Annotated in this window: 52 protein-coding genes and 1 pseudogene (1 of these 53 cut by a window edge); 15 read left to right on the top strand and 38 right to left on the bottom strand. The window is 72.0% G+C overall.

All coding sequences use genetic code 11. The features are described from left to right. Positions 1-3,405: autotransporter-associated beta strand repeat-containing protein (locus tag LUTJ29_RS18925; protein ID WP_198012699.1), on the top strand; the 3,405-nt coding region annotated here is incomplete at its 5' end. Positions 3,406-3,531: 126 nt separating this feature from the next. On the opposite strand, the gene orn is transcribed toward LUTJ29_RS18925, so the two are convergent. Next, complete coding sequence (gene orn / locus LUTJ29_RS0115190; RefSeq protein ID WP_027073242.1) at positions 3,532-4,104, bottom strand: oligoribonuclease; 573 nt, start codon at positions 4,102-4,104, stop codon at positions 3,532-3,534. Between the two features lie 62 nt (positions 4,105-4,166). Between orn and LUTJ29_RS17855 the strand changes: the two genes are divergently transcribed. Next, the gene (locus LUTJ29_RS17855; protein ID WP_084524925.1) at positions 4,167-4,700 is read left to right on the top strand and encodes a DUF2721 domain-containing protein; all 534 of its coding nucleotides are present in this window, start codon (positions 4,167-4,169) and stop codon (positions 4,698-4,700) included. Here the strand turns inward: LUTJ29_RS17855 and tadA are convergent. The 4 genes and pseudogenes from tadA to LUTJ29_RS18260 form a co-directional block, all read right to left on the bottom strand. Then, entirely contained in the window at positions 4,697-5,215 is a 519-nt protein-coding gene (tadA, locus tag LUTJ29_RS19085; protein ID WP_051323095.1) for a tRNA adenosine(34) deaminase TadA, read from the bottom strand. The genes LUTJ29_RS17855 and tadA overlap by 4 nt on opposite strands. A 63-nt stretch (positions 5,216-5,278) precedes the next feature. Further along, a pseudogene (locus LUTJ29_RS19090) lies at positions 5,279-5,719 on the bottom strand (GNAT family N-acetyltransferase); the annotation flags it as partial. Beyond that, positions 5,719-6,693 carry an aldo/keto reductase gene (locus tag LUTJ29_RS0115205; RefSeq protein WP_232221238.1) on the bottom strand — a complete coding sequence of 325 codons (975 nt, stop codon included), beginning with the start codon at positions 6,691-6,693 and terminating at the stop codon, positions 5,719-5,721. The gene LUTJ29_RS0115205 and the pseudogene LUTJ29_RS19090, both read right to left, overlap by 1 nt. 135 nt (positions 6,694-6,828) lie before the next feature. Beyond that, positions 6,829-7,374, bottom strand: coding sequence for a dihydrofolate reductase family protein (locus tag LUTJ29_RS18260; protein WP_027073245.1), 546 nt, complete (start codon positions 7,372-7,374; stop codon positions 6,829-6,831). Positions 7,375-7,540: 166 nt separating this feature from the next. On the opposite strand from LUTJ29_RS18260, the gene LUTJ29_RS0115215 reads away from it, so the two are divergent. Then, positions 7,541-8,572 (top strand): zinc-dependent alcohol dehydrogenase family protein, encoded by a 1,032-nt coding sequence (locus LUTJ29_RS0115215; protein ID WP_232221239.1) that lies wholly within the window; start codon positions 7,541-7,543, stop codon positions 8,570-8,572. 49 nt (positions 8,573-8,621) lie between these two features. On the opposite strand, the gene guaA is transcribed toward LUTJ29_RS0115215, so the two are convergent. The 4 genes from guaA to LUTJ29_RS0115235 all read right to left on the bottom strand — a co-directional run bounded on the left by guaA (position 8,622) and on the right by LUTJ29_RS0115235 (position 13,389). After that, complete coding sequence (gene guaA, locus LUTJ29_RS0115220) at positions 8,622-10,187, bottom strand: glutamine-hydrolyzing GMP synthase (RefSeq protein WP_027073247.1); 1,566 nt, start codon at positions 10,185-10,187, stop codon at positions 8,622-8,624. A gap of 37 nt (positions 10,188-10,224) precedes the next feature. Next, positions 10,225-10,857: a LysE family translocator gene (locus LUTJ29_RS0115225; protein WP_027073248.1), complete on the bottom strand. Its 633-nt coding sequence runs from the start codon at positions 10,855-10,857 to the stop codon at positions 10,225-10,227. Positions 10,858-10,895: 38 nt separating this feature from the next. Continuing rightward, entirely contained in the window at positions 10,896-12,353 is a 1,458-nt protein-coding gene (gene guaB / locus LUTJ29_RS0115230; RefSeq protein WP_027073249.1) for an IMP dehydrogenase, read from the bottom strand. 169 nt (positions 12,354-12,522) lie between these two features. Next, the gene (locus tag LUTJ29_RS0115235) at positions 12,523-13,389 is read right to left on the bottom strand and encodes a cytochrome c oxidase assembly protein (RefSeq protein WP_027073250.1); all 867 of its coding nucleotides are present in this window, start codon (positions 13,387-13,389) and stop codon (positions 12,523-12,525) included. Between the two features lie 69 nt (positions 13,390-13,458). Here LUTJ29_RS0115235 and LUTJ29_RS0115240 point away from each other — a divergent pair, with 69 nt between their 5' ends. Beyond that, complete coding sequence (locus LUTJ29_RS0115240) at positions 13,459-13,980, top strand: CopD family protein (protein ID WP_027073251.1); 522 nt, start codon at positions 13,459-13,461, stop codon at positions 13,978-13,980. Here LUTJ29_RS0115240 and LUTJ29_RS0115245 read toward each other — a convergent pair. From LUTJ29_RS0115245 to folD, 6 genes are all read right to left on the bottom strand, one after another. Beyond that, positions 13,920-14,450, bottom strand: a complete 531-nt coding sequence (locus LUTJ29_RS0115245; RefSeq protein ID WP_027073252.1) for a DUF2231 domain-containing protein — start codon at positions 14,448-14,450, stop codon at positions 13,920-13,922. The genes LUTJ29_RS0115240 and LUTJ29_RS0115245 overlap by 61 nt on opposite strands. A gap of 7 nt (positions 14,451-14,457) precedes the next feature. Continuing rightward, on the bottom strand, positions 14,458-14,793 hold the full coding sequence (locus LUTJ29_RS0115250) for a hypothetical protein (protein ID WP_027073253.1): 336 nt from the start codon (positions 14,791-14,793) through the stop codon (positions 14,458-14,460). Next, the gene (gene ctaD, locus LUTJ29_RS0115255; RefSeq protein WP_051323084.1) at positions 14,790-17,312 is read right to left on the bottom strand and encodes a cytochrome c oxidase subunit I; all 2,523 of its coding nucleotides are present in this window, start codon (positions 17,310-17,312) and stop codon (positions 14,790-14,792) included. The genes LUTJ29_RS0115250 and ctaD overlap by 4 nt, the downstream gene beginning before the upstream one ends. After that, positions 17,309-17,986 carry a cytochrome c oxidase subunit II gene (coxB, locus tag LUTJ29_RS17865; protein ID WP_043741783.1) on the bottom strand — a complete coding sequence of 226 codons (678 nt, stop codon included), beginning with the start codon at positions 17,984-17,986 and terminating at the stop codon, positions 17,309-17,311. Before coxB ends, ctaD begins: the two co-directional genes overlap by 4 nt. A gap of 172 nt (positions 17,987-18,158) precedes the next feature. Next, positions 18,159-18,467: a hypothetical protein gene (locus LUTJ29_RS18930; protein ID WP_198012700.1), complete on the bottom strand. Its 309-nt coding sequence runs from the start codon at positions 18,465-18,467 to the stop codon at positions 18,159-18,161. 236 nt (positions 18,468-18,703) lie between these two features. Further along, the gene (folD, locus tag LUTJ29_RS0115270; protein ID WP_027073256.1) at positions 18,704-19,576 is read right to left on the bottom strand and encodes a bifunctional methylenetetrahydrofolate dehydrogenase/methenyltetrahydrofolate cyclohydrolase FolD; all 873 of its coding nucleotides are present in this window, start codon (positions 19,574-19,576) and stop codon (positions 18,704-18,706) included. A gap of 71 nt (positions 19,577-19,647) precedes the next feature. Here folD and LUTJ29_RS0115275 point away from each other — a divergent pair, with 71 nt between their 5' ends. Beyond that, positions 19,648-19,956, top strand: coding sequence for a DUF1244 domain-containing protein (locus LUTJ29_RS0115275; RefSeq protein ID WP_027073257.1), 309 nt, complete (start codon positions 19,648-19,650; stop codon positions 19,954-19,956). A gap of 23 nt (positions 19,957-19,979) precedes the next feature. Here the strand turns inward: LUTJ29_RS0115275 and LUTJ29_RS17870 are convergent, their stop codons facing one another. The 11 genes from LUTJ29_RS17870 to ndk all read right to left on the bottom strand — a co-directional run bounded on the left by LUTJ29_RS17870 (position 19,980) and on the right by ndk (position 30,947). Continuing rightward, entirely contained in the window at positions 19,980-21,047 is a 1,068-nt protein-coding gene (locus tag LUTJ29_RS17870; protein ID WP_051323085.1) for a DUF2272 domain-containing protein, read from the bottom strand. 139 nt (positions 21,048-21,186) lie between these two features. Then, positions 21,187-22,317, bottom strand: a complete 1,131-nt coding sequence (moeB, locus tag LUTJ29_RS0115285; RefSeq protein ID WP_027073258.1) for a molybdopterin-synthase adenylyltransferase MoeB — start codon at positions 22,315-22,317, stop codon at positions 21,187-21,189. A 53-nt stretch (positions 22,318-22,370) separates the two neighbouring features. Then, on the bottom strand, positions 22,371-23,597 hold the full coding sequence (gene glp / locus LUTJ29_RS0115290; RefSeq protein WP_027073259.1) for a gephyrin-like molybdotransferase Glp: 1,227 nt from the start codon (positions 23,595-23,597) through the stop codon (positions 22,371-22,373). Next, complete coding sequence (locus LUTJ29_RS0115295) at positions 23,594-24,187, bottom strand: molybdenum cofactor guanylyltransferase (protein WP_027073260.1); 594 nt, start codon at positions 24,185-24,187, stop codon at positions 23,594-23,596. Before LUTJ29_RS0115295 ends, glp begins: the two co-directional genes overlap by 4 nt. A gap of 12 nt (positions 24,188-24,199) precedes the next feature. Next, positions 24,200-25,600 carry a ribosome biogenesis GTPase Der gene (der, locus tag LUTJ29_RS0115300; RefSeq protein WP_027073261.1) on the bottom strand — a complete coding sequence of 467 codons (1,401 nt, stop codon included), beginning with the start codon at positions 25,598-25,600 and terminating at the stop codon, positions 24,200-24,202. Positions 25,601-25,751: 151 nt separating this feature from the next. Beyond that, a complete protein-coding gene (gene bamB / locus LUTJ29_RS0115305) occupies positions 25,752-26,981 on the bottom strand; it encodes an outer membrane protein assembly factor BamB (RefSeq protein WP_051323086.1) in 1,230 nt (409 codons plus the stop codon). Beyond that, on the bottom strand, positions 26,981-27,613 hold the full coding sequence (locus tag LUTJ29_RS0115310) for a tetratricopeptide repeat protein (protein WP_027073263.1): 633 nt from the start codon (positions 27,611-27,613) through the stop codon (positions 26,981-26,983). Before LUTJ29_RS0115310 ends, bamB begins: the two co-directional genes overlap by 1 nt. Before the next feature lie 106 nt (positions 27,614-27,719). Continuing rightward, positions 27,720-28,553 (bottom strand): helix-turn-helix domain-containing protein, encoded by an 834-nt coding sequence (locus LUTJ29_RS0115315; RefSeq protein ID WP_027073264.1) that lies wholly within the window; start codon positions 28,551-28,553, stop codon positions 27,720-27,722. Then, on the bottom strand, positions 28,550-29,365 hold the full coding sequence (locus tag LUTJ29_RS0115320; RefSeq protein ID WP_051323096.1) for a hypothetical protein: 816 nt from the start codon (positions 29,363-29,365) through the stop codon (positions 28,550-28,552). Before LUTJ29_RS0115320 ends, LUTJ29_RS0115315 begins: the two co-directional genes overlap by 4 nt. Beyond that, positions 29,352-30,506, bottom strand: a complete 1,155-nt coding sequence (rlmN, locus tag LUTJ29_RS0115325; protein WP_027073266.1) for a 23S rRNA (adenine(2503)-C(2))-methyltransferase RlmN — start codon at positions 30,504-30,506, stop codon at positions 29,352-29,354. Before rlmN ends, LUTJ29_RS0115320 begins: the two co-directional genes overlap by 14 nt. 15 nt (positions 30,507-30,521) lie before the next feature. Then, positions 30,522-30,947, bottom strand: coding sequence for a nucleoside-diphosphate kinase (ndk, locus tag LUTJ29_RS0115330; RefSeq protein WP_027073267.1), 426 nt, complete (start codon positions 30,945-30,947; stop codon positions 30,522-30,524). 196 nt (positions 30,948-31,143) lie between these two features. Between ndk and LUTJ29_RS0115335 the strand changes: the two genes are divergently transcribed. The 3 genes from LUTJ29_RS0115335 to LUTJ29_RS0115345 are packed head-to-tail and all read left to right on the top strand — an operon-like array spanning position 31,144 to position 35,410. After that, positions 31,144-31,764, top strand: a complete 621-nt coding sequence (locus tag LUTJ29_RS0115335) for a TetR family transcriptional regulator (RefSeq protein WP_027073268.1) — start codon at positions 31,144-31,146, stop codon at positions 31,762-31,764. A 38-nt stretch (positions 31,765-31,802) separates the two neighbouring features. Next, positions 31,803-34,175: a 3-hydroxyacyl-CoA dehydrogenase/enoyl-CoA hydratase family protein gene (locus tag LUTJ29_RS0115340; RefSeq protein WP_027073269.1), complete on the top strand. Its 2,373-nt coding sequence runs from the start codon at positions 31,803-31,805 to the stop codon at positions 34,173-34,175. A 26-nt stretch (positions 34,176-34,201) separates the two neighbouring features. After that, positions 34,202-35,410: an acetyl-CoA C-acyltransferase gene (locus LUTJ29_RS0115345; protein ID WP_027073270.1), complete on the top strand. Its 1,209-nt coding sequence runs from the start codon at positions 34,202-34,204 to the stop codon at positions 35,408-35,410. Positions 35,411-35,488: 78 nt separating this feature from the next. Here LUTJ29_RS0115345 and LUTJ29_RS18265 read toward each other — a convergent pair whose 3' ends face one another. From LUTJ29_RS18265 to cmk, 10 genes are all read right to left on the bottom strand, one after another. After that, complete coding sequence (locus LUTJ29_RS18265; RefSeq protein ID WP_144774290.1) at positions 35,489-36,793, bottom strand: peptidoglycan-binding protein; 1,305 nt, start codon at positions 36,791-36,793, stop codon at positions 35,489-35,491. Positions 36,794-36,846: 53 nt separating this feature from the next. After that, positions 36,847-37,626 carry a hypothetical protein gene (locus tag LUTJ29_RS0115355; RefSeq protein WP_043741786.1) on the bottom strand — a complete coding sequence of 260 codons (780 nt, stop codon included), beginning with the start codon at positions 37,624-37,626 and terminating at the stop codon, positions 36,847-36,849. 98 nt (positions 37,627-37,724) lie between these two features. Next, positions 37,725-38,627, bottom strand: coding sequence for a UTP--glucose-1-phosphate uridylyltransferase GalU (gene galU, locus LUTJ29_RS0115360; RefSeq protein ID WP_027073272.1), 903 nt, complete (start codon positions 38,625-38,627; stop codon positions 37,725-37,727). Continuing rightward, positions 38,624-40,543 (bottom strand): nucleoside-diphosphate sugar epimerase/dehydratase, encoded by a 1,920-nt coding sequence (locus LUTJ29_RS0115365; RefSeq protein ID WP_027073273.1) that lies wholly within the window; start codon positions 40,541-40,543, stop codon positions 38,624-38,626. The genes galU and LUTJ29_RS0115365 overlap by 4 nt, the downstream gene beginning before the upstream one ends. Before the next feature lie 2 nt (positions 40,544-40,545). Next, a complete protein-coding gene (locus tag LUTJ29_RS17880) occupies positions 40,546-41,559 on the bottom strand; it encodes a hypothetical protein (protein ID WP_051323088.1) in 1,014 nt (337 codons plus the stop codon). Beyond that, a complete protein-coding gene (gene lapB / locus LUTJ29_RS0115375) occupies positions 41,559-42,737 on the bottom strand; it encodes a lipopolysaccharide assembly protein LapB (protein ID WP_027073274.1) in 1,179 nt (392 codons plus the stop codon). The genes LUTJ29_RS17880 and lapB overlap by 1 nt, the downstream gene beginning before the upstream one ends. Before the next feature lie 3 nt (positions 42,738-42,740). Next, positions 42,741-43,013, bottom strand: coding sequence for a lipopolysaccharide assembly protein LapA domain-containing protein (locus LUTJ29_RS17885; protein WP_051323089.1), 273 nt, complete (start codon positions 43,011-43,013; stop codon positions 42,741-42,743). A 16-nt stretch (positions 43,014-43,029) separates the two neighbouring features. Next, a complete protein-coding gene (locus LUTJ29_RS0115385) occupies positions 43,030-43,332 on the bottom strand; it encodes an integration host factor subunit beta (RefSeq protein WP_027073275.1) in 303 nt (100 codons plus the stop codon). A gap of 114 nt (positions 43,333-43,446) precedes the next feature. Continuing rightward, positions 43,447-45,135, bottom strand: coding sequence for a 30S ribosomal protein S1 (gene rpsA / locus LUTJ29_RS0115390; protein WP_027073276.1), 1,689 nt, complete (start codon positions 45,133-45,135; stop codon positions 43,447-43,449). Positions 45,136-45,371: 236 nt separating this feature from the next. Next, complete coding sequence (gene cmk, locus LUTJ29_RS0115395) at positions 45,372-46,043, bottom strand: (d)CMP kinase (RefSeq protein ID WP_027073277.1); 672 nt, start codon at positions 46,041-46,043, stop codon at positions 45,372-45,374. 169 nt (positions 46,044-46,212) lie between these two features. Between cmk and ykgO the strand changes: the two genes are divergently transcribed. The 7 genes from ykgO (at position 46,213) to LUTJ29_RS0115440 (ending at position 52,440) form a co-directional block, all read left to right on the top strand. Then, positions 46,213-46,338, top strand: a complete 126-nt coding sequence (gene ykgO, locus LUTJ29_RS0115400; RefSeq protein ID WP_010342887.1) for a type B 50S ribosomal protein L36 — start codon at positions 46,213-46,215, stop codon at positions 46,336-46,338. Between the two features lie 341 nt (positions 46,339-46,679). After that, entirely contained in the window at positions 46,680-47,009 is a 330-nt protein-coding gene (locus LUTJ29_RS0115405) for a hypothetical protein (RefSeq protein WP_027073278.1), read from the top strand. Between the two features lie 64 nt (positions 47,010-47,073). Beyond that, positions 47,074-48,111 (top strand): agmatine deiminase family protein, encoded by a 1,038-nt coding sequence (locus LUTJ29_RS0115410; RefSeq protein ID WP_027073279.1) that lies wholly within the window; start codon positions 47,074-47,076, stop codon positions 48,109-48,111. Between the two features lie 37 nt (positions 48,112-48,148). Beyond that, positions 48,149-49,033 (top strand): carbon-nitrogen hydrolase, encoded by an 885-nt coding sequence (locus tag LUTJ29_RS0115415; protein ID WP_027073280.1) that lies wholly within the window; start codon positions 48,149-48,151, stop codon positions 49,031-49,033. Positions 49,034-49,398: 365 nt separating this feature from the next. Beyond that, complete coding sequence (locus LUTJ29_RS0115430; protein WP_027073281.1) at positions 49,399-50,010, top strand: TetR/AcrR family transcriptional regulator; 612 nt, start codon at positions 49,399-49,401, stop codon at positions 50,008-50,010. 186 nt (positions 50,011-50,196) lie between these two features. Continuing rightward, positions 50,197-51,093 carry an alpha/beta fold hydrolase gene (locus tag LUTJ29_RS17890; RefSeq protein WP_051323090.1) on the top strand — a complete coding sequence of 299 codons (897 nt, stop codon included), beginning with the start codon at positions 50,197-50,199 and terminating at the stop codon, positions 51,091-51,093. A gap of 132 nt (positions 51,094-51,225) precedes the next feature. Continuing rightward, positions 51,226-52,440, top strand: a complete 1,215-nt coding sequence (locus LUTJ29_RS0115440) for a TraB/GumN family protein (protein WP_027073282.1) — start codon at positions 51,226-51,228, stop codon at positions 52,438-52,440. A gap of 12 nt (positions 52,441-52,452) precedes the next feature. Here the strand turns inward: LUTJ29_RS0115440 and LUTJ29_RS0115445 are convergent, their stop codons facing one another. Next, positions 52,453-53,160: a CPBP family intramembrane glutamic endopeptidase gene (locus LUTJ29_RS0115445; RefSeq protein ID WP_051323091.1), complete on the bottom strand. Its 708-nt coding sequence runs from the start codon at positions 53,158-53,160 to the stop codon at positions 52,453-52,455. A gap of 58 nt (positions 53,161-53,218) precedes the next feature. Further along, positions 53,219-55,856, bottom strand: the 3' portion of a protein-coding gene (locus LUTJ29_RS0115450) for an efflux RND transporter permease subunit (protein WP_027073284.1). The gene runs 440 nt beyond the window's last position; only the last 2,638 of its 3,078 coding nucleotides appear in the window; the start codon falls outside the window, past its right edge; the stop codon is at positions 53,219-53,221.

Raw genomic sequence — 55,856 nt, forward strand, 5'->3', positions numbered from 1 at the left:
GGCGGCGGCGGCTTCGACATCGCCGATGCCGGCCACCGCTTCACGCTGGCACAGGACATCACCGGCAGCGGCGCCCTGGTCAAGGACGGCGCCGGCACGCTGGTGCTCGAAGGCGACAACGCCTACACCGGCGGCACCCGGGTCCTGGCCGGCACCCTGGTGGGCAGCGCCGGCGCGATCGCCGGCGACCTGCACAACGGCGGCACCGTGGTCTTCGAGCAGGAGGACGACGCCGTGTTCGCCGGCGCGATCGCCGGACTCGGCGGCACCGGCGGCGGCATGGTCAAGCGCGGCGCCGGGTTGCTGGAACTGGCCGGGCATTCGACGCTGGCCTGGACCGTGGAAGCCGGGACATTGGCCGCGTCCGCGCAACGGTTCACGGGCGACCTCGCGATCGCAGGCGGCGCCGGCTTCCGCTTCGACCAGGAGGCCGACGGCACCTACGCCGGCACCCTCTCCGGCGACGGGGCGTTGCGCAAGCAAGGCGCTGGCGGCCTGACCCTGGCCGGCGACAGCTCCGGCTTCACCGGCACCACCACGGTGTCCGCCGGCACGCTGCGGGTCGACGGCATGCTTGGCGGCCGCGTCTCGGTGGAGGACGGCGCCACGCTCGGCGGCGCCGGCACGGTCGGAGGCGACGTGACGGTGTCCGGCGGCACGCTGTCGGGCGAACAGGGCCAGACCCTGGAGATCGGCGGCGACCTGGCCCTGGATGCCGGCAGCCGGGTGGCGGCGGCCCTCGGCGCGTCCGGCGCGAGCGCGCTGTTCCGGGTCGACGGCGACCTGTTCCTGGATGGCACGCTGGACATCACCGATGCCGGCGGGTTCGGCGCCGGCATCTACCGGCTGTTCGACTACGGCGGCACGCTTGGCGGCAACGGGCTGGCGTTCGGGGAGATGCCGGACGGCGCCGATCCGGGACGCCTGCTCCTGCAGACCGCGGTCGCGGGCCAGGTCAACCTGGTGTCCGCGGTCGGCGCACGGCTGGTGTTCTGGGATGGCGGCGACCCGGCCCGGCACGACAATGGCGCGGTCGATGGCGGAAGCGGCCGCTGGCAGGCGGGCGGCCGCAACTGGACCGATGCCAACGGCATCGTCAACGGCCCGTTGTCGCCGGTGCCGGCATTCGCCGTGTTCCAGGGCGAAGCCGGGGTGGTCACGGTGGATGCGCCCGTCGCCGGCATGCCGCTGGCCGGGCTGCAGTTCGCGACGGATGGCTACCGCGTGGAAGGCGATGCCCTGCGGCTGGAGGGCATCGATGGCCGCAGCGTCGTCCGGGTGGGCGACGGCGGCAGCGACGGCGCGGGGTTCACGGCCTTCCTGTCCTCTGCCCTGCACGGCGACGCCACCCTGGTGAAGACGGACCTGGGCACGCTGGTGCTGGAAGGCGACAACGCCTACACCGGCGGCACGCGGATCGAGGGCGGCACGCTGTCGGTGTCTTCCGACTCCGCGCTGGGCGCGACATCCGGAGACATCGTGTTGGCCGGCGGTGCGCTCCACGCCGCAGAGAGCTTCGACAGTGGCCGCGCGCTGACGCTGGAGTCGGACGGCCGCATCGCAACCGCCCGCGACGCCACCCTGACCCTGTCCGGATCCATCGGCGGCGACGGCGTCCTGGTCAAGGACGGCGCCGGCACGCTGGTGCTCACCGGCACGAACCGCTACCGGGGAGGCACCCGGGTCGAGGCCGGGGCACTGGTCGGCCATGCCGCCGGCTTCGGCGATGGCGACATCCGGGTGGACGACGGCGCTTCCCTGCGCTTCGACCAGCTCACGACGGCGTCGCTCGCCGCTGCCCTCTCCGGTGCAGGCGACATCGTCAAGGAAGGCGAAGGCGGCCTGGGCCTGACCGGCAACAGCGCCGGCTTCACCGGCACGACCACGGTGTCCGCCGGGCTGCTGCGGGTCGACGGCCTGCTCGGCGGCCGCGTCACGGTGCAGGACGGCGCCACGCTCGGCGGCGCCGGCACGGTCGGCGACACCACGGTGCAGGCGGGCGCCACCCTCGCCCCGGGAAATTCGATCGGCAGCCTGCGGATCGATGGCGACCTGGTCTTCGAGGCCGGTGCGCGCTACGAGGTCGAGGTCGATCCGGCGGGCACCGGCAGCGACCTGGTCGAGGTGGCCGGAACCGCCTCGCTCCAGGGCGGCAGCGTGGTCCACATCGGAGCCAATGGCGGGTACGGCCTCCGTTCGACCTATCGCATCCTCTCGGCGGGATCGCTGCAGGGGACCTTCGACGAGGTGAGTTCCGACTTCGCCTTCCTGGCCCCGGAACTGGCCTACGACCACCAGGCCGGCACGGTGGACCTGAAGCTCGTGCGCAACGACCGCGACTTCGCCTCGGTGGCATTGACCCGCAACCAGAAGGCCACCGCGGCCGGCATCGAGAGCATCGGTCTCGAGGCCGGCCATGCGGTCCATGACGCGATCGCGCAGATGCCCGACGACGCCGCGCTGATCCGCGCCGGCTTCGACGCGCTCTCGGGCGAAGCGCATGCCTCGGCCCGCGCGCTCCTGCTGGACGATGCCGGCTGGCTGGCGGACGCGGTCACGCGGCGCCACGCGGGCGCGGCCGCGACGGGCGAACTGACCCCGGCCACCACGCTCTGGCTGGATGCCGGCGGTGGCCAGGCCCGAACCGGCAGCGACGGCAACGGGGCCCGCTGGCAGGGCAACGCCCACGGACTGGCGGTGGGCGCGGACGTCGAGGTCGGCCCGGGCCGGATCGGCCTGGCCGCCGGCAAGCGCCGCACCAACCAGCAGGTCAGCGACCGGAGCTCCCGGAACCGCATCGACAGCCGCCACCTGGCGCTCCACGCGGCCGCGACGCTCGGGCCGGTGCAGCTCGCCGGCGGCGTTGCCCGCGGCAGGTACACGCTGGAACTGGACCGCCGGGTGGCGCTCGCCGAGATCGACGAAACGCTGGCGTCGTCGTCCGACGCCGAGGCCGATGTGCTGTTCCTGGAAGCCAGTCTGGCCGAGCCTGCCCGCGGCGTGGCCCCCTGGCTGGGCATCCGCCAGGTCCGCCTCGACAGCGACCCGGCCCGGGAGTCCGGCGGCAGCGCCGCGCTGTCGGTGGCCGGGGGACGCCACGACCTGGGCAGCGCCACGCTGGGGGTGCTGGCCGACCGCCGGCTTGGCGATGGAAGCCGGCTGCAGGCCCGCCTGGGCTGGCGCCACGCCTGGGGCGACCTCACGCCATGGGCCACGGTCGCGTTCGATGCCGGCGATGCGTTCACGGTGTACGCCCCGGCCATGGCCCGCAACAGCCTGGTCTACGCCCTGGACCTGGGGCTGGCCACCGGCCCGCGCAGCCGTCTTGCCCTGGGCATGGCCGGCCAGGCCGGCGACGGCAGCCGCGCGTGGGGCGCGCAGCTGCAGTGGCAGGCGACGTTCTAGGGCCGCGTGGACCAGGTCGATCCTGGTCCTCGACCACCGCGACGACGCGCACGCCCGCGCGATCGTCGCCGCATCGGGCGGCGGGCCGACCGTCCGGCCCGCCCGGCGATGGACGAACGTGGCGGGTCAGCCCTGCAGCGCCATCGCCGCCATGTGCCGGCGGTAGTGGCGCAGTTCCTCGATCGAGTCGTGCACGTCGCTCAGCGCGGTGTGCGCGGAGGCCTTGCGCACGCCGGCCAGCACCTGCGGCGCCCAGCGCCGGGCCAGTTCCTTGAGCGTGCTCACGTCCAGGTTGCGGTAGTGGAAATAGCGCTCGAGCTGCGGCATCTGCCGGTGCAGGAAGCGACGGTCCTGGCAGATCGAGTTGCCGCACATGGGCGACTGCCCAGCCTCGACCCACTCGCGCAGGAAGGCGATGGTCCGGGCCTCGGCGTCGGCCATCGACACGCCCTCCTCCAGCACCCGCCGCCACAGGCCGGACTTGCCGTGCTGGTTGCGGTTCCACTCGTCCATCGCCTCCAGCGTGGCCAGCGGATGGGCGATCGCGAAGCACGGCCCTTCGGCCAGCACGTTGAGTTCGGAGTCGGTGACCACGGTGGCGATCTCGAGGATCGAGTCGCGGTCGGTGTCGAGCCCGGTCATTTCCAGGTCGATCCAGACGAGACGGCCGTGGCCGCCGGGAAGGTCGTTCGCTGCCATGCGCTCGCGGTCGCTGCCGGGACACGGCATGATAACCCGCGCCCCCGCCTGCCCCGACCCTGATGCCGTCGAACGCCTCCCTGGCCCACTACGCGATCCTGACCGCGATGCTCGCGCCCGCGTTCTTCCTGACCGCGACGGCCGCGCTGCTGACCTCGGCCAACGCGCGCCTGGCGCGGATCATCGATCGCGCCCGCGTGCTGCTCCGGGACCTCGCCGCCTGCTCCGATCCCGAGACCCGCGCCCTGCTCGATCAGCGGATCGTGGTCCAGCGCCGGCGCAGCGTGATCATCCTGCACGCCAGCCAGCTGCTGTACGTGGCGATCAGCTGCTTCGTCGCCACCAGCCTGCTGGTGGCCGGCGATGCGTTCTTCGACCACGTCTTCGGTCCGCTGCCCACGATCATGGCCGCGCTCGGGGTGCTGGCCATGTTCGGATCGAGCCTGCTGCTGGCCAGCGAGGCCTCGATGGCGGTGAAGGCGGTGAACGACGAGATGGACGACGGCCACCGTTTCGCCAACCGCCCCGCCCTCGCCGCCTTCATCGCCGGCGATGCGGCGAGGAAGGACGGCCGCGACGGGGATGGTGCCGGCTAGAGCGGCGGCTTGCCGCGCTTGGCGCGGAAGTAGTTGCTGAGCCGGCGCCCGGCTTCCTCGCCCAGCACGCCGCCCGTCACCTCGACCCGGTGGTTGTGGCGCGGGTCGCCCAACAGGTCGAATACGCTGCCGCAGGCGCCGGTCTTGGGGTCGGCCGCGCCGTACACCAGCCGCGCGATGCGCGCGTGCACCAGCGCCATGGCGCACATCGCGCAGGGTTCCAGGGTCACGTACAGGGTGCAGCCGAGCAGGCGGTGGTTGCCGAGCCGGCGGCCGGCCTCGCGCAGTGCCATGATCTCGGCGTGGGCGCTCGGGTCGTGGTCGCCGATGTTGCGGTTCCAGCCCTGGCCCAGCACCTCGCCTTGCGCCGACACCAGCACCGCGCCGACGGGGATCTCGTCGTCCTCGCGCGCCGCGCGCTCGCCCAGCTCCAGCGCCAGGCGCATGAAGCGCTCGTCCGCGGCCGGGTCCACCGGCAGCGGCGCCGGCTCGCGCGCGTCGAGCAGCTTCCACATGATCCGCGTCGGCGCCAGGCCACCGAGCGGCTTGTAGGCGTACTCGGGGATGTCGCCGGTGGTGCGGTAGCCGAGGCGGCGGTAGAAGCCGGAGGGGCCGTCGACCAGCGAGGCATCGAGGGTGAGCAGCCTGCGCCCGTGCGTGCGCGCCGCGTCCTCCAGCGCCGCGACCAGAGCCGCGCCCACGCCCGCCCCGCGCGCCGCCCGCGAGGTCATCACCTTGGTCAGCTCGGCCCGGTGCGGCTGGCTGGGTGCGGACACCAGCACCAGCGAACCGGTGCCCAGCAGCGTGCCCTCGCGCCAGGCGCACAGGACGATGCGCCCGCCCTGCTCCACCTCGCGCAGCGAGGCCTCCCAGAACGCGCGCGCCGCGGCCGGATCGAGCGGATGCATGAACCCGACCGAGCCGTTGCCGGCCACGGTCTCGACCAGCAGCGCGGCCAGCGCCTCGACGTCCGCCGGCGTGGCCGGGACGATCCGCAGCGGGGACGCCTCGCCCTGCATCACCAGCGCTGGTGGACGTGCGGGCGGATGTCCTCGTCGTAGACCCGCTGCACCGCCTCCATGGTCGACGCCGGCAGCGGCGGCAGCCCGGCGGCGGCGATGTTGGCCAGCGCCTGCTGCGGATTCTTCGCCCCCGGGATCACCACCGACACCGCCTCGTCCATCAGGATCCAGCGCAGCGCCAGCTGGGCCAGGGTCGCGCCTTCGGGCACCAGCGGGCGCAGCTTCTCCACCGCGACCAGGCCCACTTCGTACGGCACGCCGGCGAAGGTCTCGCCCACGTCGAAGGCCTCGCCGTGGCGGTTGAAGCGGCGGTGGTCGTCCTCGGCGAAGGTGGTGTCCGGGCCGAACTTGCCGGTCAGCAGGCCGCTGGCCAGCGGCACGCGCACGATCACCGCCACGTTGCGGCGCTGCGCCTGCCGGAAGAACAGCTCCGCCGGGCGCTGCCGGAACATGTTGAAGATGATCTGCACGCTGGCCACGCCCGGGTACTCGATGGCCTTGAGGGCCTCCTCCACCCGCTCGACGCTGACGCCGTAGTGGCGGATCTTGCCCTGCTCCACCAGGCGCTCCATCGCCTCGAAGATCTCCGGGTGGTAGTAGGCGTCGGTCGGCGGGCAGTGCAGCTGCACCAGGTCCAGCGTGTCGGCCTCCAGGTTGCGCAGGCTGCGCTCGATCCAGGCCGACAGGTTCTGTGCGGTGTACCCCTCCACCACCTGCTTCGGCAGGCGGCGGCCGGCCTTGGTGGCCACGAACGGGCGCGGGCCGTCGCGTTCCTTCAGCACGCGGGCGATCAGCCGCTCGGAATGGCCGTCGCCGTACACGTCGGCGGTGTCGATGAAGTCCAGGCCCGCGTCCAGCGCGGCGTGCAGGGCCGCCATGGACTCGGCATCGTCGGTCCGGCCCCAGGCGCCGCCGATGGCCCAGGCGCCAAAGCCGATCTCGCCGACCTGGCGGCCGGTACGTCCGAACACTCTCTTTTGCATGGGAACCTCTCGGGGGAAGGCAGACGCGCGGGCGCCGGCGGACACCGGCGGGGCCTGCCGCCGGGCCATGATGCAGCACCGGGCCGGTGCCACCCAAGCCGGCGGGGCGGCCCGCGGACCGCCTCAGCCCGCGGGCCGGCAACGGAGCAGCACCACGCCGGAGCCGAAACGCTCCGCCGACACGGTGCGGAAGGCCTGGCCCGCCCACAGGGGCGGCAGCCGCGGGCCGCGCGTGGCAAACAGCGGCTGCAGGAGGATGTGCACCTCGTCGAGCATTCCCGCCGCGGCCAGCGAAGCGGCCAGTCCGGGGCTGCCAAACAGGACCACGCTCCCGCCGATGCCGGCCAGCGTGGCGCGCAGTGCCTCCAGGCCGGCGACCCGGGTAGTGCCGGGCCAGGCCGTGGCCGGTTCGCGGCCGGACACGACGATCCGGGGTTTTGCATCCAGCACCCGGGCCAGCTCCAGCACCTCCGCCGGCAGGTCGCGACGGTGCAGCGCCCGTGGCCAGAAGGCGGCGAACAGCTCGTACGTGGCCCGGCCCAGCAGCAGCGCCGCGGCCGAGCGCGCCAGCGCGGCGGCATAGCGGTGGTGTTCGGCGTCGGCGACCACGTCCCCGTGGTGGCAGGTGCCGGAGAGCGTGGCGTTGATCGAGCAGATGATGCGGGGCATGGCGCGGACTCCGTCGGAGCTCACTCCCCCGGCAGGACGATCCAACGGCCGGGCGGTCGACACGGTGACCGCGCCGCCCGCGGGCCACACCGCCCGGCAAGCCGCTAGGATGTGGAGGCAGTCATGGCGCCGGCACGGGGCCGCGCCCTGCGCCGGGGAAGCACGCATGCCGCCAGAGGGAATGATGCACGCGATGGTCCTGCACCGGCCGGGTCAGCCGCTGGTGCGGGAGACACGGCCGCTGCCCGCGCCCGGGCCGGGACAGGTGCGGCTGCGCGTGCTGGCCTGCGCCGTCTGCCGCACCGACCTGCACGTGGTGGACGGCGAACTGCCCCACCCCGCCCTGCCGCTGGTGCCCGGGCACGAGATCGTCGGCGAGGTCGACGCCACCGGTCCCGGCGTGCACGGCCTGCACCCCGGCCAGCGCGTGGGCGTGGGCTGGCTGGGCCAGACCTGCGGCCACTGCGACTACTGCGCCGCCGACCGCGAGAACCTGTGCGATGCCCCCGGCTTCACCGGCTACACCCGCGACGGCGGCTTCGCCACCCACGCCATCGCCGACGCCGCGTTCTGCCTGCCGCTGCCGGCGGAGGCGGACCCGGTCCACACCGCCCCGCTGATGTGCGCCGGCCTGATCGGCTGGCGCGCGCTCAAAGCCGCCGGCCCCGGACGCGACCTCGGCCTGTACGGCTTCGGCGCCGCCGCCCACCTGATCGCCCAGGTCGCCATCCGCCAGGGCCGGCGTGTGCATGCCTTCACCCGCCCGGGCGACACCCGCGCGCAGGACTTCGCCCGCGCGCTCGGCGCCACACGGGCCGGCGACTCCGACCGCCCGCCCGACCGCCCGCTCGACGCCGCCATCCTGTTCGCCCCCGTCGGCGACCTCGTCCCCCGCGCCCTCGCCGCCGTCCGCAAGGGCGGCCGCGTCGTCTGCGGCGGCATCCACATGAGCGACATCCCCGCATTTCCGTACAGCCTGCTGTGGGAGGAACGCGAGGTGGTGTCGGTGGCCAACCTCACGCGGGCGGATGGGCGGGAGTTCCTCGAGCTGGCGACGCGCCAGCCGCTGCGGGTGCATGCGGTGCCCTATCCGCTGGCGTCGGCGAATGAAGCCTTGGCTGACCTGCGCGAAGGGCGGCTGAGCGGGGCTGCGGTGCTGCAACCCCGACCGGAGCGGACTGCCCACCCTGTCCCGTAGAAAAAGCCCGCGTGAAGCGGGCTTCTTCATGCACGGAACTCGTCCGCCACTATTCCCACTCGATCGTCGCCGGCGGCTTTCCTGAGATGTCGTAGACCACCCGCGACACCCCGCGCAGCTCGTTGATGATCCGGTTCGACACCCGGCCCAGGAAGTCGTACGGCAAGTGCGCCCAGTGCGCCGTCATGAAGTCGATGGTCTCCACCGCGCGCAGGGCGATCACCCATTCGTAGGCGCGGGCATCGCCCACCACGCCCACCGACTTCACCGGCAGGAACACGGCGAAGGCCTGGCTCACCTTGTCGTACAGCTCGGCCTTGCGCAGTTCCTCGATGAAGATGGCGTCGGCGCGGGCCAGCAGCTCGGCGTATTCGCGCTTCACTTCGCCCAGGATGCGCACGCCCAGGCCCGGGCCGGGGAACGGGTGGCGGTAGACCATGGTGCGCGGCAGGCCGAGTTCCACGCCCAGGCGGCGCACCTCGTCCTTGAACAGTTCGCGCAGCGGTTCGACCAGGCCGAGCTTCATGTGCTCGGGCAGGCCGCCGACGTTGTGGTGGCTCTTGATGACGTGGGCCTTGCCGGTGCCGCTGCCGGCCGACTCGATCACGTCGGGGTAGATCGTGCCCTGCGCCAGCCACTTGGCGTTCTTGAGCTTGGCCGACTCCTCCTCGAAGATCTCGATGAAGAGGTTGCCGATGATCTTGCGCTTGGCCTCGGGGTCGGCGACGCCCTCGAGCGCCTTGAAATAGCGGTCGGCGGCGTCGACCCGGATCACCTTGACGCCCATGTGCTCGGCGAACATCGCCATCACCTGGTCGCCTTCCTGCCAGCGCAGCAGGCCGGTGTCGACGAACACGCAGGTCAGCTGCTCGCCGATCGCCTTGTGCAGCAGCGCGGCCACCACCGAGGAATCGACGCCGCCCGACAGGCCGAGGATCACCTCGTCGCCGCCCACCTGCTCGCGCACGCGGGCGATCTGGTCCTCGATGATGTTGGCCGCGGTCCACAGCGTGCGGCAGCCGCACACGTCGACCACGAAGCGGCGCAGCAGGGTCTGGCCCTGCAGGGTGTGGGTCACCTCGGGGTGGAACTGCACGCCGTACCAGCGCCTGTCCTCGTTCGCCATCGCCGCGACCGGGATGCGGTCGGTGGCCGCGGTGACCGTGAAGCCCGGCGGCACGCGCGAGACGTGGTCGCCGTGGCTCATCCACACGTTGAGGCGGTGCGCGCCCGGATGGTCGGTGAGCCCGGCGAGCAGCGCATCCGGATGCACCACGTCGACCTCGGCGTGGCCGAACTCGCGCTGGTCGGCCGCTTCGGTGGCGCCGCCCAGCTGCACGGCCAGCGTCTGCATGCCGTAGCAGATGCCAAGGATCGGCAGGCCGCTGTCGAACACTTCCCGCGGCGCGGCGGGCGCGCCCGGCAGCGTGGTCGATTCCGGGCCGCCCGACAGGATGATGCCCTTCGGCGCGTACGCCGCGATCTCGGCCGGGTCGTGGTCCCAGGCCCAGATCTCGCAGTACACGCCGATCTCGCGGATGCGGCGCGCGATCAGCTGCGTGTACTGCGCGCCGAAGTCGAGGATGAGGATCTTGTCGCTGTGGATGTCGGTCATGCGGCCGGGGTCGTTGCGGGAACGGTGGAGGAATGCGTCAGCGGCGGGCATCGGCGGCCATGCGCGCGGCGAGGCCGCCGAGCACCGACGCCATCAGCCAGCGCTGGAAGGTGGCCCACGCGGGGCGGGCGGCGAGCAGGGTCGCCACCGATCCCGCCGCGAGCACGATCAGGGCGTTCACCATCACGCTGATGGCGATCTGGCAGCCGCCCAGCGCCAGGGTCTGGGCGAGCACGCCGCCCTGCCCCGGGTCGATGAACTGCGGCAGCAGCGACAGGTACATCACCGCGATCTTGGGATTGAGCAGATTGGTCAGGAAGCCCATGGCGAACAGCCTGCGCGGCCCGTCGTGGCGCAGCGTGCGCACCTCGAACGGCGAACGGCCGCCCGGCCGGACCGCCTGCCACGCCAGCCACAGCAGGTACAGGGCACCGGCGATGCGCAGCGCGTCGTAGGCGAAGGGCACCGCCATCACCAGCGCGGTGATGCCGAACGCGGCGCAGAGCATGTAGAACACGAATCCCGCGGCCACGCCGGCCAGCGACACCAGGCCGGCCATGCGGCCCTGGCAGATCGAACGCGACACCAGGTAGACCATGTTGGGCCCGGGGGTCAGCACCATGCCCAGCGCCACCAGGGAGAAGGCCAGCAGGCTCGACTGTCCAGGCATCGTCGCTCGTCCCCCGTGGTTCCGGTTCGCCCGCCGCCTCAACCCATCCGGTAGTTCGGCGGCTCCTTGGTGATCTGCACGTCGTGGACGTGGCTTTCGCGCTGCCCGGCGCCGGTGATCTTCACGAACTGCGGCTTCTTGCGCATCTCCTCGATGGTGGCGCAGCCCACGTAGCCCATGGTGGCGCGCAGGCCGCCCGCCAGCTGGTGCACCACGCCCGACAGCGGCCCGCGGTACGGCACGCGGCCCTCGATGCCCTCGGGCACCAGCTTGTCGGCGTCGGCCGCATCCTGGAAGTAGCGGTCCTTGCTGCCCTTCTCCATCGCGCCCAGCGAGCCCATGCCGCGGTAGCTCTTGTAGCTGCGGCCCTGGAACAGCTCGGTTTCGCCCGGGCTCTCCTCGGTGCCGGCGAACAGGCCGCCGATCATCACCGTCGAGGCGCCGGCCGCGATGGCCTTGCCCAGGTCGCCGGAGAAGCGGATGCCGCCGTCGGCGATGAGCGGGATGCGGTCCTGCAGCGCGTCGGCGACCATCGACACCGCGGTCACCTGCGGCACGCCCACGCCGGCCACCATCCGGGTGGTGCAGATCGAGCCCGGGCCCACGCCCACCTTCACCGCGTCGGCGCCGGCGTCCATCAGCGCCAGCGCGGCGTCGCCGGTGACGATGTTGCCGCCGATCACCTGCACCTTCGGGAAGCGCTTCTTCACCCAGGCCACGCGGTCGATCACGCCCTGCGAATGGCCGTGGGCGGTGTCGACGATGATCACGTCCACGCCCGCCTCGACCAGCAGTTCGACCCGGTGCTCGGTGTCGCCGCCCACGCCCACCGCGGCGCCGACCAGCAGCTGCTCGTCGTGGTCGTAGGCGGCGTTGGGGTTGTCGGACTTCTTCTGGATGTCCTTGACCGTGATCAGGCCGCGCAGCTGGAAGTCGTCGTTCACCACCAGCACCTTCTCGATGCGGTGCTTGTGCAGCAGGCTGATGACCTCCTCGTCGCTGGCGCCCTCCTTCACCGTGACCAGCTTGTCCTTCCTGGTCATGATGTTCTTGACCGGGTCGTCGAGCTTCTTCTCGAAGCGCATGTCGCGGCCGGTGACGATGCCCACGAGCTGGCCGTCGTCGACCACCGGCACGCCCGAGATGCGGCGTTCGCGGGTGAGCTTGAGGACCTCGCCGATGGTGGTCTGCGGGCCGACGGTGAACGGCTCGCGGATCACGCCCGCCTCGAAGTTCTTGACCTCGCGGACTTCCGCGGCCTGGCGCTCGGCGCTCATGTTCTTGTGGATGATGCCGATGCCGCCGAGCTGGGCCATGGCGATGGCCAGCCGCGCCTCGGTCACCGTGTCCATCGCCGCCGACACGATCGGCAGGTTCAGGCGCAGGGAGCGGGTCAGGTTGGTGGCGAGGGAGACGTCCTTCGGCAGGACGCTGGAGTGCGCGGGGACGAGGGAAACGTCGTCGTACGTCAGTGCTTCAGCCTGGATGCGGAGCATCGGCAGTCCCGGGAACGGTGGGGAAGCAACGCATTATACCGCGCCGCGGCGGGCGCCGGCATCCGCCCGGATGCGCTCGGCGGCGCGGCGCGGCCCCGCGATCGGGCGCGCCGCCCGGGCGGCGGTCGCGGCGGTTCCCCGCCCACGGGAGGCGGCGTCGGGGGCCGGCCTATCGCGCCCGGCGCAGGCGCCCGAACTCGCGCGCCAGCAGCCAGGCCGCCCCGGCCAGGTACGGCAGGCATGCCGGCACCCACATCACCAGCCCGGCCAGCTGCTGGTCCGCCAGCACGTCCAGGCCCAGCTGCGGCGCGCGTTCGGCGTAGTGCGGGTACAGCGCGCGCCGGGAAAAGGTGAGCAGCGCGCCGAGGAAGCCCATCTGCATCATGACCACCGCGATGGCCACCGTGCCCGCCAGCGCGCCGCCGCTGCCGTCGTCGCGCAGGCGCTGCCACAGCAGGCTCCACAGCCACAGCCCGGCGAGGAGGAAGCTGCCGTGCATCAGCCAGTGGACCGGTTCGCTGTCCAGCGCCAGCGCCAGCGCGGCCGGCAGGTGCCAGCCCCACATCACCAGCACGTTGGCGAGGGTGGCGGCGGCCAGCGACGCCAGCGCCGGCACGGCGCAGGCGTCGGCGATCCGGTGCAGCCTTCGCGACCATCTTGGCGCAAGCGCGGCCGCCAGCACGGCGCGCGGACGCGCCACCAGCAGCAGCGGCGGCGCGACCGCCAGCAGCAGCATGTGCTGGGCCATGTGCGCGGCCAGCGACCAGTCGCCCAGCGCATCGAACGGCCAGACCGTGGCCAACAGCAACGCCAGCAGGCCGGCGGCCGCGGCCAGTGCCTCGGCGCGCGAGATGCCGCGTCCCGCGTGCCCACCCGCCCACAGGCGCCACAGGCCGCGGCAGTAGAGCGCGGCGAACAGGGCCAGCGGTGCCAGCACCAGCGGCGACCAGGTCCACGCGGTGGACAGGGTCGGCGCGCCGTGGCCGGCGTCGTGCGCGGCGACGGGAAACGCGGCGATCCAGGCCGCGACCGGCATCCACGATGCACGGCGCCTGCACGCGCCCTGCCCCAGCATGGCCGCGGATCCCGACCGCAGGCCTGGGCCGTGCTGTTCTGGTTGAAAGTCGCGCACATCACCGCGGTGGCGGTCTGGTTCACCGGCCTGCTGCTGTTGCTGCGCCTGTTCGCGTCGCGCCGGCGCGGCGGGCGCGAGGCGCGGCCGGACTTCTTCAACCCGGTCGCCAACCGCCTGTTCTTCCGCATCGCCACCCCGGCCGGGGTGCTGGCGATCGCGCTGGGCATGGGCCTGATCCCCTGGGTCGAGCCCGGCGCCTGGCTGCTGGCCAAGCTGTGCCTGGTGGCCGGCGTGGTGCTGGTGCACCTGTGGGCCGGGGCCCACCTGCACGCGCTGGGCAAGGGGCAGGCCCGGCCCGGCGCGGTGCTCCCGGCCGTGCTCGGCTGGACGCCGCTGCTGTTGCTGCTGGCGATCGCCGCACTCACCGGAGCCAAGCCGCGCACCATCGACGGACTGCCGCCGCCGGGCGCGGAGCGATCGGAGGATCCCGGTCATTCCTCCAGCTCCCGGTCCTCCGGCGATGCGTCGTCCTCGCGCTCGCGGTGGCCATAGACGCCGATGCCGTGGCCGAAGCTGAGCGTCCCGCCCAGCCATCCGACCACCACCACCATGCCCGCGGTCGGCGCCGACTGCAGCAGCGCCCACCATCCGGCAGCCGTGGGTCCGGGCCAGCGCAGCCAGACGCCGGCCGCCGCCAGCGCCAGCAGCATCACCCCGGCGATGAAGTGGTTCCAGGCCGAGACGTGCCGCCGCGCCACCCGGATCAGGAACATGTCGCAGACGCCCAGCGCCGCGGCCAGCAGCCCGCCCGCCAGGCCCACGAGGTTGAGCCACCAGGCCACGTCCGCCCAGAACGCGTCGGCCGTCCACAGGTGCGCGATGTCCGCCGGCAGCAGCAGGGTCAGGCAGGCGATCGGGTACACCACCACGATCGGATGCAGCGGATGGCGGTGGATCGCCACCCGGCTCTCCACCGTGGGGCTGCGCTCGGGGGGAACCGGCTGTTTCAGGGTTCTGCGCATGGCCACCTCATTCGCACGGGTGCAGCAGCGCCACCGGCAGCATGGTGAACACCATCGCCACCAGCGCCAGCGCGCAGAGCATCGCGACCAGCCGCGCGGTGAAGCGGCGGCCCGCGTCCTCGCCAGCACCGCGCGCGGCGCGGCGCGCACGCACGGCGATCCATGCCAGGGCGCAGAACGCGGCCACGGTCAGCGCGCCCATGCCCCACCAGGCCGCGGCGACGTTCCAGCCGCGACCGCACACCAGCCCCTGCAGCGCATACACCGCGAAGAAATGCAGTCCCCAGGCCAGGAACGGGCTGGCGATCCAGAGCAGGCGGCGCGGACGCGACAGGCCGCTCATTGCAGCACCGGGAACAGGTGGATGACCGCCCAGCCGATCGCGGCCTGCGCCACGGCGTAGCGCAGGAAGGCGCAGGCCACGCGCCACTCCAGCGGACGCGCGGCGTCGACCAGGCGCGCCCCGATCCGCGCGCAGGCGTAGGCACACAGCAGCGCCGCGACCAGCAGGTGCACCGCGCAGAACCCGGCCAACGTCCATACCACGGACGCATAGGCGTGGGCCTGGGGCGGGCCCGGCTCGGCCGCCAGCAGCGGCAGTTCGACGCCCACCGACACCAGCACCGCGGCGACCGCCAGCAATGCCGGCACCACCACCCGGCGGCGCCGCTTCGCGCCGCCGTCCAGCGCCGCCGTCGCCACCGACCCGCATAGCCAGGCCGCCGGCAGCATCGCCAGCGCCAGCCAGTGCCCGGCCGCGGGCCTGCCGCCCTCGCCCATCCCCGGCGGTGGCCAGCCTTCGCTGCCCAGCCAGAGGTAGAAGTAGGCGAACACCAGCGAGGCGAACAGCGAACCGACGATCAGCATCGTCGCCACCACCGCCCACCATCCGGGCGCGTTGCGGCAGGCGTACTGCGACGGCAGCACGATGCCCTCGCCCGCCTCCACCTCGCGCGGCGCGCCCGGCCAGCCCGTGTTCCAGGCCCAGGCGCAGAACAGCGCCAGCAGCGGCACCAGGCACGCGGCGGCGGCGGCGTACCAGCCCGCGATGAAGCAGGCCAGCAGCACCGCGATCGCGCCCGCGCAGGCCAGGGGCAGCCATGACGAGGACGGCAGGAACACGACCTGCTCGGGCCGCGCCGACACGATGCCGGTGCCCAGCAGTTCGCGGCGGCCGCGCGCCGGATCGCCCAGGAGGCCGTCGGTGCCGGCCGCGCGCGCGGCGAGCGTGCGGTCGCGCCACAACGGGTAGTCGTCGTCCACCCGTGGCACCGAGGCGAAGTTGTAGTTCGGCACCGGGACGGGCACCGCCCACTCCAGCGTCCCCGCGCGCCAGGGGTTCGCGCGGCCGCGCCGCCCGTGGACGAAGCACAGGCCCACGTCGACCAGGATCGCGACGATGCCGATCGCGAGCAGGAAGCCGCCCGCGGTCGAGAGCAGGTTGAGCCACTCCACGCCGAGCGACGGCGAATAGGTGTACACCCGCCGCGGCATGCCCAGCAGCCCGGTCAGGTGCATCGGCACGAAGGTCAGGTGGAAGCCGACCACCACCAGCCAGAACGCGGTGCGGCCGAGGCTCTCCGACGGCATCCGGCCGCTCGCCAGCGGCAGCCAGTAGTACAGCCCGGCGAACATCGGGAACATCATCCCGCCGATCAGCACGTAGTGCAGGTGCGCGACCACGAAGTGGGTGTCGTGCGCCTGCCAGTCGAACGGCACGAAGGCCAGCATCACCCCGGTCAGCCCGCCCAGGACGAACACCACGAAGAAGCCGAGCACGTGCAGCAGCGGCAATCGCAGCCAGGGGCGTCCCGACCACAGGGTGGCGATCCAGGCGAACACCTGGATCGAGGTCGGGACGGCCACCGCCATGCTGGCCGCGCTGAAGAAGGCCAGCGCCAGCAGCGGGATGCCGACCGCGAACATGTGGTGCACCCACAGCCCGAAGCTCAGGAACCCGGTCGACACCAGCGCCAGCACGACCCAGGCATGGCCCGCCACCGGGCGCCGGGCGAAGGTCGGCACGACCATCGACACCACGCCCGCCGCCGGCAGGAAGATGATGTACACCTCCGGATGGCCGAACAGCCAGAACAGGTGCTGCCACAGCAGCGGGTCGCCGCCCAGCGCCGGGTCGAAGAAGACGAAGCCGAAGGCGCGCTGCAGCTCCAGCAGGATGCTGGCCAGGATCAGCGGCGGGAACCCCATCGCGATCATGAAGGCGGTGACCAGGATGGCCCAGGCGAACAGCGGCATGCGCCGGATGTCCATCCCCGGCGCGCGGGTGAGCAGCACCGCCACGATCAGCTCGACCGCCGCGGTCACCGCCGCGATCTCGGCGAAGGTCACCCCGATCAGCCAGAAGTCAGGCCCCTTCCCCGGCGAGAAGGTGGCGTCGGTGAGCGGCACGTACATGAACCAGCCGCCATCCGGCGCGGCGTCGAACAGCAGGCTGGAGTAGAGGAACAGCCCGCCGAACAGGTAGCACCACCAGCCGAACGCCCCCAGTCGCGGGAACGGCAGGTCGCGCGCGCCGAGCATCTTCGGCAGCAGGTACATCGCGAAGCCTTCCATGACCGGCACCGCGAACAGGAACATCATCGTGGTGCCGTGCAGGGTGACGAACTGGTTGTAGCGCTCCGGGTCGAGCACCTCAGCGTCGAACCAGGCCAGCTGCAGGCGGATGAACATCGCCAGCAGGCCGCCGACCAGCATGAAGGCCAGCCCCGCGACGATGAAGCGCAGCGCGATGGTGCCGTGGTTGACCGCGGTGAGCTGGCCGCGCAGGCCGGGGGCGTTGGCCCAGATCCGCTCCAGCGCGGCCAGCCGGCGCGCGTGCAGGTCCTGCACGTCCGCGCTCACCGCCCCACCCCGCCGGTGCCGGCGACCGCGCGTTCGTCCAGCCAGCGGGCGAACTCGTCCGGCTCGAGCACCGCCACGTCGAACGCCATGTGCGCATGCTCGAGCCCGCAGAACTCGGCGCACTGTCCGCGCATCGGGCCGGCCGCGTCGGCGCGCAGCCGCAGGACGTTGCGGCGGCCGGGGATCGCGTCGATCTTGCCGCCCAGGCGCGGGATCCAGAAGCTGTGGATCACGTCCTCGCTGTCGACCCGGAACTCGACCATCCGGCCGCGCGGCAGGGCGAGTTCGTCGATGGACAGGGCGACCACGGCGCCATCGGCGTCGAGGTATTCGAATTCCCAGCTCCAGCGGCGCGCGGTGACCTGCACCGCCAGGTCGGCCTGCGCGCGGGCGCCGGTGATGCGGTCGCTGGCGACGGTGCCGTAGACCAGGAGCGCGGCCAGCAGCGTGGTCGGCAGCACGATGCCGCCGGCGAGGATCATCCGGCCCGCCGACGCCGGCGCGAGGTGGCTGCGTCGGCGCATCGCCAGCGCGGCGAGCGCGAGCACCAGCGCCCATGCGACGAGGGCGCCGGCGGCCATCAGCCACCAGCCGGTGGCGATCGCGCCGGCGGCGGGCCCGGCCGGATCCAGCGCGGACTGCGGCCCCGCGCACGCGGTCGCAAGCGCCGCCATGCCGGCCGCGCATCCGGTTGCCCGCCAATGCCGCTCGATGGTGCCACCCTCCCGGGGCCGCCACAGGCGACCCGTGCACAGGTGGACCGCAGTCTGCCCGTCGCGCCGTGAAGCCCTCGCGAGCCGGACCGGACGCGGCCCGGCTCAACCTCCCCCGCGTGCAACACAGCCCCTACCCCCGCTCAATCCACAGCCCCTTCCCCCGCCCGAACCACAGCCCCTTCCCCCGCCCGAACCACAGCCCCTTCCCCCGCCCGAACCACAGCTCCTTCCCCCGCACGAACCACAGCCCCTTCCCCCGCCCGAACCACAGCTCCTTCCCCCGCACGAACCACACCTCCTTCCCCCACTCGGACGCCAGCTCCTTCCCCCGCTTGCGGGGGAAGGCTGGGATGGGGGCAAACACCGAAGCGGCGGACACCGCCCCCACCCCGGCCCTCCCCCGCGAGCGGGGGAGGGAGAGGTCGGCGTTCGCGTACACGCGCACAGCAGGAACGCGCTTGCATTGCCTGGTGCAAGGGCCAAGGCAACGCCCATCGCAGCCCTGCCCAGCCCGGACGCCAGCTCCTTCCCCCGCTTGCGGGGAAAGGCTGGGATGGGGGCAACGCCGAAGCGGCGGGCACGGCCCCCACCCCGGCCCTCCCCCGCAGGCGGGGGAGGGAGAAGGCGGGTCGCGCAATGGGAAAAGGCTCCGTTGCCTCGCGCCGCGCTGCGCGGTCAGGGCGCGGCGAGCGCCTCGAGGGCTTCGGTCGCCTCGATCGTGTTCTGCATCAGCGTGGCCACGGTCATCGGGCCGACGCCGCCGGGCACCGGGGTGATCCAGCTCGCGCGCCGCGCCGCGGCCGCGAACTCGACGTCGCCGGTCAGGCGGCCGTCCTCGAGCCGGTTGATGCCCACGTCGATCACCACCGCGCCGGGCTTCACCCAGTCGCCGGGGATCAGGTTCGGCCGGCCCACCGCCACCACCAGGATGTCGGCCTCGCCCACGTGCCGCTGCAGGACCTCGCGCGGGGTGAACTTGTGGCAGCTGGTGACGGTGCAGCCGGCGATCAGCAGCTCCAGCGCCATCGGCCGGCCGACGTGGTTGCTCACGCCGACGATGGTGGCGCTGCGGCCGCGCACCGGGCGGTCGGTGTAGGCCAGCAGCGTGGTGATGCCGCGCGGCGTGCACGGGCGCAGGCCGAACTGGCGCAGGGCCAGGTGGCCGACGTTCTCGGGATGGAAGCCGTCCACGTCCTTGCGCGGGTCGATGCGGTGGATCAGCCGGGTCGCGTCGGCGATGCCCGGCAGCGGCAGCTGGACCAGGATGCCGTGCACGGCCGGGTCGGCGTTGAGCCGGTCGATGAGCTCCAGCAGTTCGGACTCGCTGGTCCCGGCCGGGAGGTCGAAGTCGAAGGCCTGGATGCCGACCTTCTCCGCCGCGCGGCGCTTGTTGCGCACGTACGACTGCGACGCCGGGTCGTTGCCCACCAGCACCACCGCCAACCCCGGCCGCGGCAGGCCGGCGGCGACCCGCGCGTCCACGCGCAGGCGCAGTTCGTCGAGCAGGGAATCGGCGATGCGCTTGCCGTCGAGGATGCGTGCGGTCATGCCGGCATGGAGGCGGTGGGCGGGAATGCGTATTGTCTCACGTCGACCATCCAAGCCAAGGAGGAGCCCGCATGGACCCGAGCGCCGAAGACATCGTCCGGATCGAGGCCGCCGTCTTCCGCCGCCTGCGCGACCACCTGGTGAAGCGCCGGCCGGACGTGCAGAACATCGACCTGATGATCCTCGCCGGCTTCTGCCGCAACTGCCTGGCCGACTGGTACCGCGAGGCGGCCGCGGAGCATGGCGTGGCGCTCGGCAAGGAAGAGGCCCGCGAGCGGGTCTACGGCGAGCCGTTCGACGCGTGGAAGGCGCGCCACCAGCGCGAGGCGACGCCCGCGCAGCTCGCCGCGTTCGAGCAGGCGCGCAAGCGCCACGGCTGAGCGCCGGCGCCGCGGTTCCCGGATCAGGGCACCGCCGGACGGACGGGACAGCGTGGCAGCCCCACCTCGGGATCGCAGTGGTTGCAGCAACGCTGTTGCGGCGGGTGCGATGCGTCGCTCGCCGCTGGCGCGGGAGGAACGGCGCCGGCGCCCGTGGCCTGCGGCTGCCCGGGCGCCTGCGCCGGCAGGGGCAGCGGTGCCGGCGCGAGCGCGGCCAGGTCCGCGGCCGGGCGCAGCTGCAGGAGCACCGCCCAGTCCTGCCGGTTGAGGTCGCAGGCGTATTCGCTTTCGGGCGTGCAGTCGGGGTCGCCGGGCTGGCGCAGCGGCAGGTCGGCGAAGCGGTCGCCCAGGGTGACGGGCAGCCGCCGCATGGCCACGGCGTCGTGCACGTTGCCGCCGACCAGGTGGGCGACGCGCGTGCCGTCGGAGGCGATCGAGGTGCCGACCACGATGTCGCAGTGCATGCCCAGCCCCGGCTCGCCGTTGCTCAGCACGGCCGCCAGCTCGCTGAAGCCGTACACGCGGGTCGCGCCGCGCACGAAGCACAGCATGTCGCCGGTGCGCACCGGCGTGGCCAGCGGACTGGCGACCCGGTACGGACTCTGGAACGGCTCGCGGTAGGCACGGCGCACGTACTGCAGGTGACTGGCCCCGGGCTGGAACCCCGGCACGCCCGCGCGCCGCATGACCCAGGACACGAACGCCGCCGACCAGGGCGTATCGATCGTGAACATCCGGCACGACGGCAGCGGGGTCCCCGCGTAGGCGCAATCGCCGGCGCCGGCCTGCCACAGCAGCCCGCTGCCGCGCCAGTACTCGATCACCCGCTGCCACGCCGGCTGGCCGTCGGCCAGCTGCACGCGCGCGGCCTCGCGCACCGGCACCGGGCCGATCCGGCCGTCGGTGTTGATGAAGGGGCGGTACCAGGCGCGGTGCTCGGCGCAGGCGACCGCGGCGATCCGCTGGCCGACGTCCTGCGACTGCGCGGCATCGGCCGGCAGCAGCTGGCAGGGATCGGGCGCGGTGGGCGCGGCGGCCGCGGCCAACGGCCACAGGCAGGACAGCAACAGCAGGGCGATGCGCAACGGCATGGGTTTCCTCGCTGGGAGGGCACGCGGGCGGCATCACGCATGCCGCACCATCCGGATGGCACGCAGGGACGCTAGCACAGCCCGCGTGGCCGGGCCGGCAGCGCCACTGCAATGGGCCGGACAACGCAAACGCCGCGCGCTACGGGCCGGCGCAGAACGCCTGGTAGTCGATGTAGCCGGGGAACGCCACGCCCGGCGCGCAGACCGGGCAGTCCGGGTCGGGCGGCAGCCGGGTTTCGCGGAAGCGCATGCCGAGCGCATCGAAATGCAGCAGCCGCCCGGCCAGCGGCTCGCCCAGGTGCAGCAGCAGCTTGAGCGCCTCGGTCGCCTGGAGCATGCCGATCACGCCCGGCAGCACCCCCAGCACGCCGACCTCGCTGCAGTTGGGCGCGGCCTCGGGCGGCGGCGGCTCCGGGAACAGGCAGCGGTAGCACGGCGCCTCGCCGCGCCGGCGACCGGCGTCGAACACCGACACCTGGCCCTCGAACCGNTGCACGGCGCCGTACACCAGCGGCTTGCGCAGGTGCACGCAGGCGTCGTTGAGCAGGTAGCGCACCGGGAAGTTGTCGCCGCCGTCCACCACCACGTCGGCGTCGGCGATCAGCCGCTCGACGTTGTCGGAGGTGAGACGCTCGCGCACTGCCTCGACGTTGACCCGCGGGTTGAGCGCCGACAGCCGGGTCCTCGCCGACTCCACCTTGGGCACGCCGGTGTCCGCGTCCACGTGCAGGATCTGGCGCTGCAGGTTGCTGCGGTCGACCACGTCGTCGTCGACCAGGCGCAGCTGCCCCACCCCGGCGGCGGCCAGGTAGAACGTGGCCGGCGAGCCCAGCCCGCCAGCGCCCACCACGACCACGCTCGCGGCCTCGAGCCGGCGCTGCCCGCGCGCGCCGATCTCCGGCAGGCGCAGGTGGCGCGAATAGCGCTCGTGGAAGTCCTCGTCCACGGCCACGTCGGGGCGGGTCAGCGGCAGTCCCTCGGCCTGCCACATCGCGGTGCCGCCGCGCACCGAGGACACGTGCTGGTAGCCCAGCCGCAGCAGCTGATCGGCCGCGAGCATCGAGCGCCCGCCGCTCTGGCAGATCAGCACGATGTCCGCGTCCTGGCCGGGCAGGTACACGTGCGGCGCGGCTTCGAGTTCGGCGCGCGGGACGCCGATCGCGCCCTGCGCCATGCCCAGTTCGCGCTCGTGGTCCTCGCGCACGTCCACCAGCACCGCGCCGCGGGCGACGCGATGGCTGGCTTCGCGGGGAGTGATCTCCTTGGCCATGGTCCGATTATGGCGCCGCTCCACCGCCGCGGGTGAAGACGCGTTCTTCGTTCTCAGCAGGGCAGCACTTCGACCACGGCGCCAGCCGGGTACTCGCGCGCGCCCTCGTCGAGCACGATCAGGGCGTCGGCATCGGCGGCTGCGCGCATCCGGTGCGAGCCATCGGCCGGATCGGGCTCGACGCGCAGCGTCCCGTCGTCCCCGCTCGACAGCCGCCCGCGCAGGAATTCCCGGCGGTCGTGGCGCTTGTGCCAGGGCGACGCCAGGCGCGCACGCACTACCCTGCGCGGCGCGCGCCCCTGCAATCCGTCGAGCAACGGCCGCGCCAGCGCCAGGAACGTCGCCAGCACCGAGACCGGGTTGCCCGGCAGGCACAGGAACAGCGCCGGCCCCAGGGTGCCGCCGTCGGCCAGCAGCGCGGGCATGCCGGGCCGCATCCGCACCTTCCAGAAGTGCAACCGGCCGCACCGCTGCAGCAGCGCCGGGAAATGGTCCTTCTCGCCCGCCGACACGCCGCCGCAGGTCAGGACCAGGTCGAAGGCCTCGCCGGCGTGCCGCAGCGCCGACTCGATCCGCGCCGGATCGTCGGGCTGGGTCGGCCAGGCGACCGGCTCCAGCCCTTCGGAACGCAGCAGGCCCATCAGGAGCTCGCGGTTGGAGTTGTAGATCTGTCCCGGGCCGAGCGGCATCCCGGGTTCGACCAGCTCGTCGCCGGTGCAGAACACGGCGACCGTGGGCGGCCGCACCACCTCGACCGTGTCGATCCCCTGCGCGGCGAGCAGCGCCAGCCGCGCCGGCACCAGCACCTGGCCGGCCGCGGCCAGCAGCGCACCCGGCTCCACGTCCTCGCCGCGCCGGCGCACGTTGCGGCCGGCGCCGGGATCGGCCAGGACGCGCACCCGGCCGTCGACGACCTCCGCGTTCTCCTTGATCAGCACCGTATCGGTGCCCGCGGGCAGCGGTGCGCCGGTGGTGATGCGCACGCATCCGCCCGGCCCGGGCGGCGGCGCCTGCGGCCCGCCCGCGAACTGTTCGCCGCGCAGCTCCAGCCAGCCATCGCCGCGCGCGACGTCCGCATGGCGCAGGGCGAAGCCGTCCATGGCCGAGTTGTCGAACGCGGGCACCGCCATCCGCGCCGTGACGTCGGCGGCGAGCACGCGGCCGTGGGCCCGCGCCAGCGCCATCGTCGCGACCGGCAGCCGGCGGGCGGCGGCGACGCCGGCGATGATGGCGCGGGCCTCGTCGTAGGCGACGCCCGACGGGAAGGCGCCGGCGCTCATGGCGCGCGCACCCGGACGCCTGCGGCGCGCAGGTCGTCGACCGTGTTGAGGTTGCCCAGGCGGACGCCGGGCAGGACCACCTCGGCCATCGCCAGCCGCGCCTGCAGCCGGTGCACGGCATGGTCGCCGGCCGCAAGCGCCTGCCCCACCGCCTCGCGCAGCGCATCGACGCGCCACAGCGCGACCAGCGGCTGCGCGCCGTCCTCGTCGCGCGCCCGCGCGCCGTTGGCCGCGCGGCCGGAGGCCAGTGCACGAAGCAGGCCGGCAGGCAGGTCCACCAGGTCCACCGGCAAGGTGAACAGCCAGGGCTGCGCGCAGGCCGAGGCCAGTGCATCCAGCGCCGCGATGGGACCGGCGCCGGGGACGCGGTCGGGGACTACCTGCAGCCCGGCGACGGCATACCGCTCGAGGTCCCGGTTCGCACTCACCAGCACCCGCGCGACCTTCGGTGCGAACGTCCGCGACAGCCGCAGCACCTGCGGCTCGCCATCGCGTTCCAGCCAGGCCTTGTCGAGCCCGCCCAGGCGCGTCGCCTGCCCGCCGCCGACCAGGCCGAGGCAGAGGCCTTCGCGCGCGATCGCCCCCGCCATCCCGCCCTCGCCTCAGCGCCCGCGCCGGACGTGCCGGATCAGGCGCTTGCGCTTGGCCTGCTGGCGCTCGGTGAGCACGTTCTTGCGGCCGCGGTACGGGTTCTCGCCCTCCTTGAACACGAACCGCACCGGCGTTCCGACCAGCTTGAAGCGCTTGCGGAAGAAGTTCTCCAGGTAGCGCGTGTAGCTGTCCGGCAAGGTCCGCAGGCGGCTGCCGTGGACGACGAAGGTCGGCGGGTTCTCGCCGCCGGGATGGGCGAAGCGCAGCTTGGGCGCGTGGCCGCGCACCGCCGGCGGCGGGCTGGCCTCGTAGGCGATCTCGAGCGTGCGCGTGACCTCGGCGGTGCTGAAGGTGCGCGTGGCCGAGGCATGGGCGCGGTGCACCGCGCGGAACAGCTCGCGCAGGCCGGATCCGTGCAGCGCGCTGATCCGCACCGCTTCGGCCCACGGCACGAAGGCCAGGCGCCGCGACAGCAGGGCCTCGGTCTGCTCGCGCTGGTAGGTGCTCAGCCCGTCCCACTTGTTGACCGCGATCACCAGCGCCCGCCCGGCGTCGAGCACCGCGCCGAGCACGCTGGCGTCCTGTTCGGTCACGCCCTCGCTGGCGTCGATCAGGATCACCGCGACCTGGCACTGCTCGATCGCCTGCAGGGTCTTGATGATCGAGAACTTCTCCACCGCCTCGTCGACCCGCGACTTGCGCCGCAGGCCGGCGGTGTCGATCAGGCGGTACTTGCGGCCGTCGCGCTCCAGGTCCACCGCGATCGAGTCGCGGGTGGTGCCGGGCACGTCGGAGGCGATCATCCGCTCCTCGCCGAGGATCCGGTTGACCAGGGTGGACTTGCCCACGTTCGGGCGGCCGATGAAGGCCACGCGGATGCGCTCGGGGTCGTCGTCCAGCGCCTCGGCGGTGCCCTGCTCCGGCAGCCGCGCCTGGACCTCGTCGAGCAGCGCGTCGATGCCCTGGCGGTGCGAGGCCGAGACCGCGAACGCGTCGGCGAAGCCGAAGCGCGCGAACTCGGCCAGCGCGACCCGGCTGTCGAGGCCGTCGACCTTGTTCACCACCAGCAGCACCGGACGCCCCGACTTGCGCAGCCAGGCCACGATCTCCTCGTCCAGCGCCGACGCGCCCTCGCGGCCGTCGACCACGAACAGCACCAGGTCGGCCTCTTCGGCCGCGGCCCGCGCCTGGCGCGCGGTCGCGCCGGCCAGGCCGGCCTGCTCGCCGGCGATGCCGCCGGTGTCCACGACCACGAACGGCCGCTGGCCCTCGGGCCGGCACACGCCGTAGTGGCGGTCGCGGGTCACGCCGGGCTCGTCGTGCACGAGGGCGTCGCGGCTGCGGGTCAACGCGTTGAACAGCGTCGACTTGCCGACGTTGGGACGTCCCACGAGGGCGACGGAAGGAAGCATGGCAGGCCGGTCGGGTTCGAAAACGGGGTCTAGCGTAACGCGCGCACGGCCCGGGGCCGCGTCGCGGCCGGGCCGCGCGTCGCGCGGAAGGTGGATCCGACGGCAGGCCGTGCGCGCGCGCGGCCGGGCCGCGGCGCGCCGGTGGACGGGACTACTGCACCCGCCAGGCGGTCAGGCCGCCGTCGACGTTCTGGACCACGAGGATGCCGTCGGCGACCACCGGCGGGCCCTTGATCGCGGCGCGCCCGGCGCGCTGGCGCGCGGCGAAGTCGCCGTTGTCCAGACGCAGCCAGTGCAGGTAGCCCTCGAAATCGCCGACCACGGCGTAGTCGCCATGCACGGCGACGCCGCTGAGGTTGCGCCGCGCCAGGCCGGGCTGCTCCCACACCGCGCCGCCGGAGCTGCGGTCCAGGCCCCAGACCGACCCGTTGCGGTCGGACACCACCACCTTGTCGATCGCCAGGCCGGGACGGCCCGGGCCACCATGCTCGCTCGCCCAGATCGGGCGGCCGCTGGGGGCGTCGAGCGCCACCGTGGACTGCTTGTAGCTGCTGGCGTAGAGCACGGTGCCGTCGAGCACCGGGGTGCCGTCGACGTCGGCCATGCGGTCGAGCTCGGTACGGCCGTCGGGCTGCGCCACCGGCAGGTCCCAGAGTTCGCGCCCGTCGGCCACCGACACCGCGGCGATGGTGCCGTCGTCGTTGCCGACGAACATCACCCCCGGGCCGAGCACCGGTGCGTCGTTGCCACGCACGGTCAGGCTCGGGAGCTCCTTGGTCCAGAACCAGCGGCGCTGGCCGTCGTTCACGTCGAACGCGGTCACGCGCCCGTCGTTGGAGCGCACGAAGACCAGCCCCTGGCCGATCACCGGCGCGGCGATCACCTCGTTGGGGACCTTGGCCTGCCAGCGCTCGGCGCCGGTCGCGGCGTCCAGCGCCACCACGTCGCCCTTGAGGCTGCCGACCACCACCAGGCCGTCGCCCGCGCCCGGCCCGCCGGTCAGGCGCAGGTCGGAGCGGTAGTGCCACAGCAGCGCGCCGGTCTGCAGGTCGAACGCGCGCACGCCGCCCTCGACCGCGGCCGCGTACACGCGCCCGTCCGCGATCGCCGGGGCCTGGCGCACGCCCAGCCGGTCTTCGCCCTTGCCGGCGTTGGCCGACCACAGCCGCGACACGGTGGCCGAGGGGGTGAAGTCCACCAGTTCGGCCGGCTCGCTGGCGCGCTTGGCGGCCGCCTTCTCGCTGTCGCCGCCGCCGAACCAGCCGCGCACGGTGCTGCAGCCGGCCAGCGCCGAAACGCAGGCGAGCACGACGAGGGAACGGCCGGCGACCAGTCGCCAGCGGGCGCGCGTCGCGGCGGACGCAGGATTGGACGACTTCATCAGGATTCGGTCCCCGCCTGGTCCGGCGTGCCGCCGGCCTGGGCCAGTTTGAGTTCGAGCAGCATGCGCTGCGGCGCGGCGACATCAAGCTTGCGCAGCGCCGCTTCGTAGTCCTTGCGCGCCTCGTCGGCGCGGCCGAGCGCGAAGTGCGCGTCGCCGCGGACCTCAAGCGCGCCCGGATCGTCGTTGCCGGCCAGCAGCGAGACCGCCTCCTCGCCCTGCCCCGCATCGACCAGCAGCCGCGCCAGGCGCTGGCGGATGACGGCCGCCAGCCCGGGGTCGTCGCTGCGCGCCGCGCGCAGCGTCGCGATGGCCGCGTCCCGGTCGCCTGCGTCGAGCTGGCCCTTGGCCAGGGCCAGCGCGGCCAACGGCGCGTAGCTGGTGTCGGCCAGCGGCGCCGCTTCCTGCTTCGCCGTCTCCAGGTCGCCCGATTCGATCGCGCGCACCATCCGGTCGTAGGTCTCGCCGATGGCCACCCGCTCCTGGTGCTGGCGCTGCATCCACCACTTGCCGCCGCCGATCAGGGCCAGGCCGAGCGCGAGCCCGCCGAGCAGCCCCAGGGCGTTTTCCTTCAGCCAGTTGCGGACTCTTTCGCCTTGTTCGTGCTCGTCGAGCAGTTCGTCCAACGCCATCGTCTAATGCCAGTGGGGTCCTGTCCGCGACCGTCGGCGGGACAAGGGGGCGATCGGGAAACGCCCGGCACGGGGCCGGGCGCACGTTCCATCGGCGGGCGCGGCGCTACTGCCTGGGCGGCGCGATGGAGCCGTCAGAGGATACCGTAAAGCGTGCGACGTTCGCGCGCTGGAACTCGGACAGATCCTGAATGCTGCCGTTGCGCCGGACTTCCACGGCATCGGCGTTGCCGATCACCACCCGGCCCACTTCGCCGCGGGCGTAGTCGCGGCGGTCGCCGGCCTTGAGCAGGCCGCGTTCGAGCACCTCGCCCTGGGCATCGAACACCTCGATCCAGCTGTCGCCGGAGAAGCGCAGGGAGAGCGCAGGCGCGTCCTGTTGCCGGGCGACGGCCTGCCGCTGCGGGATCGAGGTCATCGACGCCACCAGCGGCCGCGGGCCCTCCGCCTCGGGCGCGGGGGCGGGCGCGCGCCGCTCCGGGGCATCGGCCTGGTCCTCGAGCTGTACCAGGGCGGCATCCAGATCGATCCGGGACTCCATGTGGGTCCGGGTCGCCATCATCCACACCGGGACCGCGATCAGCGCGGTGATCACGATGTAGACCAGGCGCCCCATCAGGCGGTCGGCGGCCCGCCGCAGCGGCGGCGTATAGACCCTGGGTTCGAGCCTGGCCGGTTCGATCGGCAGCGCCGGCGACGCCGCCGGCAGCGCCTCGTCGATCTTCAGCCCGAGAAGGCGGGCGTAGCTGCGGAGCTGGCCGCGCACGAAGACCGGCGCATCGAGGCTTCCCCAGTCCTCGTTCTCCAGCGCTTCCACCACCTTCACCGGCATCTTCAGGCGCCTGGCGACCTCCGCCACCTCGAGGCCCGCGGCCTCGCGCGCCTTGCGCAGTCGCTCGCCATCGCCGGCATGGCCGGCCATCTGGTCGGAAGAGTTCATGGTGTGCTGCTTCCCCCTGGACTAGCGTTGAGTGCCTGCGGAAACTCGGTCCGGAGCCGCTCAACATAACGTCGCGCGGCAACGCTGTCGCCGAGTTTATCCTCGATTCGTGACGCCAATTCGAGTGCCGCGGCCGTGGCGGGGCCGGCCGCGAGCCGGCGCTCGGAGAACGCGCGGGCCTCGAGGTAGCGGCCCTGGCGCATGGACTCCTCCGCCATCGCCGCCAGCGCCACCACGTTCTCCGGGTCCAGCTCGAGCGCGGCGCGCAGGTCGCGTTCGACCCGATCGTGCTGTCCGGCCCGGGCCGCGCAGGCCCCGGCGTTGGCCAGCGCCCCGGCCCGGTCGCCGTAGCGCGGGTCGAGCACGGCCTGGTCGAACCACTCGAGCGATTCGGCGGCGCGGCCGTTGGCGCACAGCCACGCGCCGTAGTTGTTGTAGGTCATGCCGGACGGCGCCAGCCGGGCGGCCTCGGCATGGTGGGTCCCGGCCAGTTCGTAGCGTCCCTGCTCGGCGGCCACCAGGGCCATCATGGTGTGGGCCTCGGCCAGCTCGCGGTCCGCCTTGAGCGCGGCCTGGGCGGCGCGCTCCGCTTCCGCGAGGTCGCCGGCCGACAGGTGCCGGTCGGCGAGCGTGATCTGGCGCCGCGCCTCGGTCCGGCGCTTCGCCGCCTCGTTGTCCCGGATCCGGTAGTCCGGGGCCACCTTCTCCGCGCCCCGCCGCGAGGCGTCGGGCTTGACGAAGGTCAGCCGCGAGCACCCCGACGCGGCCAGCGCCAGCGCCGCCGCCAGCACGAGCCGCTCACGCCACCGCACCGGCACCTCCCTGCTGCAGCCGCTTGCGGAACTCGGACTGGCGCCGGGTGCGGTCCATCACCTGGCCCTTGAGCTGGCCGCAGGCGGCGTCGATGTCGTCGCCGCGGGTGCGGCGCACCGGCGCGATCCGGCCGGCGTCGTTGAGCAGCTTCTGGAACCGCCGGATCGCCGCGTCGTCCGGGCGCTCGTAGCGGGTGCCCGGGAACGGGTTGAACGGAATCAGGTTGACCTTGGCCGCGTCCTTCATCTGCAGCCGGTTGTCGAAGTCGCGCATCAGCCGGATCAGCTCGCGCGCGTGCTCGGGCTGGTCGTTGACGCCCTTCATCAGGGTGTATTCGAACGTCACCGATTCGCCGCGCTTGCGCTGCGCGTAGCGCACGCACGCCTCCATCAGCTCGGCGATGGGGTACTTCCTGTTGAGCGGCACCAGCCGGGTGCGCAGCTCGTCGTTGGGCGCATGCAGCGAGACGGCCAGCGACACGTCGCTCACCTCGGCCAGCCGGTCGATCTGCGGCACCAGGCCGGAGGTCGACAGGGTCACGCGCTTGTTGGCCAGGCCATAGCCCAGGTCGTCGCGCATCACGCTCATCGCGCGGACCACGTTGTCGAAGTTCATGAGCGGCTCGCCCATGCCCATCATCACCACGTTGGTCAGTCTGCGCTGCTTGTGGGGCACGTTGCCCAGGTGGCGCGCGGCCACCCAGACCTGGCCGATGATCTCGGCGGTCGAGAGGTTGCGGTTGAAGCCCTGGGTCGCGGTCGAGCAGAACGTGCAGTTGAGGCCGCAGCCCACCTGCGAGGACACGCACAGCGTGCCCCTGCCCTTGTCGGGGATGTACACGGTCTCGACCGCGTTGGAGCCGTCCATCGCCAGCAGCCACTTGTGGGTGCCGTCGGCGGAGGGCTTTTCGAACTGGACCTGCGGCACGCGCACCTCGGCGCGTTCGTGCAGCTTGGCGCGCAGCGCCTTGCCCAGGTCGGTCATCTGTTCGAAGTCGGTGACGTGGCGGTGGTGGATCCACTTCATCACCTGGTGCGCGCGGAAGCGCTTCTCGCCGAGTTCGTCGGCGAAGAAGCGCTCCAGGCCCTCGCGGTCGAGGTCGAGCAGGTTCTGCTTCGTGGTGGCTGCGAGGTCGCTCACGGGGCTACTGCGTGCTCAACGCGGGCAGAGCTCGGTGCTGGCGAAGAAGTACGCGATCTCCACCGCGGCGGTCTCCGGCGCGTCCGAACCGTGCACCGCGTTGGCGTCGATGCTGTCGGCGAAGTCGGCGCGGATCGTGCCCGGCGCGGCTTCCTTCGGGTTGGTCGCGCCCATCAGTTCGCGGTTCTTCGCGATCGCGCCCTCGCCTTCCAGCACCTGGATCATCACCGGGCCGCTGATCATGAACTCGACCAGCGCATTGAAGAACGGACGCTCGCGATGCACCGCATAGAAGCCTTCGGCTTCCTTGCGCGAGAGGTGCTTCATCTTCGCGGCGACCACCTTCAGGCCGGCCTTTTCGAAGCGGCTGTAGATTTCGCCGATGACGTTCTTGGCGACGGCATCGGGCTTGATGATGGAAAGGGTGCGCTCCAGCGCCATGGAAGATCTCCGGGCAGGGGCCGCTCCGCAGGGGAAGGGCCAGATTAACATGGAAAAAACCCGCGTGTGGACGCGGGTTTAGCCAACAAGGCTGCGGTAATTCTACCGGATTGTGCGGCAACGAAGCAGGCCCCGGGTTGCAACGGAAACCGTCCGGGAATACGATCCAAACAAGCGTTTGATTGAGCAGCGGCGGATGACGATCGCGGGGCGGCAGTTCTCCACCAAGGACCGGATCCTCGGCGCCGCCGAGGAACTGTTCGCCCAGCACGGCTTCTCGGGCACCTCCCTGCGCCAGGTCACGGCCCTGGCCGACGTCAACATCGCCGCGGTCAACTACCACTTCGGCAGCAAGGACAACCTCGTCCACGAGGTGTTCCGCCGGCGGATGGACGTGATGAGCCGCCAGCGCCTGGACCGGCTGCGCGCCGCGCTCGAGGCCCATCCCGGGGAGCTGGAGCCGATCCTGGCCGCCTTCGTCGAGCCTGCCCTGGACCTGGCCCTCGACCGCCACGGGCACTCCTTCATCCGCGTCATCGCGCGGGCTTACGCCGAGCACAACGAGAATCTGCGCGGTTTCCTGTCCGAGCGCTACGGGCACGTGCAGCGCGAGTTCGCCCGCGCCCTCGCCGCGTGCCTGCCGCACCTGGCCAAGGAAACCCTGTACTGGCGGCTGGACTTCCTTGGCGGCGCCCTGACCTATGCCATGGCCGATTTCGGGCTGATCAAGCGGCCCGCGGGCGTCGACGAGGCCGCCCACCGCCGCCACGCGGCGGCCGAACTGATCCGTTTCGCGGCCGCCGGATTCCAAGCCTGAGCGTTCGCGTTCCCTTTCAAACCAGATGGATACACGACATGTCTGAGAAACTGCTTGTACGCCGGGCCGCGGTCATGGGCGCCGGCGTCATGGGCGCGCAGATCGCCGCGCACCTGACCAACGCCGGCGTCGACACGGTGCTGTTCGACCTGCCCGCGAAGGAAGGCGACCCCAACGGCGTCGTGCTCAAGGCCATCGCCAACCTCGGCAAGCTCAGCCCCGCCCCGCTGGCCAGCCGTTCGCTGGCCGAGGCCATCACCCCGGCCAACTACGAGACCGGCCTGGAGCTGCTCAAGGGCTGCGACCTGGTCATCGAGGCGATCGCCGAGCGGATGGACTGGAAGCAGGACCTCTACCGCAAGGTGGCCCCGTTCGTGGCCCCGCATGCGGTCCTCGCGAGCAACACGTCCGGCTTGGGCATCAACAAGTTGGCAGAGGTTCTTCCGGAAGAATTGAGATCGCGGTTCTGCGGCGTGCACTTCTTCAACCCGCCCCGCTACATGCACCTGGCCGAGCTGATCCCGGCCCGGACCACCGACCGCGCCGTGCTCGAGGGGCTCGAGACCTTCCTGACCACGACCCTCGGCAAGGGCGTGGTCTATGCGAAGGACACCCCGAACTTCATCGGCAACCGGATCGGCGTGTTCTCGATCCTGGCCACGGCCCACCACACCGCGGAGTTCGGCCTCGGCTTCGACGAGGTCGACGCCCTGACCGGCCCGCTGATCGGCCGGCCGAAGTCGGCGACCTACCGCACCTCGGACGTGGTCGGCCTGGACACCATGGCCCACGTCATCAAGACCATGGCCGACACCCTGCCGGAAGACCCCTGGCACGCCTACTTCAAGTCGCCGGCCTGGCTCGAGGCGCTGGTCGCCAAGGGCGCGCTGGGCCAGAAGACCGGCGCCGGCGTGTTCCGCAAGGCCGGCAAGGACATCCTGGTCCTCGACCTGGAGAAGCAGGACTACCGCCCGGCCGACCGCAAGGCCGCCGACGAGGTGGTCGAGATCCTCAAGACGAAGGACCCGGCCGAGAAGTTCCGCAAGCTGCGCGAGAGCCAGCACCCGCAGGCCCGGTTCCTGTGGGCCGCGTTCCGCGACCTGTTCCACTACAGCGCCTATCACTTGGCGGACATCGCCGAGACCGCCCGCGACGTCGACCTGGCCATCCGCTGGGGCTACGGCTGGTCGCTGGGCCCGTTCGAGACCTGGCAGGCGGCGGGCTGGAAGCAGGTGGCGCAGTGGATCGCCGACGACATCGTCGCCGGCAAGGCCATGAGCAACGCGCCCCTGCCCGACTGGGTGTTCGATGGCCGCGAGGGCGTGCATGCGGCCGAGGGCAGCTACAGCCCGGTGCAGGACGCCAAGCTGCCGCGGTCGTCGCTGGCCGCCTACCGGCGCCAGCGCTTCCCGGACCCGCTGCTGGGCGAGTCGTTCGCGCAGGGCGAAACCGTGTTCGAGAACGACGGCGTGCGCCTGTGGACCGACGGCGACGACGTGGGCGTGGTCAGCTTCAAGACCAAGATGCACACCGTCTCCGACCAGGTCCTCGACGGACTGCAGGAAGCGATCGGCATCGCCGAGAAGAAGTTCGCGGGCCTGGTGATCTGGCAGCCGAAGGAGCCCTTCTCGGCCGGCGCCGACCTGGCCGGCGCGCTGGGCCTGCTCCAGGCCGGCAAGGTCGATGCCTTCGAGGCGATGGTGGCCAACTTCCAGGCCACCAGCCAGCGCATCAAGTACGCGCTGGTGCCGGTCGTGGCGGCGGTGCGCGGCATGGCCCTGGGCGGCGGCTGCGAGTTCCAGATGCACAGCGCCCGCACCGTGGCCCACCTCGAGAGCTACATCGGCCTGGTCGAGGCCGGCGTCGGCCTGCTGCCGGCCGGTGGCGGCCTGAAGGAGCTGGCGGTGCGCGCGTCCGAGGCCGCGGGCCCGGGCGGAGACGTGTTCGCCGAGCTCAAGAAGACCTTCGAGACGATCGCCATGGCCAAGGTCTCGACCTCCGCCGTGGAGGCCAGGGAGCTGGGCCTCATGCGCGCCGGCGACAAGGTCGTGTTCAACGCCTGGGAGCTGCTGCACATCGCCAGGGAGGAGGCCCGCGGCCTGGCCGAGACCGGCTACCGCCCGCCCCTGCCCGCGCGCCGCATCCGGGTCGCCGGCGACGTCGGCATCGCCACCTTCCGCATGCTGCTGGTGAACATGCTCGAGGGCCGCTTCATCAGCGAATACGACGACGAGATCGCCACCCGCATCGCCACCGTGCTGTGCGGCGGCGAGGTCGACCGCGGCGCGGTGGTGGACGAGGACTGGCTGCTGCGCCTGGAGCGCAAGCACTTCGTCGAGCTGGCCCAGCAGGACAAGACCCAGGCCCGCATCGCCCACATGCTCAAGACCGGCAAGCCGCTGCGCAACTGACCGACGACGACACAGGACACTAGACCATGAGCAAGCAGATCCAGGACGCCTACATCGTCGCCGCCACCCGCACCCCGGTCGGCAAGGCCCCGAAGGGCGTCTTCCGCAACACCCGTCCCGACGAGATGCTCGCCCACGTGCTCAAGGCCGTGGTCGCGCAGGCGCCGGGCATCGACACCAGCCGCATCGACGACGCCATCATCGGCTGCGCGATGCCCGAGGGCGAACAGGGCATGAACGTGGCCCGCATCGGCGTGCTGCTGGCCGGCCTGCCGAACACCATCGCCGCGCAGACCATCAACCGCTTCTGCTCCTCCGGCCTGCAGGCCGTGGCGCTGGCGGCCGACCAGATCCGGCTCGGCAACGCCGACCTGATGCTGGCCGGCGGCACCGAGTCGATGTCGATGGTGCCGATGATGGGCAACAAGGTCGCGCTCAGCCCGCAGGTGTTCGCGCGCGACGAGAACGTCGCCATCGCCTACGGCATGGGCATCACCGCCGAGAAGGTGGCCGAGGAGTGGAAGGTCTCGCGCGAAGACCAGGACGCCTTCGCCCTCGCCTCGCACAGGAAGGCGCTCGCGGCCCAGGCCGCCGGCGAGTTCGCCCAGGAGATCACGCCCTACGAGGTGGTCTCTCGCGTGCCCGACCTCGCCGGCAATACCGTGCGGCTGAAGAAGCTGCTGGTCGAACAGGACGAGGGCCCGCGCGCCGACACCTCGGCCGAAGGGCTGGCGAAGCTGCGCACCGTGTTCCGCAACGGCCAGTTCGGCGGCTCCGTCACCGCCGGCAACTCCTCGCAGATGAGCGACGGCGCCGGTGCGGTGCTGCTGGCTTCCGAGCAGGCGATCAAGGACTACGGCCTGACGCCGCTGGCCCGCTTCGTCAGCTTCTCGGTCGCCGGCGTGCGCCCGGAGGTGATGGGCATCGGCCCGATCGCCGCGATCCCGAAGGCGCTCAGGCAGGCAGGTTTGACCAGGGACCAGCTGGACTGGATCGAGCTCAACGAGGCCTTCGCCGCCCAGGCGCTGGCCGTGATCCGCGATTCGGAGCTGGACCCGGACAAGGTCAACCCGCTCGGCGGCGCGATCGCGCTCGGCCATCCGCTGGGCGCGACCGGCGCGATCCGCACCGCGACCATCGTCCACGGCATGCGCCGCAGGAAGCAGAAGTACGGCATGGTGACGATGTGCATCGGCACCGGCATGGGCGCGGCGGGGATCTTCGAGTCGCTCTGACCCTCCCGCCCCCCCGTCGCAGAAAAACGGCGCCCCCCGGGGCGCCGTTTGCGCTTGTCCCTGACGCGCGTCGTCCGGTCAGCCGTGTACCGGCGCATCGGGCTGCGCCTGGATCTGCTGCGAGCTTCTGGAGTCCTCCTGCGCGGCTGCAAGCAGCCTGTTTCCGCGTTCGAGCATCGCCAGCATCTCCGGCGAGGTCCCGATCGCGGCAAAGGCCAGTGACACCTCGGCCTCGTCGCCCGAACGCAGCGCGGCCGAGAGCCGGTCGATGGGCGGACACCCGAAGCAGGGCGCCTGCGCCCTGCGCTGGTTGACCGCCGGCTCGGGTTCCGCCGGCAGGCCTGGTCGGTGGTCCGGGTGATCGGGATGGCCAGGCGCCTGCTGCTGCGACGGGTGGACCTGCGGCGTGCGCCCGGACGCGACGTAGTCCAACCGGTCCACTTCGCGCGGCCGCGTCGCGGGAGCGAACCGCAGCGTGGGCGGGTCGATGTCTCCCGTCTGCCGGATCCCGTGGTCGCGCTGGAAATCCAGCAGCGCGCCCTGCATCCCGATCCGGTAGACGCCATCACGATCCAGCGGTCCGCCATCAGCCGCGCGATGCCCTTCCCCGTCCATGACGCGCTGCAGGTCGCGGATCCGCGGATCGGACGCTCCCAGCCGGAAGGTACCGTCAGCGGGCACGGGGCGTGGCTGGACGTTCGTGCGGTGGACGGCGTCCACGGGCAGCCGGCCGCTGGCCAGGTCGTCGACATAGTTGCGGAACTGCAGGTAGTAGCGCGAATCCATTTCCATGTGCACGTGGATCCGGCGCGTGTCCACGTCACTCTGGATGCCGAGCGTCTGTCCGTACTCCACCGCGTCCCCGACATCGACTTCGATATCGCTCATGTGGCGGATGCGGGCGATGACCTCCCCGCCCCGCCGATCGAGGATGTCCACCAGTCCCTCGCGATCGCGCCGCGCGCCCACGACGCCGGCAACCGGGGCCGGCACATGCACCCTGCGTCCATGGCGGGTGCCCGGATCCCGGTCGGGATGGGACAGGATGAGATCCTTCTTGATCAGTACCTGGTCCGTTGCGAGCCCGTAATCGCGGAACCGGCCCCCGACCGGCCGTGGGAACTCGATCTCCTCGATCCGACCGCCGACATAGGCGAACACGCGTCCACGCTCGCCGCCGACGATCGACCCGTCCACCATCCGCACGCCCCGGCTGTCCCCGGGATGATGCAGCACGAGGCTGTCGAACCCGGTCACCGGCTCGTTCAGCTGCGTACCCTGCCCATGGACCCGGACCGGCGAACCGTCTCGATCGCGCGGCGGTCCCAGTTGCTGGATGCGGTAGGCCGCCGGCCCGGGCGGCGTGGCGTTCTGCATGGTCATGGCCCCTCCCTGGCCGGTTGTTCGCCTGTCGGGCGCTGCACCCGGACTTGCGTTCAGTCCTCATCGTCCCTGTAGTACTGCCCTTCGTACTCGAGCAGGCGCCGGCACTCGTCGGGCCATCGGCACCCCTCGAACGGGTCCAGGGTCCAGTCCTGCGTCAGGTACCAGCAGTCGCCTCGCCAGGTGAAAGTGGTGATGCGGCCGGGCGTGTCGACGGCGTGCTGCCGGGGAGACACTTGCCGGATCTGCACTTCGGTCACCGGACGGAGGAGAGGCTTACCCTCGGGATCGACTCCGGTCCATTGCTCCCCTGCGCGCAGCCACGCACTGTCCGATACATACACACTCCGATGCGCGTCGTAGCGGTAAAGATCGTGCAACGGATGATCTTGGTCGACCGTTTCCCACTGTGGATTGGCCGGATCACCGGGTTCGGTATTGTGCTGCTCGTAGTACGGGCCCTTGACCTCGTAGGGCCGGGCGGTGAATCGGACCTGGAGGTCGCCGCTGTTGAAGAATGCGCGGATGAACTCCTCGAAGTCCTCCGAGGGACAGGTCGGCTCGACCCCCACGGGCAGCCGGATCCGTCCGGGCATCATGGGCGGCATGGCATCACTGGAGCGTGCTTCGGACTGCCCCGGGGCAGCCGGAGCCATCTGCGGGGCCTGCCGCCCGCCGGGGCCCGTCGCCGACGACGGCGACGGCGACGTCCTGCCGCTGCACGCCACGCCCGCCATCAGCGCAGCGGTGGCCCAGAGGGCCCGGGCGGCCGTGCCTGCCGCCACCGTCCTGACCACCCTGGAATCAGGTCTGCCTGTCCTGGCCTGCTTCATCCGTCACCATCCCTGTCGACGCATCGCCACGGGGATCCGTCCCCTCGCCCCGCTCTGCGCACCATCCTAAACGCATCCCGCGCCCGTGGGCGGTCGGCTCAGCTGATGTCGGTCACGCCCAGTTCGCGCAGTGCGCTGGCCATGGCCTCGCTGGCGGCTTCGCTGAGCTTCTCGTGGTCGAGCGCGAAGCGGATCGTCGCCTCGACCAGGCCAATGTGGGTACCGCAGTCGAAGCGCGTGCCGCGGAAGCGGTAGGCGTCGATCTGCTGCTCGCCCAGCAGGCTGGCGATGGCGTCGGTGAGCTGGATCTCCCCGCCGGCGCCGCGGCCGGTCTTCTCCAGATGGTCGAAGATCGCCCCGGGCAGGATGTAGCGGCCGACCACTGCCAGGGTGCTCGGCGCCTCATCGGGCCTTGGCTTCTCGACCATGCGCCGGATCGCACCGCTGCGGTCGCGGAAGTCCCCGGTCTCGACGATGCCGTAGCTGCCGGTCTGCTCGCGCGGCACGTCCTGCACCGCGATCGCGCCGACGCCGTGGGCCTCGGCGTGGTCGGCCATCTGCTTGAGCGCGCCCGGGCCGTTGCGGTTCCAGATCAGGTCGTCGGGCAGCAGCACCGCGAACGGCTCGTCGCCCACCACCGGCTTCGCGCACAGCACGGCATGGCCCAGGCCCAGGGCCTCGGCCTGGGTGACGAACACGGCACGGACGCCTTCGGGCAACACGTTGCGCACCAGCTCGAGCTGCTCGTGCTTGCCGGCCTTCTCGAGCTTCTGCTCGAGTTCGTAGGCCTTGTCGAAGTAGTCGGCCACCGCGTGCTTGTAGCGGTTGGTCACGAACACCAGGGTGTCGCAGCCGGCCTCGATCGCCTCGTCCACCGCGTACTGGATCAGCGGGCGGTCGACGATCGGCAGCATCTCCTTGGGAACGGTTTTCGTGGCAGGGAGGAACCGTGTTCCCAGTCCAGCGACCGGGAACACCGCTTTTCGGATGCGTCGGGTCATGTCTTTCTAGCCTGTCGTGCGGGGAATGCGACGACGGTGCCCGTGTCCTCGCGCTCGGCCTCCGCATCCGCGTTGCCGGGACGGAATTCGGGGAGCGTCTCGCGCAGCAGGCGCGCAAGCTCCTCGGTATCGAATGCGGCCACCGCCTCGCGCATGCGCGCGAGCGCCGGCTGGAGCTTCTCCGCGGACACCGAACGGGCCTCGGCCTGGAGGATCTTCGGGTGCACCGTCGGACGGTACCGTTCGTCGGCGTGGAACAAGGTTTCGTGGAGTTTCTCCCCGGGCCGCAGCCCGGTGTAGACGATCGCGATGTCGCGCTCGGGCTGCTTGCCCGCCAGCCGGATCATCTGCTCGGCCAGCAGCCGGATCGGTACCGGCTCGCCCATGTCCAGCGTGTACACCGCCTCGCGCGCGCCGATCGCCACCGACTGCATGATCAGCTGGCAGGCCTCGGGGATGGTCATGAAGTAGCGCGTGACCTCCGGATGGGTCACGGTCACCGGCCCGCCGCTGCGGATCTGTTCGCGGAACAGCGGCACGACGCTGCCGGCCGAATCGAGCACGTTGCCGAAGCGCACGGTTACGAAATGGGTGCCGTCGGTCTGGGCCATCGACTGGCACACCATCTCGGCCAGGCGCTTGGACGCGCCGAGCACGTTGACCGGATCGACCGCCTTGTCGGTGGAGATCAGCACGAAGGTGCCGACCCGGGCCGCGCGCGCCTCGCGCGCCACCACCTCGGTGGCCAGCACGTTGTTGCGCACCGCTTCGCGCAGCTGCCCTTCCAGCACCGGGACCTGCTTGTAGGCCGCGGCATGGAACACCGCGTCGGGGCTGGACAGGCGCAGCGCATGGCGGATCACCGCCGGATCGCCGCAGTCGCCGAGCACCGGCACGCAGCGGATCTGCGGGAAGTCGCGCCGCAGTTCCGACTCGGTCTTGATCAGCGCCAGCTCGTCGATCTCGACCAGCGCGATCGTCGACGCCCCGTGCCGGGCGCACTGCCGGCACAGCTCGGCGCCGATGGAACCGCCGGCGCCGGTCACCAGCACGCTGCGGCCGCCGAGCCATGCGCGGATCGCCTTCCAGTCCGGCGTGACCGGCTTGCGGCCGAGCAGGTCCTCGATCGCCACCTCCTTGAGTTCGCCCGGCAGCGAACGCCCTTCGAGCATGTCGTCGAGCCGCGGCACCATGCGGAACGGAAGCCCGGTGCGTTCGCAGGCGGCCACCACGCGGCGCATCGTGGCCGCGTCCACCGAGGGCATTGCGATCACCAGCAGTTGGGCCGCCGTCTCCGGCGCGATCCGGGCCACGTCCTCGACCCGCCCCAGCACCGGTACGCCCTGCAGCCGGCTGCCGCGCAGCTTGGCCGCATCGTCCAGGAAGCCGACCGGGACATACGCCCCGGTCCTGCGCAGGTCGCGCACCAGGGTTTCGCCGGCCCGCCCCGCGCCCAGGATCAGCACCCGCAGCGCGGCCTTGTCGGTGCGCGCGATCTGGTGGTCCTTCCACGCCCTGTAGACCAGCCGGGGCATGCCCAGCAGCGCGGTGAGCAGCAACGGGTACAGCAGCAGCACCGAGCGCGGCACCTGGTCGAGCCGGCGGTTGAAGACGAACAGCACCAGCATGATCGCCAGCAGGCCGACCATCGCCGCCTTCAGGATATTGACCAGGTCCGGCAGGCTCGCGAAGCGCCACACGCCGCGATACAGGCCCACCTGCCAGAACACCGCGCCCTGCGCGAGCAGGACGAGGAGGATCTCGGTCGCCTCGATCCCCGGCGCGGGACCGGCCGGCAGCATCGCGTAGCGGAAATGATGGAGCGCGGCCCAGCACATCCAGACCATGGCCAGGTCGTGGGCGACGATGGCGAGGCGAGGCGCCGCCATGCTGACCCGATCCTTCCAGTTGAGCATCTTCAGGGGTTCCTTTTCCCGACCCGGTCCGTTCGTCCGGTCCCGGCGGCGCCGCGGAGCATCGCCCATGCCAGTGCGGACACCGACAGGAACATCAACCAGACCGCGATGATAATCGCCGAAGTGCCTGAACGCAGAACGAACATCATCATCGATGCAATGGTTGCTGCTGCGGTGTAGGCGAGCGTCACCGGCACGTGCGAACCCGCCTTGCGCGCCCAGACCTGGTAGGCATGGGTCACGTGCGGCCGCCACCAGGCCTCACCCGCCAAGATGCGCGAAGCCAGCGTCAAGGACGCGTCAACGAGGAACGGCAGCAGCGGCAACGTCCACAGCAGGCGGGCATCGGGATGCACCCCCGCCGCGCCAAACGCGAACAGCGAGGCCAGCGCATAGCCGAGCGCCCCGCTGCCGACGTCGCCCAGGAAGATCCGGGCGCGCGGGAAGTTGTAGGGCAGGAAGCCGAGGATTCCCGCGGCGAGCGCCAGCCCCGCCCACCACACCGCGCCCTGCCCCGCCATCAGCGCCCAGGCGACGGCCGCCACCAGCGCCTGGGCTGCGGCGATGCCGTCGATGCCGTCCATGAAGTTCCAGACGTTGACCAGCACGAGCACGGCCGCGAACGCGACCGCGATGTCGAGCGGGCTGCCGCCGCGCGACCACAGCGCGCCTGCGAGCAGGGCGGCGGCGACCGCGTGCACCGCGAGCCGCGCCAGCGCGGACAGCGGGCGATGGTCGTCCAGCCAGCCGATCCCGGCGACCAGCGCCAGGCCCGTGCCCGCCAGCAGGCAGGCCGGCCACGCATCCGGGGCGGCGAGCGCAAGCGCGAACAGGGCCGCCAGCAGGACCAGCACGATCGAAATGCCACCACCCCGCGGCGTGGCGGCGCGGTGGCTGCGGCGCTCGCCCGGCAGGTCGATCAGCCGGCGTCGCAGCGCGTAGGCCCGGGCGGCGGCGGTGGCGCCGGCGCCCAGCGCGACGCCGGCCAGCACCCAGGCCAGGGCCAGCCCCGCCATCAGACGACCGCGTAGTTGAGCAGCGGCTTGATCGTGCCCCACTCCTTGCAGCTGGGGCATTGCCAGTGGTGGCTGCGCGCGCCGAAACCGCAGCGGTTGCAGCGGTAGCTGGGGTTGCGCACCAGCAGCTGCTCGGTGATCAGGCGCAGGTCCTGGAGGGTCCCGGCGAGGTCGGTGTTCTCGGCCAGGGTGAGGTCGATCAGCGCCGCCTCGCCGCGCACCGAGGGGCGGTCCTTGAGCTGCCGGGTCAGGTACTCGCGCGCGGCATGCACGCCGTCCTGCGCCTCGACCAGGCGGGTCAGCGCCAGCACCGGGGCGATGCCGCGGTAGTGCTCGCTCATCTCGGCCAGGAACTTGCGCGCGCCGGCCGCGTCGCCCACGCGCTCGTAGGCGGCCAGCAGCGCGGGCAGCACCTCGGGCAGGAAGTCGGTGTCGTGGCGGGCGGCGCGCTCGTAGGCGCGGATCGCGGCGGCGTCGTTGCCGGCATCGGTTTCCAGCCGCCCCTCGAGGATGCCGGCGCGCACCGAGGTCGAGTCGGCGGCGTAGGCGCGCGCGACCGCGGCCCGCGCCGCCTCGAGATTGCCGGCCAGGCGCTCGCGCTCGGCCAGCTCGCATTCGAAGTGGGCGATCAGCTTGCCCATCGGCTCGCCGGTGGCGGCCTCGTAGCGGGTCGCGTTCTCGATCGCCTTGGCCCAGTCGCGCTCGGCCTGGTAGATCCCGATCAGGTGCCTGAGCGCCTGCGGGGCGCGCTGGTCGATCCGGGCCAGGTCGGTGAACACCACCTCGGCGCGGTCGAGCAGGCCGGCCTTCATGTAGTCCTCGCCGAGCCCGAGCAGGGCCTGGACCTTCTGCTGGTCGCTCAGGTCCGGGCGCTGCGCCAGGCCCTGGTGCAGGCGGATCGCGCGGTCCACCTCGCCACGGCGGCGGAACAGGTGCCCGAGCGCGAGCTGGGTCTCGAAGGTCTCCTTGTCCAGCTCGGCGATGTGCAGGAACAGCTCGATCGCCTTGTCGGGCTGTTCGTTGAGCAGGTAGTTCAGGCCCCGGAAGTAGGTGGTCGACAGCCGGCTCACCTGGGTGTCGCTGTGGCGCTCGCCTCCCCGCCGGCCCACCACCCAGCCGCTCAGGGCGGCCAGTGGCAGCAGCAGGAAGAACCAGAACCACTCGCTGACGAATGCCATGGTTCAGACTCCCGTGTCTTGGGGGGGAAGCGGGCCCTGCCGGTCCGCGGGGCGCGCGTCGCGCAATCTTCGCCGCAGCGGGATGACCACGCCCAGCGCCAGCGCCAGGCCGCCGCACAGCGCGCCGAGCAGCAGCGCCGAAAGCAGCATCACGCCCAGGCTGGCGGCGATGCCGGTGAAACCCAGGTCCAGGACCACCACCTGCCGGTTGAGTGCCCCCACCGCGGCGCCGAGCGCCACGACCACCAGCGCGACGAGGACCCTGATCAGCCGCATGCGCGAGGCCGGCGGCCTAGTCCTCCGCCGGCAGCGGGATCACGTCCGTGACCCGCTCGCGCAGGTCCTTGCCGGGCTTGAAATGGGGCACGTACTTGCCCGGCAGCGCGACCGCGTCGCCGGTCTTGGGGTTGCGGCCCGTGCGCGGGGGCCGGAAGTGCAGCGAGAAGCTGCCGAAACCGCGGATCTCGATCCGGTCCCCCTGGGCGAGCGACGCGGCCATCATCTCCAGCAGCGACTTCACCGCGAGGTCGACGTCGTCGGCCTTCAGGTGCGCCTGGCGCTGGGTGAGGATCTCGATCAGTTCCGATTTGGTCATCGTTCGACACGCCCGTGGAAGCTGCGGGCGGCCCGGCAACGCCGGACCGCCCACCGGTCAAGCCGTCCGGCCCCGGGCGGGGCCGGACCTCCGCGGCCGAGGCCGCCGTCGCACTTACTCGGACTTGTTCTCCAGCTGCTCGCGCAGCAGCGCGCCCAGCTTGGTGGTGCCGCTGGAGGCTTCCGCCGCCGCCTTGTTGTACTCGGCGAGGGTCTCGGCCGCCTCGGCCTCGTCCTTGGCGCGGATCGACAGCTGCAGGGTGCGGCTCTTGCGGTCCTGGCCGATGTACTTGGCCTCGATCGCGTCGCCGACCTTCAGGTGCTGGCTGGCATCGTCGACGCGCACGTCGGCGATGTCGCGCGCGGCCACGTAGCCCTCCACGCCGTCGCCCAGGTCGATGACCGCACCCTTGGCGTCGACTTCCTTGACCGTGCCGCTCACCTTCGAGCCGCGCGGGTGGTTGGCCAGGAACTGGCCGTACGGATCCTGCTCGAGCTGCTTGACGCCGAGCGAGATGCGCTCGCGCTCCGGGTCCACCGCCAGCACCACCGCCTCGAGCGTGTCGCCCTTCTTGAAGTTGCGGGCCACGTCCTCGCCGGTCGAGTTCCAGCTGATGTCGGACAGGTGGATCAGGCCGTCGATGCCGCCCTCCAGGCCGATGAAGATGCCGAAGTCGGTGATCGACTTGATCTGGCCGGTGACCTTGTCGCCCTTCTTGTGGATCGCGGCGAAGGTCTCCCACGGGTTGCTGGTGACCTGCTTGATGCCCAGCGAGATGCGGCGGCGCTCCTCGTCGACGTCCAGGACCATGACCTCGATCTCGTCGCCGACCTGGACCACCTTGGACGGGTTGACGTTCTTGTTGGTCCAGTCCATCTCGGACACGTGCACCAGGCCCTCGACGCCCGGTTCGATCTCGACGAACGCGCCGTAGTCGGTGACGTTGGAGACCTTGCCGAAGACGCGGGTGTTGGGCGGGTAGCGGCGGGCGATGTTCTCCCACGGATCCTCGCCCAGCTGCTTCAGGCCCAGCGAGACGCGGTTGCGCTCGCGATCGTACTTGAGCACGCGGACCTCGAGCTCCTGGCCGACTTCCACCACCTCGGACGGATGGCGCACGCGCTTCCAGGCCATGTCGGTGATGTGCAGCAGGCCGTCGATGCCGCCCAGGTCGACGAACGCGCCGTAGTCGGTGAGGTTCTTGACCACGCCCTTGAGCACGGCGCCCTCGACCAGCTTCTCCATCAGCGCCTCGCGCTCCTCGGAGTGCTCGCTCTCGACCACGGCGCGGCGCGAGACGACCACGTTGTTGCGCTTGCGGTCGAGCTTGATGAGCTTGAACTCGAGTTCCTTGCCCTCGAGGTACACCGGGTCGCGGACCGGGCGCACGTCGACCAGCGAGCCCGGCAGGAACGCGCGGACGTCCTTGATGTCGACGGTGAAGCCGCCCTTGACCTTGCCGCTGATGCGGCCGACCACGGTCTCGTTCTTCTCGAGCGCTTCCTCCAGCTCGTCCCAGACCATGGCGCGCTTGGCCTTCTCGCGCGACAGCACGGTCTCGCCGAAGCCGTTCTCGATCGAGTCCAGCGCCACCTTGACGGTGTCGCCGACGGCGACGTCGATCTCGCCGGCGTCGTTACGGAACTGCTCGATCGGGACGATGCCCTCGGACTTCAGGCCCGCGTTGATGATCACCACGTCGGTACGCACGTCCACGACGGTACCGGTGACGATGGCGCCGGGCTTGAGCTTCGCCAGGTTGGCCTGGCTGGCTTCGAACAGTTCTGCGAATGATTCGGTCATTTGATTTACTCGGTTGATGACACAGACCGCGTGTCCATGGCGCGGGCGCCGCGGTCCACCCGTTTGTCGGCCTGCGCGGGATTGCGTATGGCCGTGAGTGTTGTGGTGGATCGAATCCGCGCGGGAACTCCCGCGCGGGGCCGTTGTCTGCCTTGTCCGACCGGCCCGGGGCGCGCCCCGCCGGCACGCCGCGGGGCGGGCCGGACGGACCGCGGGCGGGCGACGCTCGCCTGCGGTCAGGGCGCCACGACGGACAGCACGCGCCCGACCACCTCGTCGATGCCGATGCCGGTGGTATCGATGTGGACGGCCCCCGGGGCCGGCCGCAACGGCGCCACCGCGCGACTGGCATCGCGGGCGTCGCGCGCGAGGATCTCGCGCAGCAGACCGTCCATTGTGACCGAAACCCCCTTGCCCTTCAACTGTTTATAGCGCCTTTCGGCGCGCTCGCCGGCGCTGGCGGTCAGGAACACCTTGAACGGGGCGTCCGGGAAGATGACCGTGCCCATGTCGCGCCCGTCGGCCACCAGCCCCGGCGGGCGCCGGAAACCGCGCTGGCGGTCCTTCAGGGCTTCCCGGACTTCCGGGATCGCGGCGATCGTCGAGGCCGCCGCCCCGGCCTCCTCGGTGCGCAGTGCGTCGGTGGCGTCCTCCCCGTCGACGAGGACCCGCAGCTCGCCGTCGGCGTCCTCGCGGAACTCGATCCGGGTGTCGCGGGTGAACCGCGCCAGCGCCCCGACGTCGGCCAGGTCCAGCCCGGCCCGGGCTGCGGCCAGGCCGATGGCCCGGTACAGGGCGCCCGAGTCGAGGTAGTGCCAGCCCAGCCGCGCGGCCACCAGGCGACTGATCGTCCCCTTGCCGGACCCCGAGGGGCCGTCGATCGTCAGCACGGGGATCGGGTCTGCCATGGGGTCTCCAGCGGGATCGGGGGACGGGGATTATCCTGCACCGGCCCGCCGCCGGGCGACGCGCCCGCCACGTCGCGGACCTTGGCTTGAACACGGGACCGGCGCGCCGCTATAATGCGCGACTTTCTTTTGTCCGCCGTATCCAGCCGGTTCTTCCAGAGGTTTCGTCATGAAGGTCCTGTCCTCCCTGAAGTCGGCGAAGGCCCGCCACCGCGACTGCAAGGTCGTTCGTCGCCGTGGCAAGGTCTTCGTGATCTGCAAGTCCAACCCGCGTTTCAAGGCGCGCCAGCGCTGAACGCGTCGCCCTCCGGTCCGCCGGACGGCAGCAAGCAGTACCCGGAGGGGTCGCAGCGATGCGGCCCCTTCTGTTTTTCGGCGCCGGCCGGTGCGCCCGTGCCGGCCGCCAACGATGCGTCATCCGTCCGCGGCGCGCCGGCATCCAGGCTCCCCCTCCGCCTGCGAGCCGCGCGGTCGAACCGTCGCGTCGGCGCGGGCGTGCCGCGTCGTCCGGATGACCAGGCGGCCCGCCAGACCGCGGACCGGCACGCTTCCGGCACCACGGCACAGCGGCTGGTCCCTGAATCTGCTAAAACCCGGGCTCGCCATTGCCAACCGGCCATCGACGGAGCCCAGACCATGCGCCTGATCCCCAGCCTCGCCCTGTCCGTACTGCTGTGCGCCGCCGCCGGCGCGGCGTCCGCCGATACCCTGCTGGTCGAACGCGCGCAGGCCAAGGCGCACGTGGCCCTGCCCCAGCGCGGCCTCACCACCGCCCAGGTCCAGGCCCGCTTCGGCGCCCCCGCCCAGCGCCTCGAGCCGCGCGGCGGCCAGAAGCCGCAGTGGCCGACCATCCACCGCTGGGTGTATCCGGAGTTCACGGTGTACTTCGAGCGCGACCGCGTGATCGACGCCGTCCTCAACCAGGCCGACCCGTCCGAAGTCGGGCCGAAGCCGGCCATCCGCTGACATCCGCCGCGCCGTCCCGCGGGGTCGCGCATAATGCGCGCCCCCGTTTCCGCGCGCCCGCCCGATGCCCGACCCGATCAAGCCGCGCTTCCCCGCCGAGTGGGAGCCGCAATCCGCAATCCTGATCGCCTGGCCGCATGCCGGCACCGACTGGGCCGAGCGCCTGGGCGAGGTCGAGGAGACCTACATCGCCCTGGTCGCGGCGATCACCCGCTTCCAGCCCGTCGTGGTCTGCGTCGCCGACGAGGACGTGGAGAGCTATGCCCGGGCGCGCCTGTCCTCGAACCGGATCGACATGGCGCGGGTGCGGTTCGTGGAGGTGCCCTATGACGACACCTGGCTGCGCGACACCGGCCCGATCAGCCTGCGCGAGGGCAACGGCTTCCGCCTGCTCGACTTCCGCTTCACCGGCTGGGGCGGGAAGTTCGGCGCGAGCCGCGACGACCTGCTGGTCGAACGCCTGCACGGGATGGGAGTTTTCTCGAACAGTGTCCGGCAACCAATTGATTTTGCATTGGAAGGGGGTGCCATCGAAACCGACGGCGCCGGCACCCTGCTGACCACCTGGCAATGCCTGCACCAGCGCCACCCCGACGCGGACCGCGACCGGCTCGGCGCGCAGCTGGCCGGCTGGCTGCACCAGGACCGGGTGCTCTGGCTCGACCACGGCTACCTCGAGGGCGACGACACCGACGCCCACGTCGACACCCTCGCCCGATTCGCCGCGCCCGACGCGATCGTGTTCCAGGCCTGCGACGATCCGGCCGACAGCCACCACGCGCCGCTGCGGGCGATGGCGGCGGAACTGGCCGCCCTGCGCACCGCCGATGGCACGCCGTACCGGCTGTTCCCGCTGCCGTGGCCACGCCCGGTGATCGACCAGGGGCGCCGCCTGGCGGCGAGTTACGCCAACTTCCTCATCGTCAACGGCGCCGTGCTGATGCCCGCCTACGGCGACGCGGCCGACGCGGACGCGGCCGCGGTGCTGGGCGAGGCCTTCCCGGGCCGCGAGGTCGTGCAGGTGCCCTGCCGCCCGCTGATCTGGCAGAACGGCAGCCTCCATTGCCTCACCATGCAGCTGCCTGAAGGCCTGCTCGCCTGAGCACGGCAGGGCGGCCGCCGCGGCCTACAATGCGCGGATGAAGACCCGCACCCTCCCCGTCGCCCTGGTCCAGGAACGCAACCATGGCGACGCCGACGCCAACCTGTCGGTGATCGAACAGCGCGTGGCCGAGGCCGCGCGCGCCGGTGCCAAGCTCGTCCTTCTGCAGGAGCTGCACAACGGCTGCTACTTCTGCCAGCACGAGTCCGTGGACGAGTTCGACCTGGCCGAACCGATCCCCGGCCCCAGCACGCAGCGCCTCGGCGCGCTGGCGAAGCGGCACGGCGTGGTGCTGGTCTCGTCGCTGTTCGAGCGCCGCGCGCCGGGCCTGTACCACAACACCGCGGTGGTGCTGGAAGCCGACGGCAGCATCGCCGGCAAGTACCGCAAGATGCACATCCCGGACGATCCGGGTTTCTACGAGAAGTTCTATTTCACCCCGGGCGACCTCGGCTTCATCCCGATCGACACCTCGGTCGGCCGCCTGGGCGTGCTGGTGTGCTGGGACCAGTGGTACCCGGAAGCGGCGCGCCTGATGGCGCTGGCCGGCGCGGAGCTGCTGCTCTACCCGACCGCGATCGGCTGGGACCCTGGCGACGACCAGGCCGAGAAGGACCGCCAGCGCGATGCCTGGGTGCTCAGCCACCGCGGCCACGCCGTGGCCAACGGCCTGCCGGTGCTGAGCTGCAACCGCGTCGGCCACGAGCCCTCGCCGCTGGGCGCCTCCGGGATCGACTTCTGGGGCAACAGCCACGTGCTCGGCCCGCAGGGCGAGTTCCTGGCCGAAGCGGGGACCGAGCCGGCGATCCTGCTGGCCGAGGTGGACCTGGCGCGCAGCGAACACGTGCGCCGGATCTGGCCGTTCCTGCGCGACCGCCGGATCGACGCCTACGGCGACCTGCTCAAGCGCTACCGCGACTGAGGCGGCCACGGCGATGGCCCTGCGCGGGTGCGACGCCCGCGACGGGGACACCTTCGCGAGGACGGCGCCCGACGCCGCCGAGATTCGCGACTCCATCGACACCTGCAAGCTCGAGGCCCCGACCAGGGCGGGATGCCGCGCCCAGGCATGAGGTGCGCGGCGCCGGCCCTGCATCCCTGGCGGCCCGCGCGGCCTTGATCCGCCTGCACGAGCGCTTCGGCTTGCGCCGCGTGGCGGTGCGCCCGGGGATCGCCTGGCCGCACGGGCGCCGGCCGGACCTGCCGCGGGCCGTGCTCGACGGCAGCGGATCGGATCCAACCTGACGGCGCTTGATTAAAACGAACGGTCGTGCTTTTATTTGGCACATGCCGTCGACGCCCGCCTCCACCAAGGGTGCCGCCACGCGCGAGGCCATCCTCGCGCGTTCCTATGCCCTGGCCTGCCGCAACGGCCTCGAAGGCCTGACCATCGGCCTGCTGGCCGAGCAGGTCGGCATGTCCAAGAGCGGGGTCTTCGCCCACTTTGGTTCGCGCGAGGACCTGCAGCTGTCCACGCTCGACTTCGCTGGCGAGCTGTTCGCCCGATCCGTCCTGGAGCCCGCGCTCAAGGAGCAGCGGGGCCTGCCGCGGCTGCGCGCGATCTTCGCCAACTGGGCCCAGTGGGTGCGCCACGACCAGGACGGCGGCTGCATCTTCCTCGCCGCCGCCAGCGAATACGACGACCGGCCGGGCGCGATCCGCGACCGGCTCCTGGCGCTCGAATCGGCCTGGCGCGAGCAGCTCGCGCGTGCCGCGCAGCAGGCGGTCGACGCGGGCGACCTCGACGCATCCACCGATCCCGCCCAGTTCGCCTTCGAGATGTACGCGATCGCGCTCGCGATCCACCACGACGCGGGATTGACCGGCTACACCGGCGCCTTGGGCCGCGGCCTGCGCGCGTTCGAACGACTCATCCAGGGCTACGCCCCCACCCGTTGATCCTTCCCCACGCGAGGAGCGCGCATGGACAGCTTGCACGACAGGAATAGCACGATCGTTCGTACTGACGACGCAGCCGGAGCGCCTGCACCCGGCGACCGTCTGGCTTCGTCTCCTTCGCCGGCCCCCACCTCGGAGGCGGCCTGGCTGGGCCGCGACTGGCGCTTCGCCCTGCTCCGAGCCGGGATGCGCGTGCTGTCGCGCGCGGCCCCGTCGCTGGCGGTGGACCTGTTCCATCGGGTCTGGTTCACCCCGCCGCGGGTCCGGCCCCGCGCCGAGGCACTGCGCTGGCTGGCGCGCGGGGAGCCGCTGGAATTCCGCGTCCACTGCCAGCCGGTCCGCGCCTGGGCATGGGGCCAGGGGCCGACGGTACTGTTGGTCCACGGCTGGGGCGGCCACGCCGGGCACCTGCGCGCGATCGGCGAGGCGCTGTGCGAGCGTGGGCTGCGCGTGGTCGCCTTCGACGCGCCGGCGCACGGACGCTCGGGTCGGAGCCGCATCGGGGGCCGCCTGGTGACCCTGGTCGAGATCGCCGACGCGCTGCGGATCGTCGCCGCCGGCGTCGGCCCGCTGCACGGGCTCGTGGCGCATTCGGGCGGTTGCACCGCGGCTGCGCTGGCGCTGCGCGGCGGCTGGGCGGGCCCGCAGCGCATGGCCCTGGTCGCCCCGTTCGCGCTGCCTTCGCAGGCGGTGCTCCCGTTCGGTCGTGCGATCGGGGCCAGCGACGCGGTGACCGCCGGTTTCAGCGAGCGCACGCAGGCCTGGCTGGGACGGCCCTGGACCGACTTCGACATGACCGGTCTTGCCGCGTCCCGCACGCCGCCACCGTCGCTGGTGGTACACGACGCCAGCGACCGCGAGGTGCCCGTGGGGCACGGCCGGGCACTGGTCGAGGCGTGGCCGGGCGCGTGCTGGATGGAGACCACCGGCCTCGGCCATCGACGCCTGCTGCGCGATCCGGCCGTGGTCGCGCGCGTGGTGGAGTTCATCGCCGACGGGCACTCCCCGCGGAGCGACCGTCCGGCGGACTCGCGCGACGAGCTCGACCGCCTCGTCGGTCATCGCGCGCCCGCGTTGGCCTGAGCCGCGGAGGCCGTCCGGGGCGGCTTTCATTGCCGCGCGCGAGCCTCTACCCTGTCGCCCGCCCCCCAGGAAGGCGGGTCGCGCGACCCCGGCGTCCGCGCGCGTCCTTCCCCCGCGAACCCGGACCGACCCTTGGCCGACTCCCCCGCTCCTACCGGCGCCGGCTGGCGCGAACAGCCGCACGCGATCGTCGAACGCGACGGCGTGCGCTACACCCTGCTCGGCACCGCCCACGTCTCCCACGCCAGCGTCGAGGCCGTCCGCGAGGCGATCGGCTCGGGCGCGTTCGACGCGGTCGCGGTCGAGCTCGACGAACAGCGCCTGAAGGCGATGGGCGATCCCGACGCGCTGGCGAAGCTCGACCTGGTCAAGGTGGTGCGCGAAGGCAAGGTGCCGATGTTCGCCGCCAACCTCGCGCTCGCCAGCTACCAGCGGCGGCTGGCCGAACAGCTCGGGATCGAACCGGGCGCCGAACTCAAGGCCGCGGTCGAGGACGCGCAGGCGCGCGGGCTGCCGATGCGCCTGGTCGACCGCGACGTCGGGCTGACCTTCCGCCGCGCCCTGCAGGGCCAGGGCTGGTGGCAGCGCGCCAAGCTCGCGGGAGGCATCCTCGCCGGCCTGATCGTGGACGAGGACGTCGCCGAGCACGACATCGAGAAGCTCAAGCAGGGCGACATGCTGCAGGCCAGCTTCAGCGAGTTCGCCGAACAGAGCCCGGCGCTGTACGAGTCGCTGATCGCCGAGCGCGACCGCTACATGGCCGCGCGCCTGCGCGCGACCGCGGGCGACGCGCGCGAGGTGCTGGCGGTGGTCGGCGCCGGGCACCTCGACGGCCTCGCCAGGCACCTGCGCGAGGACGACGCTGACCCGGCCGCGACCGTGTCCGCGCTCGAATCGGTGAAACCCGGGTCCAGGATCCCGGTGCTCGAGATCTGCATCGGCGTGTTCCTGCTCGGTGGCTTCGCCTGGGGCTTCGCCAGCGGCGGCTTCGACGTCGGCGCCGACCTGATGCTGTACTGGGTGCTGTGGACCGGGGGCCTGGGCGCGCTGGGTTGCCTGCTCGCCGGCGGCCATCCGCTGAGCATCCTCGGCGCGTTCGTGTCGTCCCCGTTCACGCCGCTGCATCCGGCGCTGGCCTCCGGCACGGTCAGCGCGCTGATCGAGGCCTGGGTCCGCAAGCCCACGCATGCCGATTTCATGGCCCTGCGCGAGGACATCAACAGCGTGCGCGGCTGGTGGCGCAACCGGGTGGCGCGGGTGATGGTCAACTTCTTCCTGACCTCGCTCGGCACCGCGATCGGGGTCTGGACCGGCGGCGCCAGGATGCTGGCGCGGCTGTTCGGCTGACCCGCGCCGCGCTCAGAACAGGGTCGAGGCGCCGTTGGCGACGTTGTGCGCCAGCACCGGCAGGACGAGGCTGCCGGTGCGGACCCGGAACCAGACCAGCAGCAGCGCCGGGATCCCGGTCAGCGCGAAGGCGAGCGCGTCGAAGGACAGGCCGCCGTCGCGCCAGAACAGCGCGTGCCCGAGCCCGAAGGCCACGCTCGACAGCACGCCGGCCCCGCCGATGCCGCCCCAGGGGCGGCCTTCGTCGCCGCCCAGCGCACGCTGCAGCGCCAGCAGCAGCACCCCGCGGTAGAAGAGCTCTTCCTCCACGCCTGGCATGGTCCACTGGAACGCGATGGTGTCGACGTCGTCGCGGCCGCCGCCGGTCCAGGCGGCCAGTGCGAACAGCGCGATCGCGAGCCCGGAGAAGACCCACCACGCCGGGGCCGATCCCGCCGCCTGGCGCAGGACCAGGCCACAGCGCCGCGCGCCGAACGCCGGCAGCCACGCGACCACCAGCAGGCCGCCCGCGGCGAGCAGCTTGCCGGTCCAGTTCCAGCGGCTGTCGGGTACCCACGGCGGCAGCTGGCCGTAGCCGCGCGTGACCAGCACGTCGCGCAGGAGCATCAGCGCCAGCGCGATCGCCAGCCAGCCCGGGCGCACGCGCCCGCGGCCGGCGACCAGGGCCAGCAGGCCGACAAGGCCGGCATGGATCGCGATTTCGACGAGCGCGTCGTGCATCGGGTTCCCCCACGGCATCCGCGGGGCCGGTGACGGGGCCGGCCCGCGCGGTCCTCCCTCAGGCGCCTCCTGCCCCGGCCGGCGCGGCGTCAGGCTCGCGCACGCCGCGCGCGCGCCGCACCAGGCGCGCGGTGCCGGCACGCAGGTCGTCGAGGATGGCGTAGATCGTCGGCAGGAACAGCAGGCTGACCACGGTCGAGAACGCCAGGCCGCCGGCGATCGCGCGCGCCATCGGGTAGTACGGCGGCATGCCGTCAGGGGTATCGGTGTGCAGCGCGATCGGGATCATGGCCAGGATCGCCGTGCCCATCGTCATCATGATCGGGCGCAGGCGCTCGCGGCTGCCCTCCACCAGCGCCTCGGTCCGGCCCACCCCGCGCCGGCGCAGGTTGTTGATGTGCTCGATCATGACGATGCCGTTGTTCACCACCACGCCCATCAGCACCAGGATGCCGATCACCGCCATGATGTTCATCTCGGTGCCGGTGATCCAGAACAGCCAGTACACGCCGAAGATCGAGAACAGCACGCAGGACATGATCGCGGTCGGGAACAGCAGGGACTCGAACACCGCGGCCATGATCACCAGCATCAGCACCAGCGCGATCATGATCGCGCGCACCAGCTCGGCGATGCCGTCGAAATTGATGTCGAAACCCATGCCGGAGAACGTGTAGCCGTAGCCCGGCGGGAACTCCACTCCCTTCAACGCGGCTTCGATCGAAGCGCGCGCCTCGTCCATCGGAACGCCCTGCGCCAGGCCCGCCTCGATCTGCAGCATCGTCTGCCGGTTGAGCCGCCGGATCGAGCGCGCCGCCGGGTTCACGCCGACGTCGACCATGGCCAGCAGCGGCACCTGGGTGCCGTTGGGCGCGCGCACCATGAACCCTTCCAGGTCCTCGATCCCGTAGTCGTCGGATCCGGCGAAGCGCACGTTCACCGGGATCTCGACATCGCCGCGGTGGAAGTCGCGCAGCGACGCGCCGCGCAGCGCCATGCCCACGAACTGGGCCACGGATTCGGCACTGAAGCCGTAGGCGGCCGCGCGTTCGCGGTCCACGCGCACCGAAAGCTCGGTGTTGGCGTCGCCGGTGTCCACGCGCACGTCGCGCAGCTTCTCGTTGCGCGCGAGCAGCGGCACGATGTCGTCGGCCAGCTCCTTGAGCACTTCGGTCGAGTCGCCGACCAGGCTGAAGCGGATGCCCTCGCCGCCGCTGCCCATGCCGCTGGGCCAGCCGAGGCCGATCTTGGCCCGGGCCGACTGGGGCAGGCCCTTGCGCAGCTCTTCCTGCAGCTTCTGGTTGAGCTCGCGGTCGTTGGTGGTCAGGTACAGGCGGGTGAAGGCCCAGCCCTGTTCGCTGTAGCGGCTGTAGACGCGGTCGATGTGGAAACGCTCGCGGTTGGCGTTGACGTACTCCTCGACCCGCGCCACCTCGCGCCCCATCTCTTCCTTGGAGTAGGCGCCCTTCCACTGGTAGTAGATGTTGATCTCGTCGGGGTCGATGTCGTCGCCGCCGCCCTTGGACTGGGTGATCGGCACGGCGCTGGCCAGGCTGATGGCCAGGATCCCCGCCACGCTCCATCCGCGGTGGGCCAGCGTCCACCGCAGCAGCCGCGCGTAGCCGTGCTGCAGTCGGGTGATGAACGGCGACTTGACCGCCGGCGGGGTCTTCATCCGCGCCGACAGCATCGGAATCAGGCTCACCGCCACCAGCCACGAGGCCAGCAGCGAGACCGAGATCGTCACCGCCAGCTGCGAGAGGTAGATGGTGATGATGTTGGTCTCGCCGAAGATCATCGGCAGGAACACCACGCAGTGGCACAGGGTGCCGGCCGACAGCGCGATCGCCACGTGGCGGGTGCCGATGATCGAGGCCAGCACCGGCTGGTCGGGGTACTTCTCGCGTTCCTGGTAGATGCTCTCGACCACCACGACCGCGTTGTCGACCAGCATGCCGACCGCCAGCAGCAGGCCCATCATCGAGATGATGTTGAGGGTGATCCCGGCGAAGTACATGAAGCCGAGGGTCATGATGAAGCAGATCGGGATCGCCGCCGTCACCATCAGGGTCGAGGGCCAGTGGCGCAGGAACGCGTACAGGACGATGATCGACAGCGCCAGGCCGATCGCGCCGGCCTCGGCCAGCGCCAGCAGCGAGCCGGTCACCGCCTCTCCCTGGTCCTGGATCACCTCGATGCCGACGTCGCGCAGCGCCGGATCCTGCTGCAACTGCGCGAGTTCGGCGCGCACCGCGCGCGAGAGGTCGACCAGGTTGGCGGAACGTTCCTTGTATACGTCCACGCCGACGCTCGGCCGGCCATCCAGCTGGCGGACGTAGTTCATCCGCTCAGGGCGGATCTCGACCGTGGCGATGTCCGACAGGCGGGTGCCGCGCTGGTCCAGGCGCAGGTCGCGCAGGTCCTGCAGGGACTGCAGCTCGCCGCGCGGCTGCACCCGCAGGCGCTGGCTGCCCTCGGTGATCTGTCCGCCCGACACGGAGAAGTTCGCCGCCTGCAGGCGCTGCACCAGGTCGTTGAGCGCGATCCCGTGCGCGACCAGGCGGTCCTTGTCCAGGCCCACCAGCACTTCCTGCCTGGCCACGCCCTCGATCTCGACCCGCGCGACGCCGGGCAGGCGCTCGAGCCGCTGCTTGATGTCGCGCTCGATGAGCTCGGCCCGGGCGCTGAGGTCCTGC

This window comes from Luteimonas sp. J29 (genome assembly GCF_000472505.1).
In the GTDB taxonomy this organism is placed as follows: domain Bacteria; phylum Pseudomonadota; class Gammaproteobacteria; order Xanthomonadales; family Xanthomonadaceae; genus Luteimonas.

What these genes read in the sequence shown, in the direction of transcription:
- LUTJ29_RS0115405 (WP_027073278.1), top strand. Translation starts at nt 46,680, where the DNA reads ATGCGCCTGATCCCCAGCCTCGCCCTGTCCGTACTGCTGTGCGCCGCC.
- LUTJ29_RS0115310 (WP_027073263.1), bottom strand. Translation starts at nt 27,613, where the DNA reads ATGGCGTTGGACGAACTGCTCGACGAGCACGAACAAGGCGAAAGAGTC.
- LUTJ29_RS0115430 (WP_027073281.1), top strand. Translation starts at nt 49,399, where the DNA reads ATGCCGTCGACGCCCGCCTCCACCAAGGGTGCCGCCACGCGCGAGGCC.
- LUTJ29_RS18260 (WP_027073245.1), bottom strand. Translation starts at nt 7,374, where the DNA reads ATGCCCCGCATCATCTGCTCGATCAACGCCACGCTCTCCGGCACCTGC.
- LUTJ29_RS0115445 (WP_051323091.1), bottom strand. Translation starts at nt 53,160, where the DNA reads ATGCACGACGCGCTCGTCGAAATCGCGATCCATGCCGGCCTTGTCGGC.
- LUTJ29_RS0115340 (WP_027073269.1), top strand. Translation starts at nt 31,803, where the DNA reads ATGTCTGAGAAACTGCTTGTACGCCGGGCCGCGGTCATGGGCGCCGGC.
- LUTJ29_RS0115415 (WP_027073280.1), top strand. Translation starts at nt 48,149, where the DNA reads ATGAAGACCCGCACCCTCCCCGTCGCCCTGGTCCAGGAACGCAACCAT.
- folD (WP_027073256.1), bottom strand. Translation starts at nt 19,576, where the DNA reads ATGACCGCACGCATCCTCGACGGCAAGCGCATCGCCGATTCCCTGCTC.
- ndk (WP_027073267.1), bottom strand. Translation starts at nt 30,947, where the DNA reads ATGGCGCTGGAGCGCACCCTTTCCATCATCAAGCCCGATGCCGTCGCC.
- galU (WP_027073272.1), bottom strand. Translation starts at nt 38,627, where the DNA reads ATGACCCGACGCATCCGAAAAGCGGTGTTCCCGGTCGCTGGACTGGGA.
- LUTJ29_RS17890 (WP_051323090.1), top strand. Translation starts at nt 50,197, where the DNA reads ATGCGCGTGCTGTCGCGCGCGGCCCCGTCGCTGGCGGTGGACCTGTTC.
- ykgO (WP_010342887.1), top strand. Translation starts at nt 46,213, where the DNA reads ATGAAGGTCCTGTCCTCCCTGAAGTCGGCGAAGGCCCGCCACCGCGAC.
- der (WP_027073261.1), bottom strand. Translation starts at nt 25,600, where the DNA reads ATGCTTCCTTCCGTCGCCCTCGTGGGACGTCCCAACGTCGGCAAGTCG.
- orn (WP_027073242.1), bottom strand. Translation starts at nt 4,104, where the DNA reads ATGGCAGCGAACGACCTTCCCGGCGGCCACGGCCGTCTCGTCTGGATC.
- LUTJ29_RS0115245 (WP_027073252.1), bottom strand. Translation starts at nt 14,450, where the DNA reads ATGCGCAGAACCCTGAAACAGCCGGTTCCCCCCGAGCGCAGCCCCACG.
- LUTJ29_RS0115215 (WP_232221239.1), top strand. Translation starts at nt 7,541, where the DNA reads ATGCCGCCAGAGGGAATGATGCACGCGATGGTCCTGCACCGGCCGGGT.
- glp (WP_027073259.1), bottom strand. Translation starts at nt 23,597, where the DNA reads ATGAGCGCCGGCGCCTTCCCGTCGGGCGTCGCCTACGACGAGGCCCGC.
- guaB (WP_027073249.1), bottom strand. Translation starts at nt 12,353, where the DNA reads ATGCTCCGCATCCAGGCTGAAGCACTGACGTACGACGACGTTTCCCTC.
- coxB (WP_043741783.1), bottom strand. Translation starts at nt 17,986, where the DNA reads ATGGCGGCGCTTGCGACCGCGTGCGCGGGGCCGCAGTCCGCGCTGGAT.
- LUTJ29_RS0115275 (WP_027073257.1), top strand. Translation starts at nt 19,648, where the DNA reads ATGGACCCGAGCGCCGAAGACATCGTCCGGATCGAGGCCGCCGTCTTC.
- LUTJ29_RS17870 (WP_051323085.1), bottom strand. Translation starts at nt 21,047, where the DNA reads ATGCCGTTGCGCATCGCCCTGCTGTTGCTGTCCTGCCTGTGGCCGTTG.
- LUTJ29_RS17885 (WP_051323089.1), bottom strand. Translation starts at nt 43,013, where the DNA reads ATGCGGCTGATCAGGGTCCTCGTCGCGCTGGTGGTCGTGGCGCTCGGC.
- LUTJ29_RS0115335 (WP_027073268.1), top strand. Translation starts at nt 31,144, where the DNA reads ATGACGATCGCGGGGCGGCAGTTCTCCACCAAGGACCGGATCCTCGGC.
- LUTJ29_RS0115355 (WP_043741786.1), bottom strand. Translation starts at nt 37,626, where the DNA reads ATGAAGCAGGCCAGGACAGGCAGACCTGATTCCAGGGTGGTCAGGACG.
- LUTJ29_RS0115250 (WP_027073253.1), bottom strand. Translation starts at nt 14,793, where the DNA reads ATGAGCGGCCTGTCGCGTCCGCGCCGCCTGCTCTGGATCGCCAGCCCG.
- tadA (WP_051323095.1), bottom strand. Translation starts at nt 5,215, where the DNA reads ATGTGGAAGCTGCTCGACGCGCGCGAGCCGGCGCCGCTGCCGGTGGAC.
- LUTJ29_RS17855 (WP_084524925.1), top strand. Translation starts at nt 4,167, where the DNA reads ATGCCGTCGAACGCCTCCCTGGCCCACTACGCGATCCTGACCGCGATG.
- rpsA (WP_027073276.1), bottom strand. Translation starts at nt 45,135, where the DNA reads ATGACCGAATCATTCGCAGAACTGTTCGAAGCCAGCCAGGCCAACCTG.
- LUTJ29_RS18265 (WP_144774290.1), bottom strand. Translation starts at nt 36,793, where the DNA reads ATGACCATGCAGAACGCCACGCCGCCCGGGCCGGCGGCCTACCGCATC.
- LUTJ29_RS0115365 (WP_027073273.1), bottom strand. Translation starts at nt 40,543, where the DNA reads ATGCTCAACTGGAAGGATCGGGTCAGCATGGCGGCGCCTCGCCTCGCC.
- LUTJ29_RS0115315 (WP_027073264.1), bottom strand. Translation starts at nt 28,553, where the DNA reads ATGAACTCTTCCGACCAGATGGCCGGCCATGCCGGCGATGGCGAGCGA.
- guaA (WP_027073247.1), bottom strand. Translation starts at nt 10,187, where the DNA reads ATGACCGACATCCACAGCGACAAGATCCTCATCCTCGACTTCGGCGCG.
- LUTJ29_RS0115235 (WP_027073250.1), bottom strand. Translation starts at nt 13,389, where the DNA reads ATGCCGGTCGCGGCCTGGATCGCCGCGTTTCCCGTCGCCGCGCACGAC.
- LUTJ29_RS0115410 (WP_027073279.1), top strand. Translation starts at nt 47,074, where the DNA reads ATGCCCGACCCGATCAAGCCGCGCTTCCCCGCCGAGTGGGAGCCGCAA.
- LUTJ29_RS0115385 (WP_027073275.1), bottom strand. Translation starts at nt 43,332, where the DNA reads ATGACCAAATCGGAACTGATCGAGATCCTCACCCAGCGCCAGGCGCAC.
- cmk (WP_027073277.1), bottom strand. Translation starts at nt 46,043, where the DNA reads ATGGCAGACCCGATCCCCGTGCTGACGATCGACGGCCCCTCGGGGTCC.
- lapB (WP_027073274.1), bottom strand. Translation starts at nt 42,737, where the DNA reads ATGGCATTCGTCAGCGAGTGGTTCTGGTTCTTCCTGCTGCTGCCACTG.
- bamB (WP_051323086.1), bottom strand. Translation starts at nt 26,981, where the DNA reads ATGAAGTCGTCCAATCCTGCGTCCGCCGCGACGCGCGCCCGCTGGCGA.
- LUTJ29_RS17880 (WP_051323088.1), bottom strand. Translation starts at nt 41,559, where the DNA reads ATGGCGGGGCTGGCCCTGGCCTGGGTGCTGGCCGGCGTCGCGCTGGGC.
- LUTJ29_RS0115295 (WP_027073260.1), bottom strand. Translation starts at nt 24,187, where the DNA reads ATGGCGGGGGCGATCGCGCGCGAAGGCCTCTGCCTCGGCCTGGTCGGC.
- LUTJ29_RS0115345 (WP_027073270.1), top strand. Translation starts at nt 34,202, where the DNA reads ATGAGCAAGCAGATCCAGGACGCCTACATCGTCGCCGCCACCCGCACC.
- LUTJ29_RS0115225 (WP_027073248.1), bottom strand. Translation starts at nt 10,857, where the DNA reads ATGCCTGGACAGTCGAGCCTGCTGGCCTTCTCCCTGGTGGCGCTGGGC.